The 55,831-nt window shown below is 57.5% G+C and carries 61 protein-coding genes (1 of these 61 cut by a window edge); 23 read left to right on the top strand and 38 right to left on the bottom strand.

Annotated elements, in window-relative coordinates; all coding sequences use genetic code 11:
• From AC4PTO_RS17785 to AC4PTO_RS17740, 10 genes are all read right to left on the bottom strand, one after another.
• Positions 1-794 carry the 5' portion of a TolC family protein gene (locus tag AC4PTO_RS17785; RefSeq protein WP_492733873.1) on the bottom strand. 667 nt of this gene lie to the left of the window's left edge, so 794 of the gene's 1,461 nt are visible here — the first part of the coding sequence; the start codon lies at positions 792-794; its stop codon lies beyond the left edge, outside the window.
• A 26-nt stretch (positions 795-820) separates the two neighbouring features.
• A complete protein-coding gene (locus AC4PTO_RS17780) occupies positions 821-1,108 on the bottom strand; it encodes a hypothetical protein (RefSeq protein WP_492733871.1) in 288 nt (95 codons plus the stop codon).
• Positions 1,109-1,125: 17 nt separating this feature from the next.
• Complete coding sequence (locus AC4PTO_RS17775) at positions 1,126-2,193, bottom strand: protelomerase family protein (RefSeq protein WP_492733869.1); 1,068 nt, start codon at positions 2,191-2,193, stop codon at positions 1,126-1,128.
• Positions 2,194-2,263: 70 nt separating this feature from the next.
• Positions 2,264-2,653 carry an SPOR domain-containing protein gene (locus AC4PTO_RS17770; RefSeq protein WP_492733867.1) on the bottom strand — a complete coding sequence of 130 codons (390 nt, stop codon included), beginning with the start codon at positions 2,651-2,653 and terminating at the stop codon, positions 2,264-2,266.
• Positions 2,654-2,911: 258 nt separating this feature from the next.
• A complete protein-coding gene (locus AC4PTO_RS17765; RefSeq protein ID WP_492733865.1) occupies positions 2,912-3,280 on the bottom strand; it encodes a TSCPD domain-containing protein in 369 nt (122 codons plus the stop codon).
• Complete coding sequence (locus tag AC4PTO_RS17760; protein ID WP_492733863.1) at positions 3,280-3,552, bottom strand: DUF2312 domain-containing protein; 273 nt, start codon at positions 3,550-3,552, stop codon at positions 3,280-3,282. The genes AC4PTO_RS17765 and AC4PTO_RS17760 overlap by 1 nt, the downstream gene beginning before the upstream one ends.
• 63 nt (positions 3,553-3,615) lie before the next feature.
• On the bottom strand, positions 3,616-3,897 hold the full coding sequence (locus AC4PTO_RS17755) for a hypothetical protein (RefSeq protein WP_492733861.1): 282 nt from the start codon (positions 3,895-3,897) through the stop codon (positions 3,616-3,618).
• The gene (locus AC4PTO_RS17750; protein WP_492733859.1) at positions 3,894-6,188 is read right to left on the bottom strand and encodes a DNA topoisomerase; all 2,295 of its coding nucleotides are present in this window, start codon (positions 6,186-6,188) and stop codon (positions 3,894-3,896) included. Before AC4PTO_RS17750 ends, AC4PTO_RS17755 begins: the two co-directional genes overlap by 4 nt.
• 39 nt (positions 6,189-6,227) lie before the next feature.
• Positions 6,228-6,512, bottom strand: coding sequence for an HU family DNA-binding protein (locus tag AC4PTO_RS17745; protein ID WP_492733857.1), 285 nt, complete (start codon positions 6,510-6,512; stop codon positions 6,228-6,230).
• Positions 6,513-6,621: 109 nt separating this feature from the next.
• A complete protein-coding gene (locus AC4PTO_RS17740; protein ID WP_492733855.1) occupies positions 6,622-7,062 on the bottom strand; it encodes a single-stranded DNA-binding protein in 441 nt (146 codons plus the stop codon).
• Between the two features lie 85 nt (positions 7,063-7,147).
• On the opposite strand from AC4PTO_RS17740, the gene lnt reads away from it, so the two are divergent.
• Positions 7,148-8,512, top strand: coding sequence for an apolipoprotein N-acyltransferase (lnt, locus tag AC4PTO_RS17735; RefSeq protein ID WP_492733853.1), 1,365 nt, complete (start codon positions 7,148-7,150; stop codon positions 8,510-8,512).
• Here lnt and AC4PTO_RS17730 read toward each other — a convergent pair.
• The 24 genes from AC4PTO_RS17730 to AC4PTO_RS17615 all read right to left on the bottom strand — a co-directional run bounded on the left by AC4PTO_RS17730 (position 8,448) and on the right by AC4PTO_RS17615 (position 27,426).
• Positions 8,448-9,422: a DUF2513 domain-containing protein gene (locus AC4PTO_RS17730; protein ID WP_492733851.1), complete on the bottom strand. Its 975-nt coding sequence runs from the start codon at positions 9,420-9,422 to the stop codon at positions 8,448-8,450. The two genes, lnt and AC4PTO_RS17730, sit on opposite strands and share 65 nt — an antisense overlap.
• Positions 9,423-9,792: 370 nt before the next feature.
• Positions 9,793-10,128: a hypothetical protein gene (locus AC4PTO_RS17725; protein WP_492733849.1), complete on the bottom strand. Its 336-nt coding sequence runs from the start codon at positions 10,126-10,128 to the stop codon at positions 9,793-9,795.
• A complete protein-coding gene (locus AC4PTO_RS17720) occupies positions 10,125-10,289 on the bottom strand; it encodes a hypothetical protein (protein ID WP_492733847.1) in 165 nt (54 codons plus the stop codon). Before AC4PTO_RS17720 ends, AC4PTO_RS17725 begins: the two co-directional genes overlap by 4 nt.
• A gap of 4 nt (positions 10,290-10,293) precedes the next feature.
• Complete coding sequence (locus AC4PTO_RS17715) at positions 10,294-12,099, bottom strand: secretion/conjugation apparatus DotM-related subunit (protein WP_492733845.1); 1,806 nt, start codon at positions 12,097-12,099, stop codon at positions 10,294-10,296.
• Positions 12,100-12,106: 7 nt separating this feature from the next.
• On the bottom strand, positions 12,107-12,733 hold the full coding sequence (locus AC4PTO_RS17710) for a hypothetical protein (RefSeq protein WP_492733843.1): 627 nt from the start codon (positions 12,731-12,733) through the stop codon (positions 12,107-12,109).
• Positions 12,734-12,868: 135 nt separating this feature from the next.
• Positions 12,869-13,279 carry a hypothetical protein gene (locus AC4PTO_RS17705; protein WP_492733841.1) on the bottom strand — a complete coding sequence of 137 codons (411 nt, stop codon included), beginning with the start codon at positions 13,277-13,279 and terminating at the stop codon, positions 12,869-12,871.
• A 36-nt stretch (positions 13,280-13,315) separates the two neighbouring features.
• Positions 13,316-16,270 (bottom strand): putative type IV secretion/conjugal transfer ATPase, encoded by a 2,955-nt coding sequence (locus AC4PTO_RS17700; protein WP_492733839.1) that lies wholly within the window; start codon positions 16,268-16,270, stop codon positions 13,316-13,318.
• Between the two features lie 2 nt (positions 16,271-16,272).
• Positions 16,273-16,629, bottom strand: coding sequence for a hypothetical protein (locus AC4PTO_RS17695; RefSeq protein ID WP_492733837.1), 357 nt, complete (start codon positions 16,627-16,629; stop codon positions 16,273-16,275).
• 3 nt (positions 16,630-16,632) lie between these two features.
• Complete coding sequence (locus tag AC4PTO_RS17690; protein ID WP_492733835.1) at positions 16,633-16,923, bottom strand: hypothetical protein; 291 nt, start codon at positions 16,921-16,923, stop codon at positions 16,633-16,635.
• Complete coding sequence (locus AC4PTO_RS17685) at positions 16,923-17,696, bottom strand: DotG/IcmE/VirB10 family type IV secretion system protein (protein WP_492733833.1); 774 nt, start codon at positions 17,694-17,696, stop codon at positions 16,923-16,925. Before AC4PTO_RS17685 ends, AC4PTO_RS17690 begins: the two co-directional genes overlap by 1 nt.
• 14 nt (positions 17,697-17,710) lie before the next feature.
• Positions 17,711-18,319, bottom strand: coding sequence for a hypothetical protein (locus tag AC4PTO_RS17680; protein ID WP_492733831.1), 609 nt, complete (start codon positions 18,317-18,319; stop codon positions 17,711-17,713).
• A 14-nt stretch (positions 18,320-18,333) separates the two neighbouring features.
• Positions 18,334-19,716, bottom strand: a complete 1,383-nt coding sequence (locus AC4PTO_RS17675) for a DotH/IcmK family type IV secretion protein (RefSeq protein WP_492733829.1) — start codon at positions 19,714-19,716, stop codon at positions 18,334-18,336.
• Positions 19,717-19,733: 17 nt separating this feature from the next.
• Positions 19,734-20,375, bottom strand: a complete 642-nt coding sequence (locus AC4PTO_RS17670) for a DotI/IcmL family type IV secretion protein (protein ID WP_492733827.1) — start codon at positions 20,373-20,375, stop codon at positions 19,734-19,736.
• Between the two features lie 2 nt (positions 20,376-20,377).
• Complete coding sequence (locus AC4PTO_RS17665; RefSeq protein WP_492733826.1) at positions 20,378-20,731, bottom strand: hypothetical protein; 354 nt, start codon at positions 20,729-20,731, stop codon at positions 20,378-20,380.
• 2 nt (positions 20,732-20,733) lie between these two features.
• Positions 20,734-21,522: a thioredoxin domain-containing protein gene (locus AC4PTO_RS17660; RefSeq protein WP_492733824.1), complete on the bottom strand. Its 789-nt coding sequence runs from the start codon at positions 21,520-21,522 to the stop codon at positions 20,734-20,736.
• 99 nt (positions 21,523-21,621) lie between these two features.
• Complete coding sequence (locus AC4PTO_RS17655; RefSeq protein WP_492733822.1) at positions 21,622-22,365, bottom strand: hypothetical protein; 744 nt, start codon at positions 22,363-22,365, stop codon at positions 21,622-21,624.
• A 116-nt stretch (positions 22,366-22,481) separates the two neighbouring features.
• Positions 22,482-22,994: a hypothetical protein gene (locus AC4PTO_RS17650; RefSeq protein ID WP_492733820.1), complete on the bottom strand. Its 513-nt coding sequence runs from the start codon at positions 22,992-22,994 to the stop codon at positions 22,482-22,484.
• The gene (locus AC4PTO_RS17645; RefSeq protein ID WP_492733818.1) at positions 22,979-23,251 is read right to left on the bottom strand and encodes a hypothetical protein; all 273 of its coding nucleotides are present in this window, start codon (positions 23,249-23,251) and stop codon (positions 22,979-22,981) included. The genes AC4PTO_RS17650 and AC4PTO_RS17645 overlap by 16 nt, the downstream gene beginning before the upstream one ends.
• On the bottom strand, positions 23,248-23,793 hold the full coding sequence (locus tag AC4PTO_RS17640) for a YcbK family protein (RefSeq protein ID WP_492733817.1): 546 nt from the start codon (positions 23,791-23,793) through the stop codon (positions 23,248-23,250). The genes AC4PTO_RS17645 and AC4PTO_RS17640 overlap by 4 nt, the downstream gene beginning before the upstream one ends.
• The gene (locus tag AC4PTO_RS17635; protein WP_492733815.1) at positions 23,786-24,886 is read right to left on the bottom strand and encodes an ATPase, T2SS/T4P/T4SS family; all 1,101 of its coding nucleotides are present in this window, start codon (positions 24,884-24,886) and stop codon (positions 23,786-23,788) included. The genes AC4PTO_RS17640 and AC4PTO_RS17635 overlap by 8 nt, the downstream gene beginning before the upstream one ends.
• Positions 24,887-24,961: 75 nt before the next feature.
• Positions 24,962-25,828: a type IV secretory system conjugative DNA transfer family protein gene (locus AC4PTO_RS17630; protein ID WP_492733813.1), complete on the bottom strand. Its 867-nt coding sequence runs from the start codon at positions 25,826-25,828 to the stop codon at positions 24,962-24,964.
• Between the two features lie 7 nt (positions 25,829-25,835).
• Entirely contained in the window at positions 25,836-26,189 is a 354-nt protein-coding gene (locus AC4PTO_RS17625) for a hypothetical protein (protein WP_492733811.1), read from the bottom strand.
• Between the two features lie 2 nt (positions 26,190-26,191).
• On the bottom strand, positions 26,192-27,283 hold the full coding sequence (gene parM / locus AC4PTO_RS17620) for a plasmid segregation protein ParM domain-containing protein (protein ID WP_492733809.1): 1,092 nt from the start codon (positions 27,281-27,283) through the stop codon (positions 26,192-26,194).
• Positions 27,280-27,426, bottom strand: a complete 147-nt coding sequence (locus AC4PTO_RS17615; RefSeq protein ID WP_492733807.1) for a hypothetical protein — start codon at positions 27,424-27,426, stop codon at positions 27,280-27,282. The genes parM and AC4PTO_RS17615 overlap by 4 nt, the downstream gene beginning before the upstream one ends.
• Before the next feature lie 401 nt (positions 27,427-27,827).
• On the opposite strand from AC4PTO_RS17615, the gene AC4PTO_RS17610 reads away from it, so the two are divergent.
• Complete coding sequence (locus tag AC4PTO_RS17610) at positions 27,828-28,598, top strand: hypothetical protein (RefSeq protein ID WP_492733805.1); 771 nt, start codon at positions 27,828-27,830, stop codon at positions 28,596-28,598.
• Between the two features lie 13 nt (positions 28,599-28,611).
• On the opposite strand, the gene AC4PTO_RS17605 is transcribed toward AC4PTO_RS17610, so the two are convergent.
• Complete coding sequence (locus AC4PTO_RS17605) at positions 28,612-28,989, bottom strand: hypothetical protein (protein WP_492733803.1); 378 nt, start codon at positions 28,987-28,989, stop codon at positions 28,612-28,614.
• A 4-nt stretch (positions 28,990-28,993) separates the two neighbouring features.
• The gene (locus AC4PTO_RS17600) at positions 28,994-29,677 is read right to left on the bottom strand and encodes a ParA family protein (protein WP_492733801.1); all 684 of its coding nucleotides are present in this window, start codon (positions 29,675-29,677) and stop codon (positions 28,994-28,996) included.
• Between the two features lie 488 nt (positions 29,678-30,165).
• Between AC4PTO_RS17600 and AC4PTO_RS17595 the strand changes: the two genes are divergently transcribed.
• From AC4PTO_RS17595 to AC4PTO_RS17525, 15 genes are all read left to right on the top strand, one after another.
• A complete protein-coding gene (locus AC4PTO_RS17595) occupies positions 30,166-31,347 on the top strand; it encodes a hypothetical protein (protein ID WP_492733799.1) in 1,182 nt (393 codons plus the stop codon).
• A gap of 69 nt (positions 31,348-31,416) precedes the next feature.
• Entirely contained in the window at positions 31,417-37,578 is a 6,162-nt protein-coding gene (locus tag AC4PTO_RS17590) for a strawberry notch C-terminal domain-containing protein (RefSeq protein ID WP_492733797.1), read from the top strand.
• Between the two features lie 352 nt (positions 37,579-37,930).
• A complete protein-coding gene (locus AC4PTO_RS17585; RefSeq protein ID WP_492733795.1) occupies positions 37,931-38,905 on the top strand; it encodes a hypothetical protein in 975 nt (324 codons plus the stop codon).
• A 9-nt stretch (positions 38,906-38,914) separates the two neighbouring features.
• Complete coding sequence (locus AC4PTO_RS17580) at positions 38,915-39,154, top strand: hypothetical protein (RefSeq protein WP_492733793.1); 240 nt, start codon at positions 38,915-38,917, stop codon at positions 39,152-39,154.
• A gap of 37 nt (positions 39,155-39,191) precedes the next feature.
• Positions 39,192-39,419 (top strand): hypothetical protein, encoded by a 228-nt coding sequence (locus AC4PTO_RS17575; RefSeq protein ID WP_492733791.1) that lies wholly within the window; start codon positions 39,192-39,194, stop codon positions 39,417-39,419.
• Positions 39,416-39,841, top strand: coding sequence for a hypothetical protein (locus tag AC4PTO_RS17570; RefSeq protein WP_492733789.1), 426 nt, complete (start codon positions 39,416-39,418; stop codon positions 39,839-39,841). Before AC4PTO_RS17575 ends, AC4PTO_RS17570 begins: the two co-directional genes overlap by 4 nt.
• 55 nt (positions 39,842-39,896) lie before the next feature.
• Positions 39,897-40,592, top strand: a complete 696-nt coding sequence (locus AC4PTO_RS17565; protein ID WP_492733787.1) for a hypothetical protein — start codon at positions 39,897-39,899, stop codon at positions 40,590-40,592.
• Positions 40,589-41,590 (top strand): hypothetical protein, encoded by a 1,002-nt coding sequence (locus tag AC4PTO_RS17560; RefSeq protein ID WP_492733785.1) that lies wholly within the window; start codon positions 40,589-40,591, stop codon positions 41,588-41,590. The genes AC4PTO_RS17565 and AC4PTO_RS17560 overlap by 4 nt, the downstream gene beginning before the upstream one ends.
• The gene (locus AC4PTO_RS17555) at positions 41,587-42,630 is read left to right on the top strand and encodes a hypothetical protein (RefSeq protein ID WP_492733783.1); all 1,044 of its coding nucleotides are present in this window, start codon (positions 41,587-41,589) and stop codon (positions 42,628-42,630) included. The genes AC4PTO_RS17560 and AC4PTO_RS17555 overlap by 4 nt, the downstream gene beginning before the upstream one ends.
• A complete protein-coding gene (locus AC4PTO_RS17550; protein WP_492733780.1) occupies positions 42,620-42,940 on the top strand; it encodes a hypothetical protein in 321 nt (106 codons plus the stop codon). The genes AC4PTO_RS17555 and AC4PTO_RS17550 overlap by 11 nt, the downstream gene beginning before the upstream one ends.
• Positions 42,937-43,446 carry a hypothetical protein gene (locus AC4PTO_RS17545; protein ID WP_492733778.1) on the top strand — a complete coding sequence of 170 codons (510 nt, stop codon included), beginning with the start codon at positions 42,937-42,939 and terminating at the stop codon, positions 43,444-43,446. The genes AC4PTO_RS17550 and AC4PTO_RS17545 overlap by 4 nt, the downstream gene beginning before the upstream one ends.
• Complete coding sequence (locus AC4PTO_RS17540) at positions 43,443-44,975, top strand: hypothetical protein (protein ID WP_492733775.1); 1,533 nt, start codon at positions 43,443-43,445, stop codon at positions 44,973-44,975. Before AC4PTO_RS17545 ends, AC4PTO_RS17540 begins: the two co-directional genes overlap by 4 nt.
• A 32-nt stretch (positions 44,976-45,007) precedes the next feature.
• Positions 45,008-47,380 (top strand): DotA/TraY family protein, encoded by a 2,373-nt coding sequence (locus AC4PTO_RS17535; protein ID WP_492733773.1) that lies wholly within the window; start codon positions 45,008-45,010, stop codon positions 47,378-47,380.
• Between the two features lie 2 nt (positions 47,381-47,382).
• Positions 47,383-49,860, top strand: coding sequence for a type IV secretory system conjugative DNA transfer family protein (locus AC4PTO_RS17530; RefSeq protein ID WP_492733770.1), 2,478 nt, complete (start codon positions 47,383-47,385; stop codon positions 49,858-49,860).
• 109 nt (positions 49,861-49,969) lie between these two features.
• Positions 49,970-50,203: a hypothetical protein gene (locus AC4PTO_RS17525; protein WP_492733769.1), complete on the top strand. Its 234-nt coding sequence runs from the start codon at positions 49,970-49,972 to the stop codon at positions 50,201-50,203.
• Between the two features lie 268 nt (positions 50,204-50,471).
• Here AC4PTO_RS17525 and AC4PTO_RS17520 read toward each other — a convergent pair whose 3' ends face one another.
• Positions 50,472-51,011, bottom strand: a complete 540-nt coding sequence (locus AC4PTO_RS17520) for a hypothetical protein (RefSeq protein WP_492733767.1) — start codon at positions 51,009-51,011, stop codon at positions 50,472-50,474.
• A complete protein-coding gene (locus AC4PTO_RS17515) occupies positions 51,011-51,367 on the bottom strand; it encodes a hypothetical protein (protein ID WP_492733765.1) in 357 nt (118 codons plus the stop codon). The genes AC4PTO_RS17520 and AC4PTO_RS17515 overlap by 1 nt, the downstream gene beginning before the upstream one ends.
• 95 nt (positions 51,368-51,462) lie before the next feature.
• Between AC4PTO_RS17515 and AC4PTO_RS17510 the strand changes: the two genes are divergently transcribed.
• Genes AC4PTO_RS17510 through AC4PTO_RS17485 form a run of 6 tightly spaced genes read left to right on the top strand, consistent with a single transcriptional unit; the run spans position 51,463 to position 55,750 of the window.
• Positions 51,463-52,188 (top strand): hypothetical protein, encoded by a 726-nt coding sequence (locus AC4PTO_RS17510; RefSeq protein WP_492733763.1) that lies wholly within the window; start codon positions 51,463-51,465, stop codon positions 52,186-52,188.
• A complete protein-coding gene (locus tag AC4PTO_RS17505; RefSeq protein ID WP_492733761.1) occupies positions 52,185-53,777 on the top strand; it encodes a M23 family metallopeptidase in 1,593 nt (530 codons plus the stop codon). The genes AC4PTO_RS17510 and AC4PTO_RS17505 overlap by 4 nt, the downstream gene beginning before the upstream one ends.
• Entirely contained in the window at positions 53,774-54,286 is a 513-nt protein-coding gene (locus AC4PTO_RS17500) for a hypothetical protein (protein WP_492733759.1), read from the top strand. Before AC4PTO_RS17505 ends, AC4PTO_RS17500 begins: the two co-directional genes overlap by 4 nt.
• Complete coding sequence (locus tag AC4PTO_RS17495) at positions 54,268-54,573, top strand: hypothetical protein (protein ID WP_492733757.1); 306 nt, start codon at positions 54,268-54,270, stop codon at positions 54,571-54,573. The genes AC4PTO_RS17500 and AC4PTO_RS17495 overlap by 19 nt, the downstream gene beginning before the upstream one ends.
• An 11-nt stretch (positions 54,574-54,584) precedes the next feature.
• Complete coding sequence (locus tag AC4PTO_RS17490; RefSeq protein ID WP_492733755.1) at positions 54,585-55,166, top strand: hypothetical protein; 582 nt, start codon at positions 54,585-54,587, stop codon at positions 55,164-55,166.
• 2 nt (positions 55,167-55,168) lie between these two features.
• The gene (locus tag AC4PTO_RS17485; RefSeq protein WP_492733753.1) at positions 55,169-55,750 is read left to right on the top strand and encodes an ABC transporter substrate-binding protein; all 582 of its coding nucleotides are present in this window, start codon (positions 55,169-55,171) and stop codon (positions 55,748-55,750) included.
• The last annotated feature ends 81 nt before the right edge of the window (positions 55,751-55,831 follow it).

Below are 55,831 nucleotides of genomic sequence, written 5' to 3'. Positions count from 1 at the left end.
GAGCTGACCGCTGCGTCGATCGCCGCGATCCCCGCCTTCACGGCCGCGTCGATCTGCGCTCTTTGCTCGGCGAGCATCCCGTTTTCCTGCTTTCCGAAGGACTGATCGAAGATCACACCTTCCAGCTGGAGATCACGCTTATGGATCTCAGGGTTGTCCCCGCAATACCGCACAGTAAGGCTCGAAGCGCCCTTGTCGCGAAGTTCGAAGCCAAGCGCGGATAGATCCTTGATCACATCTTCGCGTGACAGAAGGTCGCCACACAACACAGCTTCTTCGAGGTATTCCACCAGTGACGGCTTGAGAGCGCCCTTGGTGCGATCATATCCGAAATCTGGTCGAACACCCGCCCGGACAGGAGGGTTGGGATCACGCCAGCCAAAACTGAGGTTCTGCACCCGGACCCAGACCGAAGGATCGGCCAGCAGCTTAGACGGGACAGATAGCGGTTTCTGGTCCTTGTGCTTTACCAAAGGAAGAGCGAACCGCAACTCGGTGGAACCGCCCTTCGTGAAAGTTCCCCAAAGGATATCGTAATCCCTGCCCCGCTCAAGCTGAGGCAGAAGGTAGGATTCGAAGCGGTCGGCGACTTTGCGCAGATCCTCTGGTGTGAACTCATCCTCGGGAAAGAATGCGATCGCCCCTGCGATCATCGGAACAGCCTTCCCGATACCGGCAACACGATTCCGAACCTCGGCCTCCGAGCCGATGATGATCGTGGTCACGCCGCTCGGCGGAAACACGGGGTCAAGATTGCTGGTCCCTTTCGGGATGTCGATTTGGCGAAACAGCACTTGTTCTCACCTCCATGCTTTGTTCGTCAGCTCGCGTTCAAGGATGCGAGCAACTGCTTCCCGGCGTCTGTGACGCGGCCGAAGTGATCGAGCATCCCGGCTCGATATAGCGGCCACGCTCCAGACAACCCCATTTTCCGCCCGGTCTCCGGGTCACGGACTGCCTTGCCGTCCAATAAATCAATCAGAACGTCCCAAGAGCTGTCGAACTCGAAAACGAGCTGCCCAGAAGCGATCAGGGCGAGCGCTTGTTGGGGAGCGGGTTTCGCCATCGCATCAAGACAGCGTTTCACTTCTTCGGGCGCGAACTGCATTGTGGTCCCTTCCATGTTCAATCTTCGTCATCGATCACAGTGCCATCATCGGCCCCCTCACCGCCCGTTTCAGCGCGATAGGCTGCATCAATGGCGTTGGCCTCCTCGATCGCGCTTTGGATCGCTTTCTGGGCCTTCTCAACGCTCTCATCTCCACTCCCCAGCACATAGTTCATGTAGGAAAGCGAGGTTTTGATATCGTTCGTGGCGTGGCCAAGGATCTGTGCGAAATACGCCGCCTTGGTGAACGTCTTTGGTGCGAAGACCTCATAGGCAATCTCAGCGTAAAGCGAGCGCATCTGCTTGATGGTGAAGGTCTTGACCAGCTCGGGTTCGTTGATCCGCTCGGCGGCGAGCAGACCCCGAAGCATCTGGTTCATGCGCCCCGACTCCGCCGCATTCATCTCCGCAGAGTCCAGCGTCCGCCAGCGCCGCCCCTCGGGCGAGTGCCGGATGATCTCGACCGCAGCCATGATGTCGGCCGCAGGGGCCAGACAAGGGATCCGGTAAATCTCACCGAACTTGGTCCCCTCCGCTTCCCGCGTTTTTGCCTGACCGGCAAAGGAGAGCAGATACTTGTGGCGCACATGCGCACCGCTGCGCTCGATCTCGACCGGGGCAAAATCCGCCGTGGTCATGACCTCGTAGAACCGACGCCCGGTCAGCATCATGACTGCCAGCGCCTTCACACGGATGCTTTCATCCTCCAGCATATCGCGGAACAATGCGACCAGCTCGCGATAGTCCTCGACCAGCGTCAGATTGCGCGATCGATCCTTCACCTTGGTCTGGTATTGCGCATACAGGCTTTCGTTCAGACCCTCGGGGAACGCGATGTAGCCGATCACGCGATCGATCATGCCTTTGCGCGGATCCTCATCGTCCAGCTCAGCAAAGGCTTCCTTCACGGAAGTCCGGAACTTCGAGATGTAGAGCTTCTGGGTGCTTTCAGTCTTGTCCCCAAATTCTTCCATATAGCGATGCCAAAGCGACGACAGTCGCCCCTGCCAGCCTTGGGTTCCAACCATCTCAAGGACGGATGCGGCGAATGCTTTTTGCTTCTTTGCGAGAGGATAGCGGGCCATCTGACACCTATTTATAACAGCATGTTTAAGCCCGTTATATCTTATTTATAACGAAAATACAAGCACAAAATCACCGTGGAACGCGATAGTTCCGCATGAACGCATCGCGATACCCCAGCTTGCGCACAGCATTCATCGTCGATCTCAGTTGCTCACGCGACGTAACCATCACCATCGTGACGTATAGGCTCTGCCTCCGTGATTGATATAAATACACTACCGGCTTCATTCCCGCCGCCCTGAGCTGATCCGCGACACGGCTCGCTCCGTCCTGCTGTCGAAAAGACGCCACCTGCACGAATGACCTCGTGTGGTAGTTCAGAAACGCATCCGGGTCTTCGACCTGCCGCAGATGGGTCGGCTCAGGCAGTTCGTCGAAGATGCTCGGTGGTCTCGTATCCGCGAAGGCGGATTGCGTGAACAGTGCCAGCGCTGCCGTGACGGCCAGAATCGTTTTCATCGAGGGAACCTTTCAGCTTCAAATTTTTGGTCTGCCCTAGCGGGCTGGCATCTATCATGCGCCGCAAGCGGCAATGCACCGCATCGGGATCGAGGCAAGCCAGAGAGCAAACTTCACGAAAATCCCGGCTCGGGAAGGTGCCAACCCACGAGATTGCATCATCGCGAGCGCTCTTGCTGGCGAGGCTGGTGGACTGGAGGTCTCGGACAACCGCTCCCAGCACCTCCAGCCACAGTCTGCGCTCGTCGGGCCACACGTTCATGCCTGCACCTCACCTGCCCAGAGAGGCGGCTTGGCGACCTCCTCGGTGATACATCCGACGATCGTTGCATACTCCAGCTCTCCGAAGGCGGTTTCCCGTCGAGCCATCGATTTCGCGATCGCTTCTGGCTCAACCCCGTGTTGGAGGAGCAATGAAAGCATGACGCAAACGTCCTGCATCTGATATTCGAGATCGCTGCCAGATCGGAAGCCCCCGCTATAGAAAATTTCTCGGGGACGCTCGGGATCCGCAGGATCATATCCTATGGTCAAATATACCTTATGAGTGCCATGCAGCACGACACGCCGGTTTTCCGAATACCGGCGTGTCGGCAAGACGTGGCGCTCTGGAGCAGCCGCTGGCATCACGCCATGCCCAGAGCTTCTTTATACATATCGAGGATCGCCTCCTCTTCGGAGATCTGATCCGCACTCTTCTTGCGCAGGGCGATCAGCTTGCGCATTGCCTTGGTGTCGTAGCCGCGCCCCTTGGCTTCCACCATCACCTCTTTCTGCTGATCGGCGATGTCCTTCTTTTCCTGCTCAAGCCGCTCATAGCGTTCGACGAACTGGCGGAGTTCGTCAGCAGTCACTCGATAGGAACCATCGTCGGTCGGGGAGTTGCTTTGATCGTTCATGATATTCCCTTTTCTTCAGGTGAAAGGCGGGCAAGCCCCGCCCATTTGGAAAATTCGATGGCATCATCCATCTTGCTTTGTCTTCTCCTCGGCCCAACCGTGGCTTTGCAGTAATAGCGAGGAAAGACGGGGCTCATCGGAGACGAGCTGACGAATTTCACGGGCAGCGAGATATGCTGCGGTATGGGAGAGCCCGGAGACATTGTGCAGCGCATCTGCAAGTCTCGTTGCGACCTTCACCCGCGCCTCAATGGGCTCAAGACCCCATTCGCACACCCCGTTGAGAACGTAGCGAATAGCGATCATCCCTTCCCGCAAGACAACAGTCTCTATCTGTTCCGTCATTTCTTCTTCCTTCTGCCGCGATCCCCACCCTTCGGTTCGGCATGGGTATCGATCCATTTGGAAAGCAGCGAGCGCGACCGCAGGGTTTCATCGGGAACCACGATCCCTTTCCGCGCCGCGATCTGTTCGGCGAAACCCACCTGCTTCGAAGTTGGGGTTTCATCTTCGGAGCCGGACGCCTTGGCAGGCATCTTGTCCTTGTTCGCATCGATCCACTTGGACAGAGCGCCGCGATCCTCCAGCACCTCCTCCGAGATCTGCTGTCCGGTTGCCTCTGCAATTTTCTTCGCGAACGTCAGCGCCGCGTCCGAAGGTGCGTTGCCTTCCGGGCGCGGGCCAAGGAAGGCATAGCAAATATCATAGTCCGTGGTCGCACCACGGGGCAGTTTCACGCCTTCTCGCTTGGCCTTGGCGCGAGCTGCCGCCACCATCTTGGGGCTCGGCTTGTTCTTCACCTTCACATCGAGCGGTTTGCCGCTCTGACCACGATCCCGCAGCTTCTCCACCAAAGCCGCTGCCCTCGATACCAGCATATCGACCACGGCACGAGGGTTCTCCTTGCCACGCAAAATCTCGTCGAGAGCAAGTTCCATCTCGGCCGTCGCCGCTGGGTCCAATATTTCCGGGGCTTCAACCAGAAGAAGCTCATAGATCGCCATTGCCAGATCAGAGGCTTTCAGCTGCCCCTTCTCGACCTCGAAGAAGTTCTGCTTCTTCAATCCTTCGATGATCGAATCCCGCGTTGCCGGGGTTCCGATTCCGGACGCCTCTTTCAGACGCTCTGCCGTCGCAGGATCATCGGCAAACTTCCACGCTTCCTGCATCGCCTTGATCAGCGAGCCCTCCGTGTATCGCGCGGGTGGCTTCGTCGTCTTCTTATCGACGCCAGCACCCACAGCACGAACGGCTGTTCCATCAGGCCAGTTGGGAAGGCTCTTCGGGCCTTCGTCATTGCCGTCGTCGTCCTCCTCATCGAGTTCAACACCCATAGCCTCGCGCCAGCCAAGGATGCGATCGACAGTGCCGGACGCGGAGAACAGGCGATCAGCCGCCTTGGCGGCGATCTCCGTGCGATCATAGACGCGATCCGGGCCGATGGCCGCAAGATATGTCCTCGCGATCAGATCGAAGAGCTTGCGCTCGTCGGCGGACAGCTTGGGCAAGATAGTCGGCCATTCCGAGCGGGTCTTGACGTTCGGCACAATCGCGTGGTGCGATGACCCTTCCAGACCCTTGTCGGAGAACACGCCGGACTTGCCCGTCCGGATTGTCGGCTCCTGATAGCTCACGGAGCCAAATGGCAGAGCCTGCAACGCTCCCAGCATGATCGGTGCATTGGCGATTTCGACCTCGGGCAGATACTTGTTCTCTGCGCGTGGATAGGTGGTGATCTTGTGCGTCTCATAGAGCGCCTGCGCCGTGTCGAGCGTCCGCTTTGCGGACCACCCCCAACGGGAAGCCCTCTGCTGGAGTGTCGGCAGGTCCATGAGCTTCGGCGGTGCCTGCTTCTTCTGCTCTTTCTTGACCGACACATTTCCGGTCCAACCATCGAGGCGCTTCACGATCTCCGCAGCCGCTTGCGCATCGTAAATCCGGTCCTCCTCTTTCGGGGACCATTTCAACCGCAGATCCGCACTTCCCTCGGACACATCGAGGTGAAGATCGAAGTAGTCACGAGGCTCAAAGCCGCGAATTTCAGCCTCTCGACGGCAGACGATACCCATCGTCGGAGTCTTGACCCGCCCGATCCCGAGCGCACCCCGCATCGAGGGCGGCTTGAGGGCCAAGGAGGCGGCTCTCGTCATCGACAGGTTCGCGATCTGGTCGGTTTGAACCCGAGCATATGCCGCCTGATAGAGCGGCAGATATTCGGCATTGGGGCGCATTTTCGCAAAGGCTTCGCGAAGCGTCTCCGGATCTTCGGCCGAGAACATCACCCGGAAGACTTCCCCCTTGAATTTGAAGTGGCGGATGATGTTTTCGCCGATCGCCTGACCTTCCCGGTCACAGTCGGTCGCGATAATCACCCGCCCCGCATTGGTGATCGCGGAGCGAAACTCGGCGATCACCTTGTCTTTCCCGAAGCTGTTGTCAGGAACGAACGGATAGAAGCCGGAGGCGGGTCGCAGGACATCATAGCCCCATTCTTTCCAGTCCGGGTTCACCTCTTCCGGGGAAGCAAGACGGAACAGATGGCCTCGCGCCGCGAGGACTGTGCCATACTTACCCCCGACCGCATCTCTGACGTTCCGCGCCTGCGAGGGCTTTTCACAGATTACCACCGTATTCATCGTCTACTCCATCGTTCTTGTCTCGCGTGGTCGGCAGTCTCAGCCGCCGTTCACACGCTCTTTCAGCGCCTTGGCCGGGCGGAATTTGACTGCCGTCGATGCGGGGACATCCACCGGATCGCCGGTCTTCGGATTTCGGGCAACACGCGCCGCCAGCTGCGTCAGATCGAACTTGCCGAAACCTGCCAGATCGACAGCGTTCCCGCCCTCCAGTTGCTTGGCGATACCTTCAAGGAAGGTCTCGAAGTAACGGGTCGCCTCTTTCTGCGAGACCCCCAGATCTGCTGCGAGATCGACGATCAGATTGGCTTTGGTGACTTTCATGGGCTCCATCCCTTATGAGTGTTGGAAAGATTGTCTGGAAAAGCGGGGCTGACCGAGGCCAGCCCCGAGGTGGGGGATTCACATCCCCGAGGGGAGATCACGGTTGTTGTCAGAAAGGGATCTCGTCGTCGTAGCCGGACCCTTGGCCCGCACCACCATCATACCCGCTGTCATAGCCCTGATCCGATCCGGCCTGCTCGGAGCGGGTCGGGCGGTCAAGAACGCGCAGAACGCCGACACGGTTCGGGAGGAATACACCGTAGAAATATTCGGTCGTTCCGTCAGCATTTTGACGGCGGCTGTTGCGGTTTTCGCCCTCGACGAGAACGTAGGCCCCTTTCTTGATCTTCCCCGCCCGCTCGACGATGTAGGGGTCGAAGGTTGCGACCTGATGGCCTTCGGAGGCTTCTTGCCAGTTTCCGTCGCGGTCCTTCCACGAGCGGTTTGTCACGATCCGGAAACGCGCAAATTTGGTGCCGTTGCCGGTTGTTCCGATGGCGGGATCGTCGGCAAGAAAGCCGATCAGCTCCACACGGTTACGGTTAAACATCGTCTTCCCTCTTTGTTATTTGACGAGCCGAGATTACACGGTGTAGGAACCGTAATCAATCTAAAAACAAATTGTAAGTGCCAAAATGCGGAAGCTCCCACACACCCAAATCATCGCCCTCGCAGCCGTTTCGGGCATCACCAGTGGCCTCGCTGTTCACTCCGAAAACTTCTGGGTCTTCGGCATCATCGGTTTGACCGGCCTCATGGCAGCATGGCGCTGCGCATCCACTGACCGCATTGCAATGCTGGCCGGTTGGGTCGGTGGCTTCGCCTACTTCGCGACCTCTCTCGATTTCCTGCTCGCCGGATACCACTCGATCGGCATGAGTGGGCTTCAACCCCTCCTGGGCGTCGGCGCTCTTTATGCCCTTCTGTGCGTCTGGTGGGGACCAGTGTTCTACATCAGCTTTCGCATCCAGCGCTGGGCCGGTATCTTCGGGCTGATCGCTTTATGGTTCATCGCGGAAATGGTCCGCGCCTACATCGCCCCGGCAATTCCACCGTCATTCTTCGGAGATTTTTGGGCTAAAACCCCGATCATTCAATCTGTAAACATCATCGGCATAGAAGGCTTGAGCCTCCTCACGGTCCTTGCTGCCGGACTCGTCTGTCGAGATCTCGGCCGCAAACCGTTCCCTCTTATCCCCTTCCTGATCTTCGCGGTTCTATGGAAGGCTGGTGCCGATGTTGAAAAGGGGCCACGCGATCGCTTCAATGGTCCGACTGTCGCGACAATCAACACATCGCTCCCACAAGATCAGCGATGGAACCCAGCCATTGTCGATGATTACATCGCTGATCTTGCCGCCCGCAGCCAGACCGCATGGCGCGGCGGAGCCGACATCGTGTTGTGGCCGGAGAACGCAACGCCCTATTTTCTGGAAGAGAAGGACGCAATAGCGGCCGCTTTCCCGCCTGAAGGTAAATTCCTGATTCATGGATCGACCATCGTTGCAGACATGGCGACAGGTCAGGCGTTCAATGGGCTGGCGGTGACGGGACGAGACGGCGCGACGATTGCGACATACCACAAAGCGTATCTGTTCCCCTTCGCTGAATACATCCCTTTCGAGGGCATCGTGCGCAGCCTGTTGGGCGTAGGAACCATATCCGCTCCGGCCATCGCAACGGGTGGCTACAAGCGCGGAGAAGCGCTCTCGGAGCCATTGCCGCTTATGGGGACCGGCATCATCCCGAACATCTGCTATGAGGCTCTGGTCCCGATCCGGACACGCACAGACGATCACACTTGGATCCTGAACATGGCGAATGACGCTTGGTGGTCGGGAACCGCTGGAGGCGACTATATCGCCTCAGCAAGCCGGGTTCGCGCCATCGAACGGGGTGTTCCTATGATCCGAGTCTCGAATGGTGGTCCCTCGTTCATGGTTGATGCGAAAGGACGCGATGTTCCGCCGGGGCCGGACGGCTTTTACCGGCTTCCATAAGGGTCTCGACGCTGGAATCCTTCACGCGCTCCCAATCAGCCGGATCACGCACCTTATCCAGAAGATCGTAGCCGCTCCACGACAGCCCATGAACCGCTTTGTCGGAGCTTGCACGAGCTGCCGCTCGTTCGAGCCCCGCGACAGCATCGGCAACCAACTGTTTCGTTGCATCAACGAAGACACTCCCCACGGCTCCAAAATCGCGGCCCATCTGTCTGAGCCCCTGCCCGAGTTCCGTGAAGAATGCTTCCGTCCGCTCGTGGAAGTAGCGGATCTGTTCATATCCCTCCTGAAAGTCGCGCTGGAGATGAGGATGGATGTCCCGGCGATAGGCTTCGTGGGCATCCCGAACCACAGCGGAACATTCGCTCGCGCCCTTCAGTGCCACACCGGCCAGTTGGTCACGCAGCTGCCGGACGCTAGTCATGGTCTTGTTCAAAGCATCCGAGGAAGGGCCATCCGGCCCGCCGACCGAGATCAGCCCAGCCTCGGACATGATATCGAGGTGATGGCGGATCCGCCGCTTCTCTGCGTCAGCGATGTCATCATAGAAGAAGTCTTCATAGGTCATGAACCCGTTCGGGCCTTCAAACTCCTCGATGTCCATCAGGATCGCGCGGACGAGTTCCATATCACGCTTCATTGCGCTGCTCTCTTTCTTGTCGGATTGAGTGTGATCCCGCATGTCGCGCGTCAGCAGCCCCATATCGTAGGCCATCGCGACAGCGTGAATCGTTGTCCTCGCGCCCAAACGCTTCTTTGCCGTGTTGAGACGAGCCTTCACAGCGCTTTCGCTCAAGCCGAGATGGTGTGCGACTTCCTTCTGGCCAAGGCCGGAACGAAGGAGATCGAACACTTCGAGCTGCGCTGTCGTCAAGGAGTGCGAGGATATGCTTGCCATCAAATTCATGGCTCGCACATTGCGATAAAATCAATCTAAAAACAATACGAATACACCAACTTCATAAGCGTATCCGCTGCCCCAAAAATCCACATGAGCGAGGCGGACGCGCCTCCATATAGCGAAGGGAGCCGAGCGATTGTGGAGTTTTGGGGAGATTTTAGTGAGATCGCTCAGATCGGATCGACCTGCCCCTTTTTTAGCATTATCCGGATTCCATGCTGGAGAGAAACGCTCTCGTCATCGGCAGGAACGATTTCGTCAAAGATAGGTTTGGCGGCGGCAAAGTGCGGCGCTTTTTCGTCTCGCAGTATCCGACCAGATCGATCGCGCACTACGACGCGAAATCGCTCCTCATCCCTCCAACCGCCGTTGCCACTCATTGACAGCGAATGGGCATAGAGACTGCTTCATAGCCTTCCGGGGCATCGGGATAGCTCATAACACCGGCATCGGCCTTGCAACCAGTCGCCTGCGAAATGAGCCGTGCGGCGTCCCCGCTCCAGATCGATAGCTTGTCGCTATGCGTCAGCGTGGCGGATGTCTTCGCGCTCGGATCCCAAGACACTTGAACATTCGAGCCCTCGAACTGCACTGTGCTGATCTTTTCCGCCGGTGCCTTCATCATATGATCAGCGTTCGTCCCAACGCACCCTGCAAGAACCACGGCTGCGCCACCAATAAGAAGGGCAATCGTTATATGTCTCAATTTCATCTCCTTGTTTTCAAAAACCAGTTTCGGATATGGTAGATCGCTCCGCCAGAACAGGCCATAGCGGCGATCATGAACGTGGCGGGGTTCGCAATCAGGACAGAAGCCGCCACTCCGCCCGCCCCGAGAATGATGGCAGCACTGGCCAACTCGGAGAGCGCCATCTCATCACCTGTCGAGGCTGATCTTGCGACGGCCGGGGCGCTTGAGCTTGATCGTGCCGGCATCATCGTCTTGAGCGGGGTCGTCGATAATCTCAGCGTCCTCCACCTGCTCCACAACGCGGCGTGTGGCAACCTCACCGGCCAGAACGTCGAGCATCCCCTCGGGTCGATCCTCCGCTGGCGAAGGGCGTCGGCGATCACCAAACATCTCAGCCGAGATGTCGATCGCGGCGCTGTCGATCGACATATTCTTGTGAAAGAACTCGATCACTTGCGGGGTAACAAACCGTGCAGCTTGCCGCGCGAGATCGTTGGGCGCACGGCGAAGGAAAGGCTCAAGGATGGGCGTCTTTAGCTGGCTCTCGGTCTTGTAGTGTTCCCACATGCCCATTGAATCGACGGTGGGCATTGGCTTGCCCAGATCAAGGAAGAAGCGCCAGAGCGGCAGGTTGATGAAGCGCATCCAACGCCACGGTGGCGGATGGAATATCCCCATATCCCGAGTGCGCTCTATGGCGGTTCCGAGAAGCCCGAAGACATAGCCATTCGCCTGCAAGACAGAGAGAACCCGCTCCGAGGCTTCGACCATGCGCTCTTGCACCTTGGAGTAATAGGTCTTCTCGACCGCAGAGACGGGCTCGCTGGCTACGAATATGAACTTCTTCGTCTTGGGATCCTCGCCCACCGGATAGGCTTTACGCTGATCGCAGAGATGAACAGTCAGCGCCTCCAGCATCAACGCCCTCGCTTCAATCACTGACGGCAACGTGTTTCCGCGTATTTCGGACTCTGATCCCTTCTTCTGGGGGACGCTTTCGGCAAGATATTCTGCGAGAGTGACAAGGTGCGGCTTCGCCGTGGTGGCAGCTTTGCCCTTTTTCTTCCCGCCGTCCTGCCAGAGACTTTCCTCGGAGGCTCTGTGTTTGTCGTCATCGAAGCCGAGGCGAAGGCGGTCCCCTTCTTTGGCTTTGAGCTTGTTCAGATCTCGCCAAACCTTGTCAGGGAACCCGTGCAAATCCATGACGCTATCGACATAGGCTTTTTCGTTGAAAAAGATCGAGCGCTGGATCCGGGCGATAGCCGGGGCCAGCACCACGACGACATACCACGGCAGCGCATCAACGGCCTCCCTGATCTCCTCGATGTCGGACAGGCTGTTGAGACCGAGAAACGGATTCACTGGCCCAAACGTCGCCTGCATCATCGAGCGGAGCCGATCCTCATCGACATCGAGGAAGGGATAGGGATGTGGTGACGGAAAATTGTGCTTCAGCTCCGCATTCGTCCAGTCGCTCTCCGGGCCGATGCGGCGGATCAGCTTGTTCTCGAAGAGGAAGTCCAACGGGTTGAAGGGCAAGCGCCCTGCCCCTTTGGTCGAGGACAGGTCATATTTGTCATAGTCGAGGATGAACCGCACGGAAGGACGAAACAGGGAGAATTTTTCCATGATCGTCCGGTGGCCGGGGGGATTGGCATGAGTGATGAACTTGTCCATGTGTTCATCGGCAACCTTGGTATAGGCGATGAATGCCACGGTCGCGATCATGATTGCCGAGATCACCCCGAACGGGATCGACGACTTGAAGATCATCCAGACACTTTGATGCCCGTCCGGCACAGAAGTGAACTGCGCTCCCGAAGGTATGATCTGCCATTGCCCGAAGGTCTGGATCTCGCGGACAATAGTGTAGAGCTTGGCGATCAGCTCGGGTCGGGTGATCCAGACCGTAAGGAAAAGGATCACCGTGAAGAAGAGCAAGGCCCCAAGGCCGATCAGGATGAGTTCGAGTTCTTTCTTGCTCTTCGACATGCTTACCTCACTCGTCGTCGCCTTCCTCGGCCGAGTCGTCCTCGGTGAAAAGCGAGTTTACCTTGATGAAGAATTCCGAGTTGTCCCGGCTTTGAGGGTCATACCCCATGAGGGTTTCAGCGATCGTGGACTTGATCAGCGCCGTGGTGAACGCTTCCTGATAGGATTGGGGGACGCCGCCCGAATGGTATGCCCACCGGAGCCAGTAGCTCGGGTTGAGAACGCGCACTACAAATGCGGGATCGCTCATGCAGCGCTCGACCGCCGCACGGCCGAGGTTGGGATGGCGCACGGTCGAGAAGAACAGCGCAATCAGATCCTCATTGCGCACACGGGTTCGCTCGCTCTTTTCGTAGCGCGATGTTGGCGCTGGTCGGACATAATCATCTACGGTGCATCCGGGCGGCATAGTCAGGCGTTCAGCGCGGACCAGCTCCTCGAAGCGACGACGCAGCCGGTGCGGAATACCTTCTCGCCCTTCCTGATGGCACCACGGCCAGACGGTCGCAGGCTTGCGATCAAACTCCGCCGCGAACTTGGTGCGGGCGTCACGCCCCGTTCCGAAATTATGCTGGATCAGTTCCAACAGCTTCACTCCGCGTTCGGCGGAATCCTTTTTCTTCTTCTTGACCACGCGGCCTCCCAAAATTTCTAAGTCCCCTGATAGGAACAATCGCTCTTATTATGCGATATTCCATGCAAAAAGCGAAAATCTATCGGAGAACAGGACAGGCCCGCTCAATGGCGGGCCTGCCGGGGAAGACCATGATTACTTGGTCCCGATGATGTATTCCACCACGACGAAGGTCAGGACCGAGAAGACGGCCGTGCAGCCACCGATGATGATGGTGGTCAGCGCCACGCCTTTGGAGGTGCGGCCGGACTCGTCTTGGTTGGCCTTGTAGAGCAGGTAGAAGCCGAACAGCGCCATGAACAGACCGATGGGCGCGGCCCAGACGATCAGCACGTCAGCGATCTGCTCGGCAGCGCCCTTGGCGTTGTCGGTGTCGAGGGTGGTGTTCTGCGCGGCCGTCCGCGCGTCCTCGATCTGCTGGATGGGCTGGGTCACGTCTGCCGTCTCTGCCGTCTGCGCCGAGGCTTGGAGGGCATAGAAAGACGAGGCGGCGAGAGCCCACGCATAGACCGCCTTGTCGTTTACTGCTTGGAGGAACCGTTTCATGTATGAGACCTTTCTTTGACGGTTACACTTTCACGCTCAAGCGACTTTATCTTCGACGGTATCGCGGATGATCTGGGAGGCCATGTCATCGTAGATGCTCTCGTCGGTGATATCCTCGCTTCTGAACTGCTCGACGAAATCCACCGCGCTCCCTCTCGGGAACCGCGCGACGAGAAGCCGCAAAGCACGTTCAAGTCCCACCTTCCGGACAACTGCGTTCCTCAGAAGGCGGTTTTCCTTGGTGGTATCCAGCGCCCACAGCATCGTGGGAGCCAGATGGTTATAGACGCGAAGCCAATAGAGATCGGTTTTCAGTTTCGCGCCCATCACGAAGCCCGCCCCCAGATTGGGTCTGGGGCCGTGCAGGTGATCAGAAATCTGGCTTTTCACCGCATCAGAGAAGCCGAAGATGGACTGTAGACGGTTTCGGCTTTCGTGATCGGTTGCGTCCAGAAGAATGGTGGTCGAGGTCAACTCGGTAAAGTTGGCGAAGTCTTCGATCTTCTGCGAAGCCAGAATGATTTCGAGACCCCATTTCCGGCCTTCCCGCGCCAGAACTTCGACGAGAGCCACCATCGACGGGGTTGAACCCGTGTTGTGGAACTCGTCCATCGCAAAGCGCTTCGGCGTCTCGGCGATGTCCTGAAAGCGCTTGATCCAGTATTCCCGATAGGTGCGCCGCATCTCTTCGGGAAAGAGCATGGCGTCCACTTCCTTCTCGTTCCCCGAAATCTGACGAAGGAAGAGATTGGAGGCGATCATATACATCAGCGAGTTCTGCCGCGCTTCGCCGCGCTTGGAGCCACCCGCGCCGCGCAGGATCACGTCATTGAGGTCGATCGACACGATCCGGGCTTCACCGATATCGAGCGCTGTCGGCCGGGAGAAGATCGGGAACTGCTCGATGGCCCCTTGGATTCGCAAGCCGACCGCTTTCGTCAGGGTCTCGCCGAAATCCTTGCGGAACTCTTCCATCGCGATGATCCGGGAAAGGTCTTCGAGCAAAGGTGCGGCGTAGCGCTGCGCCATGATCGCCTCGCGCATCCGCCCTTTCGCGGCCAGAGCATCGACCACAGACCACCAGCGCGTCGTGTCACGCAGCGGAATTGCAAGCGAGCGGCAGAGCGCATCCAGTTCTGCATTCTGACCTTCCTGCCAGCGCTTCGCGCTGGAAGAGATGTCGAGATCGGATAGATCCTCATAGGCTTTCTTCACGAGCGCTGCGACGAGATCGCGGTTCACCTTGCCGTCTTCGTCAGCGATGACCTCGGCCACAAAGTTCTCGACATAGGCGCGTTCACGCGCAATGGGCTTTCGGTTTCCGAGCGAAAGATCGAACGGATTCACGAAGCAGTTTGCGTGGGCCTTGTCGTTCTGAAGCTGCACATAGAGCATCTGATGGCGCATGTCGTCGGGCGCCATATTCTTGATCAGTTCAATGAAGCCCGACGAGGAAGGCCCAATATCGACGACCCCCACAAAAGGCAGTTTGTTGCCACCCGTGAACATCGTGAACTCGACATTCGTGCGGTTGAGCCAGACCGACTTACCCGAACCGGGAGGCGCGGAGACGAGCGTCAACCAGAAGTTCTGCTGCGGCGAATGCGCCTCGATCCGGATCGGTTTGCCCTCGGGCGAAATCATGATCGATTGCCCCTTCGAATAGATCGGAGCCGTCCGATGGAACGGGAGCGACATCGCCAGCTCGGTAATCGGAGCAACAGCCATTTTTCCAGACGCCACGGTGCGCGTCATGCCAGCGGCAGTTTCGGTCAGGGAGCGCATCGGGTTTGTGCTGGCCTCGACGATGGTCGGGGAGTTCCATGCCTCCAGAGCCCGCACAAGGCGGCTGCGACGAGCCGACAGAAGTTCGCGGCTCTCATGGGGCTCGATCCATGTCACGGCCATCATGCGAGCGCCCACGAAGGTCTCATGGTCCGCCGCCTGATACTGGCGGATACCGTCGAATGCTTTGCGCTTGGAGTTGTTCGAGGATCCGAGGAAGGAGATGAGCGTTGTGAAGATATCGACCAGAAGGTTGATCTTCACGCCCCCCGACAGATGCAGAGCGAAGCGCCACGGCATATCCTCGTCGCCACGGCCATCGAAACGCTCCAGCTTGGACGAGAGCAAGCGGAAGAGTGCCATCTGGCGCGGGAACATGGATGCCGTGACAGTCGCGTAGGTGCGCCCACCAAACTCGATTGACCGCATATCGTTCGCGGCCTTCGCGTTCGAGGTCATGAGCTGCTGGGCGAGCGGAGGCGCGAACAGAAGGGAGAGATCGCGGGTGCGATAGTCTTTCAGCTCAGGCATCGATCGGTCGAAAGTCGTCTGCGGCGTCCAGTCCTTCGGCGTTTCGTGGAAGAGAACCGCACGACGAACGGCAGCGAGATCGCGGCGCTTCCCGTCTTTGGTAGGCCCAAGAAGCTCGGCGCTGATCTTGGCGGTGGACAGCGCATCGAGAACCGAGTTTACGAAACTCATATGCGGGCTTTCGAGCGCTTCGAGCGAAACCAACGGATCCATCGCGTTCGGAGCCTTGATTTGCCCCCACGAAGCTCGCGCTGCTGCACGTTCTTTTGCGATTTCTTCCGGAAAGCCCGCGCCAACACCTGTCCAGCAAGCGATCAGAATTTCCTCATGGATCAGGCGCTCTTCGAGAACACTGATGATCTCGTCGATGATCACCTTGCCATTGAGGCGCTTGGCGTTGGCGAGACCTTCCATTTCCGCGCGATAGCCTGCGATGTCTTCCGTGGTGTTGCGGCTACGCTCGAACGTGATCGAGAGCGAATGATGGGGGCTGCGCAGGAGAGCGGCGAGCTGCTGTGCGGCTTTCGCCAATCCGAGCTGAACCTCCGACTCCGAATAGATCGAGGCACAGCCGTAAATCTTGATGATCGAGCAGTTGCTCTGATCATGCGCCGTAAAATACGGCTTGTCGGGATCAAACCCGTGGAGATCGCAATATTGGTCAGAGAACGCCACTGTTAATTCCTTCTTTCGTAGGCGACATAGATGTCGGGGATCGCCCCGAGGATCTGATCGCTCACACTGTCGAGAACGGCCGCGTCCTTTGTTCCCAGAACAGCCAGCAAGGCTTCCTGTCCGGCGTCGGCTCTCATCCGCAGTTCCTTGCGGATGAGGTCGCAAATCGCAGCATGATCCGGCTCGACTTCATCCATTTCCGGATCGAGATCGAGGAGGCGCTGGGCTTCGTCGTAGACCGCGATAAACGCCTTGCGCATGGCCTCAACCTCATCGCGCGGGAGATCGGCGCGAGCTTCGGGCGAGACCGGGCCGACATAGTAATAGCGGCGCTGTTCGTTCGTATCCTCGGTGCGCATCCTTTACCCCACCGAGCTGAAGATCAGAGAGGAGAAGCCCCAGATGAGCCCCGAAACACTCACCAGCCCAGCCACGATGATCGCAATCATGTGCCAGAGCGGAGATTGCTGACCCCCACCCATGCCTTGATTGGCGCTGTCCTTGATCGCGCCATAGAGGTTCATGAACGACATCAGCGAAAAGGCGAGACCAAGCGCCCCGAGCCCAAATATGATCACGGAGATCAAGGTCTCGGTCATGCCGGTCCACTCGATGAAGAGATCGCCGAGGTCTTTGCCGCCTTCTGGCTCCATTACTTGATGTCCTCCCACGTCACAGGCTCAAGGAAAACAATGCCCATGCCGAACCCGGCAGGGGCGGTGACGGTCGGCGGGCGGTTGAAGCCCTGTTGGGCGGCGCTTGCCATGTTTTCGCCGATCGGCAGAAGCGATGCGATGGCGACCTTCTCGCCATCGGACAGATCGCTGCTGTCGTCAGAACTTACCGTGGACCCATCCCCGATGATGATCGTGGTTCCACTGCTATCGCCATCGTCGAGAAGAAGCTGACCGGCCTGCCCCGCACCTTGCAGAAGCCCTGCAACGAAAAGCGAGCTATAGCGCTCGATGACGTGTTTGTTGACGCGGCCAGCGACTCCCACACGATCAAGGTCGGCCGACACGGCCATCGCGGAGATAGGGAAAGAGCGGCCATCCGGATGGATCACTTTGGTGAACTCGATCACCGCGCTCTCTCGCGAGAGTTTGAGGACACCTTGGAGCCGTGCGCCATCGAGATACCCCGGACCACCATTGTCACCATAGTCGTGCAGGGTGGCGAAAATCGGTGCCTGCTGGGCATCGTCGGAGTTGTAACCGTAAAGCAGGGTCGCGTAGCGCATATCACCCTCGCGGATGATCGTGTTGTTGACGGTTGCGCTATCGCCATTACGAGCGGTGTCGTAGATGCGATTTCCGGTGTCCACGCCAAGCGGGCCTTGCTGCCCGCTATACTGCTGCGCCATCGCAGAGGGTGCGAATGCGAGGGCGACCAGAACGGTCGTGGTGAGCGTTTTCAGATGCTTCATTGAACAGCCCTTCCTTACCTGAATTCTTGAGCTTGCATGGGGGAGGCTCCGCGATCGCGGCCCTGATCATAGTTGTCGATGACGACACGAGGCCCCGCGTTTCCGCGCGACAGGCCCATCATGATGCTGAGGGTAGTCGGATCGGGAGGCGGCGGTGCGGCCGGTTCCGCTACGGCCGGTTCCTGCACCTTGTAATCAACCTCCGGAGCGGTGGTGACTTCGATGTCGCTGTCAATCGGCTCGACAGGCACGGCGAAACCCGTCTGCACGGGAATAGTCTCGATCTTCTCCTGCTCGACGAGCCTGTCAGCCATCGGGTCAGTCGCATCGCCGCTCGTGCCTTCGATCTGGATGACCGGCGCGGCGGTGTAAGCCTTGGTCTGCGTCGTCGCGATAGCGTCTTCGGCCATCTGGTTGTTGGCTGTCGCGCGGTTGTCGGCTTCGTCTGCCGGAACCACATCGAAGGGATTGGCGCGACCTTCCGGGATCGCCCGAGGAAGCCGCGTGTCGTTAGCCCCACCTTCGAACGAGGTTGATGAGCCGGACGATATGCTCATAACGACGACTGCCCCGGCGACCGCCAGCAAGCCGAAGAAGATAATCAAGAGGGTCTTGAGATTCATTCGTCCGGCTCCTCTCAGAAATCAGCGGTCACACTGAACTCAAGGCCGGTCTGATTGTCCGCCACGAGCAGGGAAGTCGTCGGGCGGTCATAGCGCCATACGTTCAGTGTGCCACTCGACGATTGAGCCGAAGCGTCGGCTGTCGGATTGACCGGCGTGTAGGAACCGCGCACATAGAGCGCCCCATTGTAGATATACCCTTCGATGTTCGGAGCGCCGGTCATGATCACCGGACGCGCCCCACGGGGCGGCGTTCCATTGACGAAATCGGTCAGATAGCGATCAGGGCGAAAGCCTGTCGCATCCGTGTTGTTGTCCGGCATAGCGCCACCCGATGCGACGGTTGCGGGTTGCGTCGGAGCATTCGGGCTGCGCCCCGTGATCGAAACGGTGATCGTGCTGTCCGGCTTGGACAATGTGGCGCGGCTCTCATCAGTCGGCGGCACGAGCAGAAGTGCGAGCGCTGCCGGAGCGCCTTGGAGCTTGACTGCGATATTCGAGCGCTGGTTGCGGCAAAGCGAGAGATACATCACATTACCGCTGGCCTCCGAGGCTTGCGAGCCTTGCTGGCCTTCGCCAACACACGCGCTCCCACCGACAGAGACAAGGCGCGGATTGAACACCACGGTCTCGATGGGCCAGACGTTGCCGGAATGATCGACAAACGAGACATCGGTGATCAGATCTTTCGCGGGGTAGATCTGCACGACACCGCCGTTGCGCCCGTCGAGCGGATTGATTGCCAGCCGCCGCGAAGCGGGTCCGACAAACTGCTCATCGGTGCGATCGGTGATCTTCATGGTGATCTGGCTGTCAACGCGGGGAGCTTCCCCCGGATCCGAACCGGCCGAGACGTTGAAGACGATCGGGCGGGAATACCCTTCGAGCGTCACGTTGATGTTCGAGCCGCTGACCCAATACCGGCAGGGGAAGATATTGAGGATGTTGCCACCCTCGGCGCGACTGCTCCCTTCGTCGCCGCAGCCCGATCCGTTCACAGAAAACAGGTTGCGGTCATAGATCACATTGCGCACCGGCCAAGCGTCCAGATCGTCGTTGACGAAGGAAACGGCGGTGATCACTCCCTGACCAAGCCGGAGAGACACAGGAGGTTGTGACGAGCGGCTGGTATCGACGGTTTTCGTCTCATGCAGCAACACGGGCGGCTGTGCGCTTGAATACCCTGCCCCCGCCTGAGAGCGCTGCGCGTTGAGCTGCGCATCGCGCTGGGCGTTCAGCATCTGAACCAGCTCCTCGGGCGTGGCTCCGGGGTTCTGGGCGATGAATTGCTGCATCTCCTCTTGCGTCATATCAAGGAGTTGCTGGGATGCCGCAGGAACCGCACCGAAAACCGATGCGGCGATAAAGAGCGGCGCGAAGAGTTTGACAAGTTTCATGGGCTACCCTTTCGTCGTCAGTTTCTGGTGCGCTGGAGCGAGACAAAGCCGTCCACAGCAACCCCGTTGGGATTGGCGGGAGACGGATCGACCCGAACGATGGTCATTTCGATCACGCGATCTTCGGCCTTGTAATCGGCGTTCTGGCGATAGGTGATCGTGATCGGAACCTGCACCTTCCAGAAGTATCGGCCGTGATCGATCCCCGCCTGATCGACAACGGGAACACCGCTGGAGACTGCCGAGACAACGTAATAGCTGCGCTGCACCTCGCGGAGAATGCGGCTTTGAGCGAAGGCGTCGAGGAAGGCGCGCCCACCAACCGGCGTGAAATACTCCTGCGTTGCGAAAGACAGGTTCTCGCGCCAGTTGATATAGCTGTAGGTGTGGACAGAGATCGCGGCCCGGTTCGCAAAGTCAGAGAGCAGCGCCTGAGAAATATTCGGCTCGGTCATAGGAACCGCTTCACAGACGGCCTTCGCATCCTTCGTCCAAAGGAAGGTGGTTTTCGGATAGGAGTTGAAGGCAAGGATCAGCGCAAGGTTTGCGAAGAGTGACAAAACGAGCGTCACCCCCAAAAAAATCAACGCCATGAGCGTGAAACGCCCATGCGATTTGAGATGCCCATCGCGTTGTCGAATTTGCTCACGAGTGTCCACGCTTAATCATCTCCTTCGATATCGACATTCAATGGAGCGAGCCCGCTCAGTCCTGATCTTTGCGGCGTCGACTCAGAAATTGGGGCGGTCACACCTGCATCGACGATCTGCGGACTGCAACCATATGAGGATCCGTCCGCGACATAGGGGATCACCTCAATCCGGCTGACCATCAGCGCCGCAAACAGAATGTTGAACGCGACCGAGAGCAGCGCGGCGAACAAGAGGCCATAGGCGAATGCCCGTTTGTTGGCGACCGCCATGATGCGAAGGGACGGCGAGTCCCCCATCACTGGCTGCTCCACGGCTGGCAATGTCAGGTCCAGCTTCTTCTGCTTTCCGCCTAGTCCGAACATGCTCACCCGCCGTATGCCGCAACCACCTTGGCACCGTCGCCGTCGCCAAAGCCACGGAACAGCTTGATCGAACCATCGGCTTCGGGAACGAGCAGCGTCGGCACAGCGATCTGATTTTCGGCCCCGGCATAGATAGAGTAGAGAACGCCAGCATTTTCATTGACCGCTTCCCGCGTCTCGACGGAGGCTTCAACAGGCGTCAGCGTTCCCGCCTGCATGTTCTGAATTGCCTGCACCGGGTCCGTTGCGGACTGCATAGCTTCGACCAACTTCACGCCGCCTTCGGTATCACCCAAAAGCGTCGTCGGGATCCACGTCACCGGCACCTGCCCCAGCAGCTCTTGAGCCGCTTTGTGGCAATAGGGGCAACGCGGATCGATGAAGGCATAGACCGGGTTTTCGGTTGCGCCATCCGCCCCCGGCGTTGTCACAGCGGTGGTTTTGGAGACCGCTTCGAGCAGGCGAGCCGCGAGATCAGGATTGTCGAGAACAGCCTTCGCCTGCACCGGCACACCATCGGCATCGAGACCACTGGTGGCAACAGAAGGAACCGCAGACGGGATCACCGGTGTAGTCGGGAACGACGGCTGGGGGGCCACTTGAGGATAGACGGGCGCGGCCGCTGCCACTTGCGGGGACCGCGCTTCGATATTCATCGACGCCTGCGGCGAATTGATCGTTTTCGCTTCGAGATTGGCAACGCGCTCGTTGAGCGTCCCGATATAGAACCCGCCTGCGCCGAAAACGATGGCGGTAAGCGCAAGCCCGATGGGCCAAGCATACTGCTTCATAGTGATGAACCTCGCGTTAATTCGAGGTCAACTTACCGCCTTTGTTTCGGCTTTACAATTTGTTTTTAGATAATCAACGCGAGAAAAAAGCCCCAATAATCAGGGCTTCGGAGAGGCATTCGGAGACGGAGCGGCAGGCTCTCTTTCGAGACGCTTGCGAAGCTCGGTCGCGTATTCCTGTTCGCGAGTGAGGTTCTGTCTGAGGTCCGTCACCGAGGTCATGACATCGCGATATTCTTCGGGCGGAAGGAATACGGATCGATCGACCATCGTGTTGTATGCGTCGGTGACATCGGGTTCCCAAAAGCGCCCAAACTCCGCGCTGAACTCACTACGGAGTCGTCTCTTTGCCTCGATAAACGCGCTCTGAAATTGCTCGTCGAGATCCCGACTGCGGTCGGTAGCGTCCCGGAGAAACGTGCGGACACCTTCAAAGTCGTGATCCACCAACTTCTTTTCGGCCTGCTCGACTTCGGCGGCATAATCGGTCGAGAGCGCACGAATGTTTTCCATTGTGCGCTCCCAGATCGAGCGGGCCTTGTCTTCGAGAACGCCAAGAATTGTTCTCTGGTCTGACACAGGCTGCATCATGACATCTGCGGCCATGCTCTGATCGTAGCGGTTGTCGGCACCCAGCTCGGCAAGAATCTCCAACCGTTCCGCCTTGTCGCGCAGAACGAAGTGCTGCATCGCGGTCTCAATGACCGCTTCGCGACACAGTTCATCTTCCAGTTCAAGATCAGAGAGGTTGCGCCGAATTAGGCCCCGTTCCTGAAGAATTTTCAGGTTGGGGTTCTCTTTCTCGATCGCACCTTCGAAAATTTGCCTCAAGTGGGATGGCATTTGTGGATCCTTGCTCGCTTCGGTGCTTCGACTGGCCACGCGCCCGAAACGTGGTCAATCAAAAAACACCGTATAACAGAGCTGTGAAAATTGGAAGTTACCGAAAGAGACATGCGCTATCCGGCTGGCCGAGACCGCCATACGGATGAGAGCATATAGCCCAATGCAACCGTGACGGGCTGACGGAAGCACGATTGAACCGCAAGCGCACAGCTCCCCGCGAACAGCCCCATGCTTTCGCCCTCAATGGTTGCACCATCCAGATCGACAAATCCACCGAAACTGACACCGAACATCGATGCAGGGTCAGCGATGATTCGAGGTTCGGGGAACGAGGGGAAATCGACGGGTGCAACCGTCTCGTAGAACAGCTTAGCCAGCACAACGAAGATCGGTGCGAACGTCCGTGGGTCACTCCACAGCGGATTGATCACAGCTTCGTCGTCGCCGTGAACGAGGGCTGGCATCTGGGGCAAAAGATGGTCCAGCACATAGTCACTCGTCAGCTCGTCGATGACGAGAGGTAACGCGAGCAACACGGCCGCGATCTCGCCGTCTCCAGCCTCGGAGAGGACGGCAAAGAGGGTTTCATCGACGACAGCCTCGAAAATTTCTACCGGACTGACCATCGATTTCCCGTCATGAGCTTGAGGACTTTCATCTGGATGTATTCGAAGGGCGAGAGGTTGAAGCGCATCTTGAGCATCGCAACAAGGACGATGTAAGCGATCCACGCGAAGATCGCCCATTTCGACAGAAGCGATGCGAAAACCAGCGGGATGCCGAGAAGCACCGAAGAGTGCAGCCCCAGCACGTTGGCTGGAACCCCGGTCCAGCGCCACTCAACATCGACAATGTAGTCCTGACGATCAAATTCTTCGCTCATCCCCAACGCCTCCCAGCTGGCCCGACATCGATATGGGTGAAGTTCCGATAGCGGCCTAGCCCCGGCACATTATACGAGCTTGCCACCTGATGAACATCCGAGGGGCGCACCCCCTCTATATTGAAGTCGCAGGCTTTGCCGTGAATGTGCTGCGAATTGGGCGCTGCCCCTTCGATGGTCGCATTGCGCCGGGGAGTGCGATAACCCGAGTTCATGACGATCTGGCGCGGCTCCCGCGACAACAAGGAGAGATGGGTCTGGATGTTCGCCAGATAAGTGAACAACCTCGGATCGATATAGACGGCGTTGTCGGCATCGCGCCAATCGCGCCAAAGCCACGACAACATGCGCACAGCAGAGGTGTCATATGAGGCCCCGTTCCAGTGAACGACCTTCAACTGCTCGCCGTGGGTGTTCCGGATCCAGAGGCGGTCGAAGCCGATATGGGGCCAAGGTGTCGGCCCTCCAGCATTCGCAACGCCGGGAATGATGAGGCTGCTCGCGGTTCCGGCAATGAATTGCCGCCTGTTCATTTTACTCATGCTCCACTCCGAACTTGCGATAGAGAAGTTGCACCTGCCGCTCGGTGAAATGACCTTCGGCGTGAGCGATATCGATCGACGTGCGCATGGTCCGGCCGTTGGCCGGGTTCGCGATCAGTTCCCGCAAAATGGGCAGGTGGTTGGACACACCAGCAAGGATAAGGCGCTCCTTGTCGGTGTTAGTGAGGTAGATCCAGTCGCGAAGACACACGAGTTTGCCCGTGATCTCCGACCGGATCAGCGCCTGAGACATCATGAGCCGTGAGGCTTGAACGATGTTGGCATACATCATTTCCTGCTTGTCCAGCGGGAACGGCTGAACAAGACGCGAGAACACCTCCATGCAGCTGTTGCCGTGTGTCGTCCCGAAGACAGGGTGGCCGGTGAGGCTGGCTTGGATGGCTGCGCCAATCGTGTCGGCGTCCCGCAACTCTCCGACGACGATCAGGCTCGGCTTTCGGCGCATCGCGTTGCGAACACCATCCGCGAATGTCCGCAGGTGGGTTCCGATCTCGACCTGCGATACAAACGAATGTGACGACTTGATGTCGCCAAGCAGAAACTCAACGGGGGCTTCATAGGTGAGGATGCAACCCTTGATCGGGGTATCCCCCTCCAAGATCGCTCGCTCGCAAGCCGCAAAGGTGGTCGTTTTGCCAGAGCCTGTGCTTCCGGCAATGATGAAGGAACCCTGCTCGATAGCAAACCGCTCACGCAGTTCTTCCGGGAAGGTGATTTCGTCAAGCGAGGGCGGGCTCGACGGGATCGATCGCATGACCGAGTGAAATCCGTAGCTGCTCCCGGCGAAGTCTGCGGTCGCGTTGAGCCGGAAACGATACTGGAGCGGATCACCATGCTCATCGCGCCGTTTCGGGTCGTCAATGGTGAGCGCCTTGTCGAAATCCTCTCCACCCGAGAGCTTCGCAATGACGTTCTCGGAGCCGGTGAGTTTTTTCAGGATGCGCTCGACCTGTGAATTGTTCAGCCGGTAGGGCGTGATCGAGTGCCATAGGCCCTGCTTGAGAACGAGAACAGGATCATTGGTTTTGATCGAAATATCGGACACGCCATCGGCGGCGACCGTCGCGAGCATCGGTATGATGGCCTCCGCATCCGAAAGATGCGGAAGACCTTCATAGGAGAGAGGCTGACCAATCCACATGGCTGATTACTGCCGAACGCGGAAACGCGGCGACACTTGAAGGCGGATCGTGGTTTCACCACGATATGCGCGGGTGCCGTTGTCGCTGACAGACCATTGGCGGGCAACTCGATCGACATTCGGAAGCGAAACGATGCCCTGCCGCGCCAGCTGGTGATATCGGCGCATACCGCCATAGTCACGATTGAGGATATTCCATCCCGTCACGAACCCGCGCCGCGCCTCAACGATACCTGCATACCAGCCGGTTTTCGCGCCCTCGCGCCAAGTGTCCTTCTCCTCCTGCGTTTCAACAGAAAGACCGCGAGGCGCAGCCGGGGGCTGAATGGGAAGGATCAGATATTCCTCCCAGCTCGGCGGTTCAAACGAGAGCCGGGCATCCTTGACGATCTCGAATGCGCCTTCGGTCAGGTAAAGGAGATCAGAGCCGGAATGCTCGCGAACATTGCGGATCTCGGTGATGACCGGAGGTATTACATAGCGCTCGATCATCAGCCCGCGAAAATTGAACCGGCTGTTGAGATGGTTGCGATAGCGCGACCGCACGATGCGATTGATCCGGTCTGCTTCATCAGCAAAACCCGCCCGGATACCGACGCCCCGCGCAGCGTTGTAGATCGCGCGAAGTTTGGGATCGCTGGGAACGAAAGACTGCGTTCGGCGATAGAAGTCGCTGTCGGGATTGAGGATGTCCCGGTAGGTGGCACGGCACCCCGATCCGCCCTGCACCTGACAATCGACCACGACTGTCGTGGCCTGCTCAACGTCCTGAACTTCGGCTGGCGTGAGAGGGGTTCCGGCCTGCGGCAATTGCTGCGCACCAACAGAGCTGGCGAGCGCGATCGCGGCAAGTGTCATGTAGAGAAGTTTCATAGCTCACCTATTTCGCTGTTGGAGGTTTGATGCGGATCCGCTTCTTCGAAGGTTCTTCACCTTCTCCAGAGCGTGTTGCCGCCGTTCGTTCGATTACCGGCTCCGCGCTACTCACGGATCGAGGACGGCTGGTCGGGTAGCGCTTTCGGAAGTCGTCGTAGTCGATGTTCTTGAAGCGGCTTTCGAAAGCCTCGCGGGACATCGCGCCCATCTCAGCCCACGCGACATAGAGCATTTCCCTGACCGCCCCCGCCGTCCGGCGTCCACGGGTGAACCGCCCGAGGAAGTGCGCGATCTCGGCATCTACCGGGTCTTCGCTCGACAGGTAGGTCTGCACCTTGGTGCTCGTGTTCCTGCTCATGATCACCCCTGCCCTTCCATCGACTGCTCGTAAGCAGTCCGGAATTTCATGATGCCCATCGCATTGGAGAACTGCGGGTCGGCGGGGGTGTGAACGATGCTCGATGGATACCGGCTGGCGATGTCGCGGAAGAGGGCGGCTCCTCCCCCACAAAAGATCATCACGCCGAACTGCCGATACCCGTCCAGCATAGGGGCGATCCGATCTCTGATTTTCCCACCAACCAGCGCCACAGCATCAGTGACGAGATCGGAGATGTCGTGTTTCACACCTGAAATCGTGATGGCCTTCTGGTCGAGAAGATCGAGCGCATCGAAAGAGAGGTCCGACACATCGAACTTTCGCTCGATCTCCCTCTCAAGCGCGACGGCAACATCCATAACGCCGATGCGCATCGTTTTGGACTTCTGGATATCCACGGTGAAGCTGGCGTCGGCGCTGTTCCATTCCGCAATGATAACGTCCGTTGTCTTGCCGCCGATATCGACGACAGCGAACGAGCTGTTGCCCGAGAAATACTTCTCCTGAAACTGCTCCAGCTCCTCACCCGAGGGTTCGTCGCTGAATGCCACATCGTAAATGGCATAGACCCCCTCGGGAAACACAAGCGCGTCTTCAATCTCGTAGAAGGGTTCTTCACCTTCGCCGGTCATGGCGTCCCGCCGAAAGCACTTCGCGGTCACATTCTCATTCTTCGCAGCAGTAAGGTCGTCGTTCGTGCCGCTGGGGGAGCTGGGCTTGAAGTAGTCCCGGACGGGTATCGTGGTGATGATGTCCACAGGCCCGGTGACGCCGGATCGGACAAGAGCGTGATGAACCAGAACCCGGTTCTGCTTACTGGTAGGAAATCCCTCGAAGCGATTATCAACGGTGATTGGATGTTCGCGCCCGTAAAGGGTGTAAATCTGGTTCGGACGAGGCTTCACCATCGCGTCCACGAAATACACATCCGCCCCATGAATTTCGCCACCGGCCACCTCGGCGACCCCCAGAACGGCTTTCGACGGAAACACGAATGCCTCCGCCTCGTCGCCCTGTCGCCAGACGACTTTGGTGGCCGTGTGGCCATCATCTATTACGACAAGAGTCCTCAAAACCCGGCTGCGGTCCCGTCACCGCTCTCGATCACGCGCTTGACGAATGCCTCGGTGCTTTCGTCAACCGTAACCGGCGCGGACGGCTGCATACAGCCTGCAAGAAGAGACAGCGACAGGGCCAGAAATGTGAGGCGGATCATGTGGTAACTCCCAGATTGCTATGCCCTACGGGTAATTCACTCAGGCGTGAACGTCAATCTAAAAACAAACGAAAAAAGCCTAAGTTATCAGGAGGAAAACCGCCACATGATCCATAATAGGTCACAATGACCTAACCCATTGAGTGCAAAGCAGTAAAAGCAGGGTTTTCCCGCGTATTGCATATTAGGTCAAAACGGATCATGATAGATCATATCACCGACTATCCCCCCGTTATCGTATGTTAGTGGCGATGATCAGCGAAGCGACCCGAGAGAACTATCTGAAAAACGCCCGATCCCTTGAACGGAGCTTCCGGCGCAGGGGCCTGCCCCGCGCCCCAGAAAGCTATGCCGACGAAATCGAGCGCCGCAGCTCGTCCCTTAGAGGCAGCAGTCTCAGGATGTATAAACGCTCAGCGATTTTTAGACTGGAGAGTATCGGCGATCACGATGGCGCGGCTCGTTTGAGGGCGCTTCTGGAAGAAAGCCAGATGGAAACCGGCAAGAAGCGCAGGCTCGTCCGTCGCGTCCCAGAGGATCTTGCACAGGCCCTTATCTACCAGCTTCATATCCGAAACACAGCGATCGCGCATCGAACCCGAGACCTCGTGATCGCGACGATGATAACAGGCCTGAGGCCGAGCGAGTGGAGCGCCGCCGAACTGCGGGGTGATCTGCTTGTGGTTCGCAACGCCAAATTTAAAGAGGGAGTGCGAGCGAATGGCGATACACGCGAACTGGAACTTCTCCCATCTGTTGAGCCCTCAGAACGTCAAGCGATAGAAAGCAGCATCGAGGCTTTCCATCGCTCCCCCTACACCAGCCAAAGACCGAATATCGCTGTTGCATTCAAGGAAGCTCTCAGCGCGGCAATCCGGCAGACAGGACAATCCAAGTGGTTCTACAGGCTGCGCCTTTATGATTTTCGACACCAGTTTTCTGCTGATGCCAAGGCCGAATGGGGCGTTGGCTCTGGGCATGTGGCTGCGGCGATGGGCCACTCCGTCGAGGATACGGCCGTTCAGCATTACGGCCGAGCCAAGTATGGCTCCGGGAAGGGCAAGGTTCGTCCGACAACCGCAAGTGTAGCGAAGGTCCGCCGCCTTTATGCCCCGAAAACAGAACCCAAGCGCCCTACCCCATCCCAACCGAAGAGCGGCCCGTCTTTGTAGGCTCCGATGGCCTTTATTCACTGATCACCCCAGCCTTCACCATTGCCTCGATGCAAAGGAGATATCCTGCCTTTCCAGTCTTTACCGAGAGCAACCTGAGTTCCTGATGTTGCTTGGGTGTAAGATAGATGTTCAGGCGCTTCGAGTTATCGATCAGCCGCTCACTGGAGCTGTCGCCACCCTTCACACCGCCCTTTCGAGGCGGCTTCGCGCCCCCCTGCCCTTTCGGACTTGGAAGTTCTGGCTTTCTGTCAGCCTGCGGGGCGACGTGAGCCTCCGCCTTCTCAGTCTCGCTGCGTTCCACCTCGGGCTTTGCCACGGACGATCCCTTGGGCTTGTCGGTCACGCCCAGAGACTTCAACACATCAACCGGCAACGTCTTCTTCACCATCGTCTTATCCCTTCAAGATACCTTCACATTCCCGAACGAACCGGGCCATGAATGTTGCCGCAGTCGAGGTTGGCCGTGACTTGAACACCACCGTGTTTTCGAACGACGCATCGCGGATAGCCGTGTAGGTCGGGATACTGCACTCCATCATCTCGATTCCGGCACCTTGAAGCGCCGCGCGGACGATTGCGAATGCGTTGGTTTGGGTGTTTGCGTTGTTGATCACCGCCCTAACAACCAAGGGCTTCTGTATCACGCCATCATCCAGCATACGCTTTGAAACAAGTTCGAGCTTTTGATAGGAATCAAGGGCTTGCTGCAAATCCTTCATATCCGGCGTGATCGGGATCAGAACCAGATCGGAGACACTAGCGGCCACGAAGGAAGCCATAGACATATATCCGCCGCAGTCTACGATCACAGCGTCACGCTTATGCGAGGCGTCGTCGATCACTTCACGGATCGCCTCCTCATCGCCCTCCTCAGTTCCGGTTGCCTCAAAGTGATAGCAGCTGATGTTCGGAAAGTTTTCGGGGCCACGGGCCACCGTGTCCTTGAGCATTGCCCTCTCGTCAGCATCAACGAAGGCCACACTTCCCTTTTGACTGAGCATCCAACCCAAATGGAGCGCGATCGTGGTCTTCCCGACACCTCCCTTGGGGGTAAAAATGGTCACAACTTTCGTCATTCCTGCCTCTCTTGGGTGCCATCACCCTATCGTGCGATAGTGCTATCGCAATATGTCTTTATCGCCGCATAGTGCCATAACGCTATCGCTGGATAGCAATATCCCGCCATCGCCCTATCACGTTATCACCCTATAGCACTATCGCCACTTACTCGCAAGCCCTATAACGCGATAGCACTATCGCGCGATACAAGTATCGCACGATAGCACTACGCTGGCCAACCCTGCGTCCCGGCTCACACTATAGCAGTATGGTGTTATCGCGCTATCGCACGAAAACACCATACCACTATCGCACTCGCCTCATTGAGAGCGCCATAGTGCCATCGCACTAAAGCACTGCCAGACGGGGATAATCGCGGCACGCTCTATTAAAAAACATTTTGACTTTTTGTAGATTTTCCGCGAAGCCTGAGTCTGTCGGGTAGTCAACCATCAACCTTGTGTAGAAAATTCATCGGCCACTCGACCCATGAAAGGAGTTGAGAATGGCTTTTGTGAAACCCGAAACAAGTGGTCGCCGGAACCTGGGCGATGTCATCCTTCAAGTTGAAAGCATTGATGTCGAAGCCCGCGCAGTGACCGGCTTCGACATGCGAAACGGTGAAGAACTCACCATCTCGCTCGCGCAACCCGATGAAATCGCCAAATATTTCTCGGGGCGGAACGACAGCCGACCCTATGAAGAGCGCGTTGAGGCCGCGAAAACGCGCGTTCAGCGCCGTCCCGACATTCTTGTCGGCGGCAAGGTCGAAGAAGGCTCCGTTGTTCGCTTCGAGAACACGCGTAGCTATCAGGTGGACGGAGGCGTCAAAAATGTGTCGATCTGGCCGGAAGCACTTGCGCGTGATCCGGATCGGGAAGCCGTTATCGTCGCGTCAGCCGAAGCGAACATCCGCAATGACGGCAAACCCTTCCTGAAACTCTACGACGATGCAAATCCGCAGCGCCTGTCGGAAGTGGACTTCGACGCCGCTTTCAACGGCGACTTCAAAGGCCGTCCGATGGCCACCTCCGGTGTCGTCGTCACCGTGCGGGATGAAAACAATTCGACGATCACGTCGTCGCTCTATACTGATTTCCGATCCTATGCCGACCCTTCGATTGACAGCGCCCTAAACGCGGGGAGCGGCATCGACAAATACGAAGTGATGGCTGCTGCGGTCGTTGCCGCCGCCACCGGCCGCGACTTCGACGATCTCAAGCTGTCCTCGCGGTTGCACGAGAACGATATCCAGAATGCTCGAAGCGTTTTCGACGACATTACGGCAGGGACGGGAAAATACGAGATCATGGTGGTCCCGGCTGCGACTGCGCAGTTCATCCCGACACACGCCGAACCGAATTTTCTCAAAGATTATCACGGAACCCATGATGGCAAGCCCGATCCGAAAGTGACGCCCAATCCGGGGGTGAGCTACAACGGCAAGGGCGTGACGCCCAGCGTCGTCAGCGTTTCGATCCACCCGTCCGACCCGGACGCGCCGGTCTCCGTGATGAAAATTCAGCCGGTGAATGCTTACGAGTTCACGAACCAGCCGGATCGCAAGATCTACATGGCGATGGAGGAGGTCATGGCGGAGCGCTTTGGTGCTTCGCATGGAGGTGGCGAGCCTCCGCAGCAACAGCGTGAACGCAATCTTGCTGCCGATCCGTCGCCGATGGGCTGATCTCCAAAATTGCTGATTACCGGGGGGCCTTCGGGCCTCCCGCTTCATATCCTCTGAGTGTGAAATTCCATGCAATATTTCCTTCCTCGTTCGCCAGATCACATCGCCTCGGCCATCTTTGATCGGAGGCAGGTCGATGGCGGTCGCGGCAACGTCCTCGCGGTGTGGTCGTCCGACACCGAGGGGAGGTTGCGGACCCGGCTTCGTCACGAGCTGATGAAAGCTCGGCAAGATGTTGCTGAAATCCCGGCCCCAAACGGGGGAGTGGTGACGATCCTGCCAGAGCGCTTCGCTTCCGAAAAACTCTGGGATGGGATCACAACAAAGCCTCTCATCAAGGATGGCCAGACATTTCTCGACACGGACAGTGGGCGCTTAAAGAGGGCAGGGGAGGCGTTTCTAAATCAGAGCGGGTTCACTGAAAAGGATCCGCAGGTGATAGGTCGAAATCGCTTCGGTTTCATGGTGACAGACCGAACCTTTGGGCGCACAGCCGAGCGGGCAGGGCGCAACTTTCAGGTTTTCGCCGAATGGGGCTTTACGGATGGCGCTCGTAATCTCGATCGGGCTCCCGATATGTTCTACAGGGCTCTCGATCAGGGGAGCCTTCTGAATAACGCCCGCTCCATCCTTAGCCGAATGGACCAAGGCGAGAGCTTTTCCGAGAGCAAGATCAAGCAACTGGCAGAAACCTTGTCATCGCCGGGGTATGCGGTAACAAGTCATGGGCTTGTCGAGGCACTGGAAGCGCAAGTTTCGCGCAGCATCGTTTCTGGGGAATTGAACACCCGCCAATCCATCGAAGAGGTGATGCTGGCGTTCCCGCGCGGCCGAGAGCGAAGCGCCAATACGATTGCCTTGCAGCAATACTCTACGCCGTTTCCCTTTGGCGATGCCGCATCAAATATCTTCGGCTCCTTCGAAGGCCGCTCCGTGTTGGATCCGACCGTTGGCAATGGAGCGCTGGTTGCCTCAATGGCCGCTGCTGGTGCGGAGGTGACGGGAATTGAACTCGATCACGGAAGGATGCTTCGTGCATCCTTTGCGCTGGGCGAGACTGCAACGATCCTCCACGGTAGCTTCGACGATCAGAAGGGAAGTCTACCGCAATTTGATACCGTCTTCGTCAACCCACCCTTCGGTCAACTGGACAAGAAGATCGAGATCCCCGATCGCGGTCATGTCTTTCCGACAAAGGCTCTTCACTATCAGATCGCGGTGGAGGCACTTCAAAAGCTCAAGGTCGGCGGTGATGCGTTCATCGTCCTTCCCGCTGATATCTATAACCCGGAAGAGGCCGGTAAAGCGTCCGAACGCTTCGGAAACTGGCTCCGCCTTGGTTTCGAAGACGTGCAGGAGGCTGTCTGTGATGCGCGTCTGTATCGTGGCATGGGAGCTGATGTGCCTGTGCAGATCTACGCCGCGCGGGGCTTTCGTGAACAGTTAAAGCCATTCGGCGAACTGGCCACGATTCGAGCTGGCAGCGTGGCGCGAATGATCAATTCGTTCGACGAACTCTACGATTGGAGCCATGCGGTAAGCGATAGATTTCTCGCGGTGCCTCAAGCAGAACGCGCCGAGCCAGAGGATCCCCAATCGGCTCCCGAACGGGATTCCGAGGCTCCAGAAGAACGGGGCGTCGGGGCCAGTGGGGCAAAGCGCCCTCAACCACCATCAACGCCTGCCGATCCGGAAAAGGGGAATGCCGCACCTTCTGAACCGACAGTGCCAGCGGAAGAAGAGCCGGAAGCCTTCGAGGGCGTCGGTGATGCGGGCATTCGTTCCAGCGGACGGCGCATTGGTGACGATCGGGTTCCCCTCTGGCTAACTGAGGGAACAATCTCGGACGACACGCAAAGATACCAGCCGTTTTCCACGGTAGGAACGTCAAACACTGTGATCCCGAAGAGCCTCAGCGGCGCAACATATGACGCGCTGCGCCAGCTCGAAGAAAGCCTCGGTGAGACTGCTGACGGTTCGAAGATGACGATCGATGATTATGTCGCGGGCCTGCTAGGTATGACGGTTGAGGAGCTGGAAAGCTCGCAGATCCTCTCGCCCGAACAGATCGATGGCGTTGCGCTCCTTCATGACGCAGCCGTGAAGGGCAGGGGGGCGCTCCTTGGCGACCTTATGGGCGTTGGGAAAGGCCGCTCGCTCGCAACTCTTGCCGAGATCCAGCTCCGCTCTGGCGGTCCCGTCTTGTTTACCACGATCACTCCGTCGCTTTTCACCGACTTCGTGATGCGCGATCTACAGGACGTATCCCGAAAATCTTCTGAGGAACGGCTCAACTCTGGTGAGATCAGGCCGCATCTCATCAACAGCGGTGCCGTCCTACAGGATCATCGCTCCGGCAAGACGATCTATAAGCAGCCAGCCAACAAGAAGAACGAAAGCGGCGAGTATGAGATCGACCCCACCGCCAATCTGGTGGCAACGTCCTATTCTCAGTTTCAGACACGCGACGGTTCAACGCGCCTAAAAGCCGTGAAGGAGTGGATCGACTTCCATGTTGCGAACGGCCACAAGCCGCTCGTGTTGCTGGATGAATCCCACAATGCCGCATCTCCTACCTCGAATACCGGGGCAGTCTTCCAAGAGCTGACGCGATATGCGGAAGAGGTTGGCGGTGCGGTCATTCGCTCGTCTGCGACCGGGATCAAGACTGGCGAGCATATCGAGCTTTACTACAGCTGTCTGCCAGACACCGGCCTTGGGAAGCTCGAACTCCTCGATGTCATGGCGAACAGCGCTGACCTGTCTTTGCAGGAAGCCTTGGCGCACGAGATGGCGGCAAATGGCTCCATGATCGTGCGACAGCTCTCCAGTGCGGGTATTGGGCGTGAGCTGCCAAGGCTGGTTGACTTTGATCGCGAGAAAATCGTCGCCATCCGTGGCAAGGTTGACCAAGCGACCGAGATCTTACGCGACATCATCGAGCAAATGCCGGTGATCACGCAGGTCGCGGCTGGGATCGCGAAAGATTCTCTGGGAGGTGACGTATCTGCTCGCGCTGGCAAGGAGAAGCTGAGGCTCGACACAAACTCTCCGGTATCAAACCTCCATCATTTCAGCGGTTATCTCACCCTTGGGGTGAAGGGACAGTTCTTGGACGATCTCATCACCGACAGCATTGCTCGTGGCGAAAAGCCTGTTGTCGTGGTCGAGCATGTCGGAACTTCCGTTCTGGACTGGAAGCTGGCCCAGCCGGGGGCGGTAAAGACTGACTCGGAAGGCGATTATCTGGCTGAGCCGCCGCATCTGGGCGACGTGCTGAAGCGGTATGTGGATCGCGCTTTGGAAGTGAAAGCCACGAACGCGCTGGGCGCTGGCATGGCCATCGATCTGAAGGAGGTCTTCGAGGGCTGGCGCGACACAATGTTCGAGCAGATCGATAGCGCGGATTTCAGCCGGTTTCGTATCGATGGGGCAGACCTCGTGAAAGCTGCCTGCGACAAGCTCGAACTGAACTGCGGAGAGATCACCGGACGGACAAAGGCAACCGGGAAGCGCGGCGTTACCGGCGAGGTGAACGGTCGATATTACCTCTACGAGATCGAGGGTAGTGCTGACTCCGCGGTCAACCAAGAAACCGCCAGACGCTTCAACAACGGTGATATCGACGCGCTTGTGATCAACCGAAGCGCATCCACCGGGATCTCACTCCATGCATCTCCCGCAAATGGCGATGACTGCCGCAGGCGAGGCATGATTAAGCTCGAAATTCAGGCAGACATCGTGCAGGAGCGTCAAATCGATGGCCGCGTCGATCGCACCGGCCAGATTGAGCCCCCGCGCTATGTCACGCCGTTGACAGGGCTCGCCTCAGATGACCGGCTCGCAAGCCTGTTCAACCGCAAAAATCGGTCTTTGTCGGCTTCGACAAACGCCACTCGCGAGAACGACAAGACGATCGATGAGGTCGTTGATCTTCTGAATGAGGTCGGACAGCGGGTGGTTGTCGATTACCTCAAGAAGAACCCCTTCTTGGCGCAGACGCTTGACATCGATGTTTCGGAAAGCGCCTCGGCCGGGGCGGTGACACGCAAACTCATGGGACGGTTGATCTGTCTGCCACTGGATGAGCAGCAATCCGTGCTGGGTGAGATCGATGTCGATTACCGGATGCGCCTCGAATACCTCGATGCTCGTGGGCTGAACCCGCTCAAGAACAACAAATACGACTGGCGCGGCAAGATCATCAGCGATGAGGTGATCCTTCATGAAAACCGGGTGGATGGTATCGCCAGTCAGCCCGTTAAGCTCGCGGTCATCGAAGCGCCCACGGTGGTCGAGCCACTTTCCTTTGACGCGGTGATGAAGGAGGCGGGCCGGGGCATTGCGTCGAGGATGAACCTTTCGGCTGGCACACAGCCTGCTGAGCGACTTCGGAAGGCTTTCAAGGGTGATCCCCAGAGCTATGCCTATGCTGACCCTGATCTGGTCTCTCAGGCGTTTCAGAAGGCAATAAAGCGGCTCGACAAGAGCCTTTTTGAAGGCGGCGCAGGTCTCGACGTTGTTCGTCGCACGGAAGAGCTGCAAGCCTTCCTCGATCACGACAGAACACCGTATGAAAAACTCAAGGACGATCCGAAGAAGCTGGCCTTCTACGAGTTGCTTGAGAACGCGGAGGCACTTCGACAGTTCGCGAAAGTGGTCAACATCGGCGGAGCTGTAGGGATCAATGTCGATCTTGTCCCGGAGCTGCGCGATACACGGCTCGCGAAGACGCTCAGTTCTGCTGGCGCTCCCGCTGTCGTTCCTGCGGTCGTGACCGATTGCTACAGCTCGACGGCCTATCCTCTCGATCCGGATTATTGGTCGATCACGGTGGCCGTCCTTGGTGAGAGCGAGAAGAAGACGCTGCCGCTGGGGAACATCCTTCGTTCGGTGCGCGAAGATCCTGACAATGAGTCGCGCTGGGCGCGTCGGATGCCATTCTACGACTTCGACAATTGGGTAGGCATCATGAATTCCAACTCCCATGTGACGGACACTCTGACAGGCTGGTTGATTGATGATGGGAAGGGCGGGGGCCTCTTCGATGGATATGCCAAAGCTCAACGCGAGATGCGCGAGCAGGGCATAGCCATCGAGAAGAATGCTCCACTGTCGCAGCGTGACGATCAGAAAGAGCTGCTGCGCAACCTGTTTGGTCGCACCGTCGCCGGAAAGGTCATGGAACAGAAACACGTCATGATGGGGAATATGTTCCGGGCCATCGTCCTCGCCCAAGAGGGCGACCGTAAGGCCGCTGGACAGAAGATCATGTTCTCGACCGATGACGGCATGTGGCACCACGGTATCGAGATCGAGGGCGGCGCGAAGAACGCTCAGGTCGAGAAGATCCGCGACAAGGGACGGATCGCCGCGATCAGCTCGCCGAATGTCGCATCGGCTGAGAGCATTTCCGCTCTGACAAAGCTGGTGCTGGGCAAGCACAGCTATTCAGCCCGGACAAACTTTGGATCGACGGATCGCGAGCTTGTCGATGCTCTCTATGGCGCTGTGGGAGGGAAGCCGCTCAGCGATCACATTGCCGAGCATGGCTTCCAGCCGTTCTCGGAGGGATTGAAGCCGGTCAGTGCCGTCTTCGTTGGTCCAGACATCTTCTCGACGGCTTTGCTCCAGCCGATGCGCAAGGATCAGAAGACCTACGCGGGGCTGAACCGCCATGCAGGCATCGAGACAGCGGTCGTCACATCGGCATCGACGCAAGGCAACCTGTTCCACGGCTACTCAACCAGCACTGATGGGGTGAAGAGCGCCATTGCCAGCGTCCAGCGCGATTTCAAGAAGGGTGAGCTGTATTACTTCACGGCCGGGTCATCGAGCTGTCTGGTCGTAAACCCCAAGAACCCCTTCATGCAGGATCAGTTTCCGGACCTGCTTGAGCTTGCGTCGAACAAACACCTTCGGATCAACGGACAGGAATATACGCTCCGGGGCGGGATGGTGACGATCGGCTTGGACTGGAGCTATCCGACAGACGCGACTCACCAGCTTCATGAGCGCATCTGTGAGGCTGTCGCAGCCTATGGGCGCGCCAGCGACCAGCTGCCGCTCCTAAGCGGCGCGTTCCGGGATCTGGCGGAAAATCTCGATCGGTTCAGTCTTGGCCTGCAACGAGAGGTAGCGCTTTCGGTTAATGTTTCCAGTGACTTCACTGTGGATAACTCGCGGGGACGCTCCCACCAGAACAAGCAAAATCGGGAATTTTCTCTATGAGACAAGGGCTTGTAATTAGATCGATTCCGTTGACAGCAAGCCTGTATCTTGCGCATAAGGCTTTAGGCTCCCCCATAAATAGGGGTAGTCTGACCAATAAGAATCAAAACAACAGGAGGGCGAGCAGACACCCCCAGAAAAGTTAAAACCCGCGAAGCGCGGAGGCTACACGGGCTAACTGAAAAGGTTCCGTGGTTGCATCATAGCTGGTGGAACAGCGTAGCAATCACCCAAAGCTGACTCCTTTTTAGGTTCTCCCGACAACGCAAGCAAGCAAAAACCGCCCTTGGGCGACCGGATTTTTGTTGCCTGATCGTAGGCCGCGCCTCGCTTCAACCAGCGAGAGTGAACCATGAACTATGCAATCGACCATGAGAGGTTTGACCCTTTCAACTTCAACAGATACGTCGCGGAGATCGTGACGGAACTGCCCTCGGGCCTTGTCAAAGTGCTGGCCTTCTTGAGCGGTCACATCAGCTACAGCTCGGACCATGAAATGTTCCCGAAGGGGATGGTGAGCGGCTTGTCAGCTCCGAAGATCGCCGAGCGGATCGGCATGGGGCTTTCCACCGTCAGAAGTCATCTGGCCGACGCCAAGCGCCGCAACATCATCGCAACCCTGACACTGGAGGACCGGCACGGTCGAACGGTCGGGGTTCGTTACTTCTTCCCCGGCTTCTCGGACTGGCTTCATGATGGCGGCTTCATGTCGCGCCGTGGCGACGAGCCGCCCCTCCAAGAAGCTGGCGAGGGGGGGGCCAAGATTTCGGACCCTAATAAGATAACAGATTCTTCAAATAAAATTATTCACGATGGAAAACTGAATTTGGAATTTGAAGGGTCGATCACCTACACCGAGGTGGCCGATGCGATCAGAGAAGCGAAGCCGCTGGTGAATGGGCAAGCAGCGGATCCGAACAAGGTCTGGTCGGATTTCTGCTCGTTCAACAAGAAAAAGGGTAAGCGCTGGTTGCCGCTCAAGTGGTTGATCGGGTTCTGCCGCGTCTATGGGCGGAAGAAGTTCACCTCGAACACTCAGCCGCAACCTCAAACCCAAACGAACATGGCTGATCAAGCGAACGAAGTGCCTGCTTTGGAGCAGCCTGAGTTCTCAGGAGAAACCCCATTCGACCTTGCATCGAAGCAGATCTACGACAGCAAGGGGGCGGCTGTCTGGTCGAACTGGATCAAGCCTTTGAAGGCCCGCAGGGACGGAGACGGCTGGATCATCGAGGCCCCGAGTGCCTTCCACAGCAGCTATGTTCGCGGTCAGTTCGAGGCGATTTTCGACAGATGTTTCGGCCGTCAGTCTGTCCATTTTGCGTAGGGGGCAGTCATGGCAAAGAAGATACAGCCCGCAGCGTCGTCGGTGCTTACGCCAGAACAAGCGGCCATCCTTGAAAACAACGCCCTGATTCACGCTCTGATAGACCGGATCGGCGTTCTTGAAGTGCAGCTCGGGATCACCGTGGAACCGCTCTCAGCCCGAGAATTGGCCGCGAGATCATCAAAGCGTCAGCAGTGCTTCAGGTCGATACGCGCCAAGGGCAACATGCCGTTGACGAGATTTATCTAAAAACATATGGTAATGCTGAAAATGCGGGGATACCGGCGTGAGCAATGTTAAGGGATATTTGGATGCGCGTAACCGCCAGAAGCAGAGCGGTGACGCAACGGCTGTCGAAGGCGAAGACAGCGAGACATCCGGTGTCATGGCCGCGCTGCAACTCGTCGGCATGAAAGCCGGTGCTTTCAGTCCGACAGAATCTCAGCTGGCAGAAACATGGGTGATGCTTGGGCTCATCAGCGTTGCCCCCATAGTGGAAGAGGTGTTCGAATGATGAAACTTGGCGTTGTCGCAGCGGTGTTTATCGGGAGCGCATCCGCTGCCTTTGCGCAGGACTGCATCATCCAAGATGCGGCCCAAGCGGCTCTCGATCGGCAGATCAAGGCGATCGAGGCGGCGCAGACGGACGTGTCGTCGTTCTTCACCGGGCCGAACTCGTGTATCAACGGGAACCTGCTCAATATGATCGACTTTTCGAATGCCATCCCAGATTTGGCAGGTCTCATCGGAAACCTGCAAACCGTCGCTGTCGATCAGTTGCTCCAGCAGGGTCTTCAAAAGGCTTGTGATGTCATCAACGAACAGATTGAGGGCGTGACCGGCGATCTCAACTCGTCGATGTCGAGCTGGCAGTCTGCGCTGCCTACCGAAGTTTCTCAAATCATTTCGGATGGTCAAATTGCGATTCCCAACTAAGCACATCCGCGTCATTGGGCTGGCTCTGGTCCTTTCGTCGGCCGGGGCGGGGTCCGTGGTCGCGCAAGCGGCTTATAACGCCGAGGCCACCCGGCTGGAGCTGACATTCGAGCGCTTGATGTCGTCTCTGGGCATTAAAACCCGGCAGATTGGCACGACCGGCAACCAGATCGGCGTCACGGCCATGAAGTCGAACGAGGCTCAAGCCTCGGCCATTGCCACCGTGGGCGTTCGGCTTCGGACTGTGAACGGGACGAATGATTATGCCCTTGGTCGAGACCAGAACAACACGGCCTGTTCCGTTACGACGATGCGTTCGATGGCGCGGGGAGCCGACGCCAAGGTGGATGCGCTGATGAGTGCAGCAAACCAGATCGAGGAAGATTGGGTCAGTTCCAACCGCTCGGCCGAGGAGGCGATGATCGAGCTGACCAATCAACGCCAGAACTATTACTGCCCCGAAGAGGAATTCGCGGCAGGTCTTTGCGGCCAGCTCGCCGGTGTCAATTACAACACGGGCGTCGGGGCAGGGGACACAAACGCTTCGGTGTTCATGGATGGAAATGCGCGGGGTGCGGAGGAGATCGCCGTCAGCATGGATTTCATTGATCGCGTTGCGCCGCTTCCAACCATCCCCGAGCGCAAGGATCTGGAAACCGCTGTGTCGCGCGTGATCGCGGTTCGAGAGTCCGCGAGCATTTCTATGGCCCGGATGCTCTTGGCCGGTAGCGTATTTGAGGGGGTGGAATGATGGCTGGACTTCGCAAGTATCTTCTAGGGCTGGCGGTTGCAATCTCTTTGCCGAGCAGCGCTTTCGCCATCACCTGCGCCGGGGTCGAGGCAAGGGTCAATGCTCGGACCTCCGAGCTTGAGTTGAGCGTGTTGGCCCTGATCCAGACACAGCAGGCAGCTCTTGTTGCTGCGGAACTGTCTCAACGAGCGCGGATCCTGTCGGCGCTGGGCGTGTTGAACCGGCAGCAAGCATACACCGGAAATCAGGACGCGACAGTGCGGACCAAGGCTGAGGAGGCTTCCGCCTCGGCAATCGTTGCGGCTCAGACGCGAATGGAAGTTCTCGATCGAACTGAGAGGTTCGGCGATGTCGGCTATAATGCTTGCGCTATTGCGGATCAGGCGAAGACGCTGACCGAGGCGATGGCCTCGCAACGGTCTGCAACGCTTTCGATCATGGATCGCGTGATCAACAAGCCCGGTGTCAGCGTCGATGGTGACGCGACCGAGCAGTGGTATAGCGCAGTCTCGGGCGGCGATTTCGCCGGGGCGCACGGGATCTTCTCTGGCGATCTCGATGCTGCGGCGGAATACATCAATTGGGTCATGGGCCCTCCACCCACGACTGTGACGACAGGGAACTCGATCGAGGACCAGAACTTCCGTCTGGCGCGGTTGCAGGGAGACTCGCTTCGTTCTGTTTCCCTCTACCTCTTGTCGTCGGCGGCTGCGAGCGCGGCCGATGGTGGGGTGAACGATGCGTTGGATGATCTGAGTGAGAACTGGATCGGTGCTGACGGCGGTATGGAGTGGTCGGCGAAAATGGCCGCGTCGCCCCTTCGGGCCGTCTTGCTGGACATGGCCCGAACAGAAGCCGCCAACCTGACGGCGCAGATCATCGCACTCCAAAAGAAGCGTGATCTTGAACTCGGCATGGCGACTTACTCGTTGGCTCGCACGGAAGCCTATGTTTCCGCGCTCAGCTCCAGTGAGACCTTGGTGGAGGCACGGCAATGAAACTCACGAAATTCCCCCTCCGCGCCGCCACCGCCGCGCTCTTCTTTTTCGTCCCAGCGGTAGCACATGCAGGCGGGACGTTCTGCGCTGTCGCAGATCCTGTTTGGCGAGCGGGTCACGCAAGCACTCAGACGGCGTTGCGGGCAGCGGTCGATCAGATGTCGGCGACGGTGGCTCGTGAGAACGAAGTCACGGCTTCACAGATCGTCTCCGCGATTCGTGTGCTGACATCTCAGCGAGCGCATACCGACAGTCAGATCGCAACAGCGGACATGAAGGCCACCGAAGCCTCAACTTCCGCGATCACGGCGAACATGACCCGGATGGCGGTCGTTCGCGCGGAAGAGACCTACGGCACGATGGGACAAGCTCCTGATGCTTGTGAGGTTGCTGAACGGCTGGCATCCCTGAACGAAACCATGAGTGGGCAGCAAGCTGTTGCGCGAGACCTTCTCACTTCGCCCCGGATCGATGCTCGTTCCGGTGGGGTCGTCGATCTCGACGACTCAATGCGTCGTCGTCTTGACACAGCAAGCCCCCAGACAGTGAACGTGGCGCTTTCTCTGCTTGATCCTAGCGCATCGGAGGAAACGGTTGCTGCGTTCATCAACAACCTGACGGGTCTGCCGCTTCGGAAGGTCGCGATCGAGGATGGCGGTGTTGCCGCCGGAGCGGGCCGGATCGAGGACTACCACCAGAACCTGATCGCGCAGCGCGTCGAGGCGTTTCGCAGCCCCGCGATCTACTCTCTGGGCATTATCAGAGGAGCGCATGAAGAGGCAGACCATGCGGCTCTTGGTGGAGCGCATGGCGGGACGCTGGATGAGCAGTTGCAATGGCTGATCGACCGCTATGGCGGTGGGGATGACTATCTTGAATGGTCAGCGGAACTCGCAACGAAATCCGAGGTCGGGATCGTCAAAGAGATTGCCCGGTTGCGGTCCATCCAGATGGCGGTTTCGCGTATGAACTCTGACGCTGACAGCCGGATCACCACGATGCTTGCAACCCTTATCGCGCAGGAAGCAGATGGAAATTGACCTTTCCAAATACCGGATCCGCAGGGGCGAGATCGAGGATCATCCGGCAACGCCGGATGCCTCTGTCGTTCTTGGGCGCGACGAAGGTGAAAACTGGATAGTGGACCCAAGCTCGCTGGGGCTGGGCCTCAAGGCGATGATCGGTTTCGTGTGCGAGGAGGTCGGGACCGTCGAGAAAATGACTGCGCCCGCGTTCGTAGGAGGTTTGCGAGCGGTCGGCTTGGAGGTGCCTGACATCCAGAAGGTTCGGACGGTGGATCGCGCTATCAGCGATGATGAGAGCGGTGACGCAGTGGAGGGCTTCGAGTGACAGATTTGAGCGGTGGCGGTGAATTTCAGGAAACTGTTGAGAACATCCATAGCGCCAGCATGGAAGGTGCGAAGGTCATTTTGGTGGAGACGGACCTGAAGACGCTTTTGAAGCGGTCCAACTTGCTGCCGATCCGGGACTTCCGGCGCATGATCATTGATGTCGAGGACGCCACCGGCAACATCAATGTCGGCGGCGCATGGCTGTTTTCGGAGCGCTTGATCGGTGCGATCGGCGATGACTACGAGCAAGAGCTTATTCTGGTCGCGGGCGGTCAGTATCGGCAGGAGAGCCAGAAGGTTCGGCCCGTCATTCAGGTTTGTGCCGCTCTGTCGGTCAACGACTTCGCTGTGCGCAAGGCCGTCAAGTTCGATGGTGACGGGACGGTGGTTCATGGAGCCGAGCTGAAGGAGAAAGAGCTTTGTTCCTGTCTCTCGGCCCTGAGCAGCGCGGTTATCAACCCGGCGGTCTACAGCAAGCAGACGGTGGAAAGGAGAGCGGGATGAACAGGTGGTTTGATCTTGGTGCGGCTGGGGCGAAGCTGGATCGCATCGTTGATACGAGTGGTCTGGCTCACCTGAAGCTGACTTTCGCCAAGGGCTTTGAGGCAGGTGAGCGGTCGTCTGCGATCAGCCGAGCTGGCTGGGTTGTCGGAGATGATGGGAAATCGCTCCAGAACTTCGCAACTTTCCGGGATCTGTCTGAGATCGGCACCGCCTTGCAGGCTGTGTTTGGAGAAGAAGTCGTCGCATCAGCGATTGTCGCGCGTGAGAAGCTGCGGCAGGGGGAGGTTCTTCAAGGTGTGGATCGGCCCTTGCAGGTTGAGTTGTCCTATGTGGCGACAGGCGTTCAGAGAATGGCCGATCATGCGCAGGATCGGGTCTTCGCCCAGATCGAGGCCGCACGAGAGCGGATGAAGCAGAAGAACCTTGGAACGCTTGGCCCCACAAACGGCCGCTTCGAGGAGCTTGTTGACACGGTGAGTGATCTGACGGGCTCTCGACCGAGTCGTGTGGCGGTCCAGCTCCTCCATATCCGTCACGATGCCGAGATGATGAAGATCATCGAAGCGGCGGCAAGTGGAGCGGATGCACCTACAGCCAAGAGCGATCTGCGGGAACTTCTTTCGAGCCTCGACGACAGTGAAGAAACTCTCAAGGCGATGGAAGATAACCTTCGTGCGATCTATGGCGACGTGCCGCAGATCGAGGAGCTGTTGATCGGGGAATACATCACCGAGCGCCGCTTCGATGCGTCGGTGGTCGTTGACTATGACCGCGTTCGTAGCGATCTCTCCGAGGATATCACCGCAGGTGTTCGAGATTCTGTGCGTGGCTACAAGTTCGAGATATCGCCGGACACGACAACGATTGTAGGGAGGGAGATGCAGGCTCGGCTTGAGCAAACCCTCGATTACATCGGTGAGACGTTCGGCGTGGCCGCGAGCGACATTCTCACGGAAAAGACGAGGTTCCGGGTGGTCCAGAAGGCCGGTCTCACAGAAATCGGCGAGCGTGGCGGGTATTCCGCGACCACTTCGGTGCGAGATGCTGAGGGTGATGTCGAGTTTCAGGCCGGTGCCATCGTTTTCCGCCCTGACCAGATCTCGGTCGCGCTTCACGAAATTGGTCACGGCCTCGATGCAAACCTTGGAGATGACGAGAGCAAGTATGAGGCTATTCTCGGTGAGACCGGCCTTCGAGAAGCCTATTCCGCAGTCGTCGGCGAGGAGCAGCTTCGGGACTACATGAGCGCCGAGTTCAAGCAATATCTTCTGAGCGATGAGGAGATGTTTGCGCGGTATTTCGAGAACGCCATGAGGCAACGGTGCTTTGATCAGAATGGCGATCTGGATGCGATCGGGGGGACGGTGATCTCAGGCTATCGCACCAATCACGCCCCACTCGAACGCGACAAACTAGAGCTGTTTATCGATGCGGTGCGCGATTACGGCCGCTCGATCGGGGTGTTTCCCGAAGTGAAAGAAGAGCGCGTCCGCTCGGCACAGCCCACCGGGCTTGGGGTTGGTATTTGAACAAGCCCTGATGGGGTGAAGAGGTAAATTACATGCGGTTCCTTCTAGCGCTCGCTATGCTGATCTTCTGCTCGACCGCCGTGGTCGCGCAGGATCTTCCGGATACGACCAGCGAGCTTTTCGAGTTGTCCGAACTCGACTATTCTGTGGGGGCGCTGGAGCGCATCTTTGGCGGGATCGTTGCCTATGTCGTCGAAGGAGACGAGGCGGCAGCTGAAACGGGGTCTTTGATTTCCTCGGCAGTAGCCATTCTGAACATCGTTGTATTGGGTATCGCTACGATTGTCGGGCTCTATAGCGTTCTGGCACTGACAGCAGACACAGCGTCGGATGGAACAGCACTCGGTCGGTCTACCGACACCAAATACACCTTTCTCCGAGCGGGCATTGCCGCGGTGTTTCTCTTGCCGGTCAAGGGTGGATTTACCGTAATTCAGCTGATCGCGATTTATCTGATGGTCTGGGGGGCTGGGCTGGCCGACACGACATGGAAATTTATTGCGGAGAAAACACTTTCTGCGGAGAGCTATGTAGGTCCGCCGAACATCAACAATGATGAAGGTTGGCAAATGCGCGGGAAGATCGCCGATGCGACTTTCGCTTTGGTGAATGGAGAGCTATGCGCACTGCATCTGCGGCGTCTGTCCTCGTCCTATGGGGTGAATGGCGGTGCAACCTTGATGAGCGACGAGTTCACGCGGGATGCAGTCGGGCAGTTTGCTTTGGGTTCTACCCGAAAGTATCTGGAGCTGTATTACCAGTCTGAGGCTGGAAGCCGTAATGCACGAGATCTCTGTGGGAATGTTCGCTACAGTGTCTCATATTCAAACACGACTTTCGACAACGGCCTAAATCCCGATGAGCTTGATGACTTGCAAGAAAAGCTCTCGCTGATAGCAAGTGAAAACATTTATACAACGACGCGATCGGCGCTCGTGAACATCGTCGTTCCTCGCTCCAGAAGACTGGCGAATTGCATCTACTCTGGCCTCGACAGCCCTGTGTGTTCACTGACCGGAGCGGATGCAAAATCAGGTGTCCGAGACGACATTCTTGTCCAGAATGAGTTGAAAGCGATAGCCGAGGAAGCAACCAGCGCCATTTTTTCATCGCGCGTTGCGGATACAACTTTCGATGATGCCGAGATGACAGAGATCCGCGATGGCTTGATAGGGTCCGTGACCAAGAACGGCTGGATGACGGCAGCGCTTTGGCAGCGGGGTCTGAGCAATATTTTCACTCAGTTGAGAGACATCAGAAATAGCCTCGACGTTGAAGTGAACACCGACAACCGGATCGACAATATTTTCGGGACTGGCGTCTTCTCGGCTATTTTCTCGCAAAACAGTGTAAGCAGGGCGTCTTTCGAACCCGTCGAACGAGATTTCGAATATCTTGGGACGTTTAGCTCGTATATCGCTAAGCTGCATCTTCCTGACCCTAATGGCGGCAGCAGTTCGTTGGGGCAGGGCGCTGGAGACGATATTTCCGGTCAATACATGAACAAGATTTATGTCTGGTTGTTGTCGTGGTTCAAGCCCGATGGCGGCGAGGCGACCTTTCAGGATCCGTTCATTGGATTTGCTGAGGTTGGCTCTACGATGAATGCCTTTGGAGCAGGTATCTACGCATCGGCAGGCGCGGCACAAGCGGTAGCAGACGGCGCTGGGGATACGTTCGTCGCAAAGGCCACTGGAGGCAGTGTGGCAACGAGTGTAGCCTCGTTTGCTCTGGAGCCCGTAAAGCGACTGGGGTCATACTTGTTTGCTATCGGAATCATCTTCATGATCCTGATCCCGACGATCCCCATGCTCTACTACTTGTCGGCATCCGTGACGTGGTTGCTCTTGTGCATTGAATCAATGTTTGCGCTGCCGTTGGCTGTTCTTCTCTGGTTCGCCCCTGCCCGCGAGCCTTCATTGATTGGGCCGTGGCACAAAGTTGTCCTGACGATGTTTGGGCTATTGCTTCGACCGTTTTTTGCCGTGGTTGGTCTGATTGTTTGTGTCATAATCTTGTGGATTGGGAACGAGCTTCTGTCTTTGATGTTTGGCGGAATGCTCAGCGTCATGAGCCCCGGTGGTTCAGGCGTAGTGTTGGTTCTGGGCTTGTTGGGCGTCTATGCCATGTCGCTGGTCTTTCTGGCGATGCACGCTTCCTCAATGATCATCACGCTGGGAGATTCCGCGATGGGGTGGATCGGGGTGCAAATGTCGCCGATTGCTCGTGACGGGCTTGGTGGTGAGATGGCTCAGTCGGGTAAGGGGCAAGCCCTTGGGAATGCTCCTTCTGGCGGCATGATCGGTGCCGTGCGGACTGATGCGTTGGCCAATGTCGGTCGCGCAGGCGGGCAGAAGGCCATTGGTGCCGGAAACAATATTAAAGGCTTGCTGTCGAAGGGCTGATTATGGCGCGATCATCACGGACGAACTATCAGGGCATAACCCGCTCTCAGGAAGTTAAAATTAAATCCCGCCGCGTTGATACGCGCGGGTTCTGGGATCACGTTTATGATAACGCTGACACGCCGGGTGGAACGCTGATTAACTTCGGTGTGATCCTTCTTATTTGCGCAATAGGGGTGTGGGTGCCTTTTATTCCCGAGTTGTGTTTTATTGCCTCGCTGGTTGTCCTGCTTCGCTATTATCGTTACAAGAAGCGGTTCTGGTCGGCGCCGTTCAGAGTGCCGGCCTATCTCAAGTATAAGACCAAGCGCAGCTATCTCGATGAGACCACGGGCAAGCCGGGGTCCGGCGATGTCTATATGGGGTATTGCCTTGAAACCAAGAGAGAGGTTTGGGCGAGCCTTGATGACGTGCGGACACACAGGCTCACCGTGGGGACCACGGGGTCGGGTAAGACGGAAGAGTTTCTGGCCGAAATCTTCAATGCGCTGATCCATGATTCAGGGGTCATGTTCGTTGACGGCAAGGGCGAGAAGAAAGGATCTCTGGCTGGCACGTTGAAGCTCGCCCGCCTGTTCTGGAGAGACGAAGATGTCTACCAACTGAACTATGTTATGGGCGGCGAAGACGCGCAGCTCTTCCGCAACGAAAAGCGGTCGAACACGTTCAACCCTCTTCAGAATATGGGTTCCAGCGCGATGACGGAGATCCTGATTTCGCTGCTGTCAGATTCGAGCGGTGGCGACTCGATGTGGCAGGACCGGGCGATTTCGCTCTTGCAGGGGCTGATCCCGCCGCTGAACTATCTCTCGAAGAAGGGCTATATTCTGTTCAATGCCGAGGCGTTGGCCCGGTTCTTCCCCCTTCATTGCGTTGAGGACTTGTTCTGCCATCAGGCGTTCATCGACCATGATGGAAACCGCATCAATTTGTCGGTGGACAGACCCGAGGAGGCAGCGTTTCTCAAGCGGGAATATCTGGGAGCTTTGCAGACCTATCTGGAGAACCTTCCGGGCTGGTCGAAAGGTCCGGACAGGCCGTTCATTGGCCGAGAAGAAGACGGCAAGAAACCGAAGGCTCCAGAGCAGGAACAGGACCAAAGTCGGGCCAAGGCCCTTGAGCAGCACGGGTATCTCACGATGCAGGTCGTCAAGCCAATTGTCGATCTCAGCTTCAACTATGGCCACATCTACAACGTGCCTGTCGGCGAAATCGACTTCAAGGATATTGCGCAAAACAGGCGCATATTGGTTTCCCTACTGCCCGCGCTTGAGCGGTCAACCGCGAACATGCAGCCGCTGGGGAAGATGACGGTGGCTGCGGTCAAGAACGTCCTCGCGACGGGGCTTGCTGGACCCGTGGCCGGTTCGTGGAGACAGGTCATGAGTTCGCAGGAAGTGGCAAGGGGGCCTGTGCCATTCTTCATGCTTTGCGATGAATATGGCTACTACGTTGTCGAAGGCTTTGCCGTGGCTCCTGCGCAAGCGCGATCTTTGGGATATTCCATCACCTTCGGCGTTCAGGACATCGACAGCCTCATGAAGTCGAACCAGAACGAGGGCGCAGCCACGATCGAAAACACGAATATTGCGATGGTGGGCCGCATGACCGGCGGCAAGGATAGCACTACCTTCCAAGTTGCGACTGGTCGGGCTGGTGAAGCCTATGTGCAGGAGATCGAGGATCTGAACCACGAGATGCTTGGCACTGGTCAAATGGTTCTCCGCAGCGACAAAAGCCGGATGATGGTGCGAAGCCGCTTGGATTATCAGGATATGGCCGCTCAGAAAGATGGTGATTTTCACATGATCATCGGGACGCCGGTTTTCACGCGCAAGGGTGTGGAACAGGAAGTGCGGGTGGTGCGGATGAAGTGCTTCTATACCGGCACGGTTCCGCAGCCGGACGCGGCGCGGCCGCTCGATCTTGCATTTGTCACACCGCTCTCTGTCATGGACAAGGGGAAGATCGCGGCCGAAGTGAAGCTCCAGAAGCTCTTCCAGTCTGGAAATGACATTGGGATGGCAGCGGCGCGGCTCATGGAGCGCAAAACGGCCGGATCGCATCTGAAAGCATCTATTGATGATGAGGGACGCGGGGCGGTTCAAGAGATCATGGAGTATCTCGCGTCGATGCTGCGCCGCAAGGACCGTTCGTTCAAGAGCCTGAGTGAAGGAGCAGCGGTGTCGCTGATGCTCGGTTACTATTCACTTGTGGCAGGTGTTCAAAAGGCAAAGGTGTATGAACATCGCCGGTCGTTGGTGAAAAAGATGGTCGTCGATCACACGAGCCAAGGCTTCTACCGGAGGAGCCTCATCCGCGTGGTGGATGGTGTTCGCCGCGATTATCGACCGATAGACCGGAGGCGCATCCAGTCCGGAGAGCAGGTTGCCGAGGCAGTAGATGCAGGCGTTCAGTCGGCATCGAGCAATATCGTTCGTCGGAAACGACAGGAAAAAATAGCGGTATCAGCTGAGTGATGCGCATTTGCGTGGAGCGGGATAAATGCTGACAGGGCTTGAAAAAATTGGTGTTTGACCCTATATGTGGGTTGACAAGGAACAATCTGGCTTCGGAAAGGAGGGGGTCATGGGTCTGTTGAAAATCGCAACGCTCGCAAAGGACGTTATGCTCGCCGGAGCAAAGGGCTTCTGGGAAACGCCGGTTGATACCACGAATTTTGTTCCGTTGGGTCATGGAGCCAAACGAGATCTGAGTGGCGACGGGAAGTTGATCTCTCGTGCGCTGGGTGGAGACTCTAGCGTTATGCTGGAGCGGCCCGACATTTGGGCGGCCTACGGGAAGACAGCCGCGAAGTTGTGAGTTCGTCTAGGTTGAGAGAGGAAAGGCCAGCGGGAGCTGGCCTTTTTCATTTGTTCGAATGAGGCTGAAACTCTCCACACCACCCATCAGCTTCCACCTGCGGTCGGATGCTCTTAACATTCTTTTCCGCAGTTCCGTCGAAGCCAACCTCCCGGATTGGATAAGGCGGGTATCGATGGCAGTAGTAAGTTCTTCCCCCAATAAGACCCTTGAGATAGCGCGAGAAGCGGCACTGTTCGCAGCGTTCGTTTGGCATTATAGAGTCCCATTATTCTTTGGCCGACATCTCATATTTCAGCCAATCGAGCCACGGCGCACGGGGTTCGAACACACGACTAAAAGTTAATTGCCACACCCTGTAGCGGAAAACGAGGGCGTTGCCGAACAGCAGAACAGCGATGAGGGTTGCGCCTATCATCGTGAATAGGTTTCCGGCGAGCACGAGGTAAAGCAGGCCAAAGGTGAATGCTCCAAGCGCAGCGAACAGAAATCTGCGCTCTCCAAGGCGGAGAGAGGCGATCTTTTCCGCCACGTTGTCGAGTTCAAAGGAGATGTTCTGAGTGTAGCCGCAGTTGTCGCACACAAGGAGCGGCGTTGCGATGCTCCCCCCATCATGCTCCACGGCGTCCCTGACGGTGAGGTGTCCACTTTCACAGTTTGGACAAGAAGCCCGCTTTCGGCGAAGAGCAGCGCGGGCGAAGCTAATCGATGAGCCAATGCCGGTGTTTTTGCGTTGCCACGGCATCGTAGGCAGGGCTTTACGAATGCGGCTTCGGCCCTTCTTTTTTGGTTCTTCTGTGTCGTTCATCAGATCAGTCCTTCGCTAATGCTTAGATCGTGCGGGTCGAGGTCGGCGGGAAGTGCGCCACCTTCGACCATCGACATAAGGATGTCCCCGATCCCGCCACGTTCATCAAAGTCGTCAGCGTCGATCGAAACGGTGTCGGTCTCCCCGTTCAGAGACGTGGATATGGTGAGGCGAGATGAAGACAGGCGGATGCTGTAATGGTGCGGCTCCTGGGCGATCTCAAGCTCGCAGCTCCATTGGCCGCCGTTTGAAAGTTCGGCATGGAGCCGATCGACATGCTCGATCAGATATTCGGGCAAAGCCTCGCGTTCCGAAGGGTGGATGCGGAACTCATCTTTGTAAGGTCTTGTGGACATGGTTCGGCCTTTCGTTTATCTAAATACATATTATAATCTGCGCCGTCATGCCAGATTTATCAGAGAAGACGCTTGCTGGTGGAGGTCGGGTTCATATGAAGCAAATTGGCGCAATTCTATCACTCATCGCGGTCGTTGCTGCGGGCTCGGCGGAAGCCGAGACGAAGGAGACCATTGATCTCGATCACGTTGCCCCGGCCGAGCTGCTGATCGTCGATGGAGATGTTCGCACCATCCACTACTGGAGCGTCCAAAATGGGCTGTGGTTGGAACTGTTCCGGTCGAACACAGAGATCGAGGGTATAGCCGACGATCCGCAGTCGGCTCTGAGCCAGATCAAGAGTGGTGGGCGTTACTGGCAATGGCGAAACGACGCTTATGTGCCTCTGGTCGCGGAACAAGCCGTGATAGCGGGGGAACTCGATGACAGCCTCTTCGAGAAGGCGGCTGCGTTCCTCGGGGAATTTGATGAAGTTCCCGACAACAGCCCCGCCAACATGAAGGTGGCGATCGAGATCGGCGGTGAGCCGAGTATTGCCGCACTTCTTGGCGGAACGGTGTTCTGTTCGATGGGCGGAACGAACTGCCCGATCATCATCTTCAAAGACGGCGAACCCCAAAGCGCGGTCTATGTCACGATCAGCCAGCCGTGGGGCATGTCGCGCGGAGTGAACCAGAACGGATACCCCTACATCGAGTCGCAGCTCGATCACTCTTTGCTTCTTATCGATACCGAGACTGGTGAGGAGAACGAGCTTCCGGGAATTGCCCCTAAGCAGTCGGACCCACAGCCTCAGAGACCGAAGGATCTGCCCCAATGAAAAGGATAACGAGCCTATCTGTTCTGTTCGCCTTCGTCGCTAGTGTCGCATACGCGATCACTGGTGGTTTCGATTACGAGAAGTTTCGGATCGCGGTGATGGGAAAGGAGAGCGGACGCGATTACTCGGTCATGAACTTCATCACAGGCAGCGCTGCCGGTGCCTACCAGTTCATCCCCAGCACCTTGGCGGACCTTGGGTATACCTATTCGACGAATGGCTCATGGAACTGGAACTCGGTTGGATTTACCAGCAAGAGTCAGGCGATGGGCGTCTCGTCCCTCGATGACTTTCGCTTCACGCAGGCGGGGCATCGCCTTCAAGATCAAGCCTTCGACGAGTTCACTGATCGCAACTGGAGGGCTTTGTCTGGCACGGCAAAGTCGTCGATCGGCAAAGTTGTGAACGGCGTGGTTGTTACTGAAGGCGGGCTTTTGTCCGCCGCGCATTTTCTTGGCGCGGGCGGAATGAATAATTTCGCAGCCAATGGGTTTGATGGGAGCAACCTCAATAATTTGAGCGCTATCCTTCGCCAGAACGGGTTTGCCGATGTCGCTCGTCTTAATCGCTATGTGATGCAGCGTATCGCGAGCGGCGCGGCCGCGCATGGTGGTGTGGCAGGGGCATCTGGGTATGGTGGAACCGCGCCGGGGACATCCCCCTATACGGCTGACGGGATTGCCAGCGCAGGCGGTGGTGGGACCACTGTGACGGGTGTCTGCATGTCTCATCCATTGATGAGTTCAAGCGGCGCGGCTGTCACTTCGCCCTATGGAATGGATCGGACAGGTAGAGCATCGGCGGGATACCATCAGGGCTTGGATCTGGTGAACAATGTCGGGATGGGCGACCCGATCTTCGCGGGGGTGTCCGGAAAAGTGATCGTGGCGGGAGCCGGGTCGGGAGGAAACCGCGTTGTTGTCGAAACATCGGACGGTTCCCAGCGGTTCGTTTTCATGCACCTCGCGAGCATTCACCGCGACGTGCGAGTTCCGGGCGCAACCGTGCAGCCGGACACGCAGATCGGGACTATGGGCAACAGCGGCACCGCCGCTGTGCATCTTCACGTCTCTGCACTTATGAGCGGCGACAAGCTCCAGTCCGCAGGGGTGTCTTCCCGTGTTTGGCCTTCTGCATCTGGATGGGGAGGAACAAAGTCACAGCAGCCCTTGAGCGCGGACCAAATTTCAGCAGCGGCACCGGATTCATTCTATTTCGTGAACCCAGAACCCTTCCTGCCGGAGAGGGTTCCGTTTCGCCCGAACCTTCTGACGGCATACGCGGATCAGGGGTTGGTGCGTCCCGATGGGCTTACTCTTCCGAACAACTGTGCCGTCGAAGGAAGCGCCAATCGGCTTTCCTCGTCGGGTGGTGGCGTGAGCATGAGCGAGCTTGGCGGAGACGCCATCAACCACATGGGCGATATCGGTTACGCGGCAGATATGGCGATGGCCGAACTGCGCGATGCTTTCGTGGATTTGACGAAGATCAGCGCAGACGGATTTGCGAACTCTCTACAGGAAACGCGGGCGGTCGATCGGCCGGTCGCGGCACTCGGAATGTTGATTGCGGAGGCAAATGAACAATGAAGCAGTATTCGATTAAGACATATCTGGCTGGGCTTGCTCTTTTGAGCGCAAGCGCGATGCCCGCAGCGGCAGAGACATGCGAGCATCAATGCCAGATCGATCTGGTCAAACAAGCGCAGTCGGTGGTCATGTATCACACGCGCGGTATCGTCTCGGAAGACATGGCAGACGCCTTGATGAGCGCCGTGCGCCGTAAAGTGCGCGTCGAGGTCTTCGTCGGTCGGCCCGACGAGACTTATGCCAACCTGAAATCATTCATGGACGGGTTCTTCCTGACGTGGAATGCGACGGCATCGGACAGCGACACCACTTTGCTCGGGATGGGGGCCTGCATTCTTGGCAACACGCATGCGGATGCGTTCTTGGTGACGGATCCCTTCCAGTGGAAATCGGCGGAGCATCCCGCGCTGGTGGACAGCGGGGAGTTGACCCGAGATCTCGCGAAAGTCGCCGAGTATGCCAATATCGTGGACACTGAGGAGTTCGTGCAATGCAAGTTGGACAACTGAGATCGGCCGCGCTGATCGCGGTTCTTACCCCTTGTCTTGCACTGACAGCGCCCCTCGCGGCGACAGCTCAGACGGTTGAGCCGCCTGCGGTTGGGGTGCAGGATTACATCCCACCGGAAAACCTCGATCCGAACCTCATGGCGATCCAAATCAAGCGGCTGGAGGATCGAGTCCTTGCGTTGGAGCAAACCAATGAACGGCTTGTCGAGCGGGTTCGGGTTCTGACTGAAAACTACAATGCTCTCGTCCAGTATCTAAAGGGCGAAGGCGGCGAGCAGAGCCAGTAGGGAGGCGCTGAATGGATGTCCCTACGTTAGACGAAGCGCTGATCAGGCTTACTCAGGTCTTGCCCTTCGGGATTGAGTTCATTCTGGCCCTGATGGCGCTCGGCGGCATCATCTTGGTCGGCATCGGACTTGTCAGCATCTACAATCACGTTTCTGATCGCGGTCGCGGCCAAACCTATGGCCGCAATTTTACCCCTTGGTCCGGACTTGGACAGATCCTTCTCGGAGGTGCTTTAACGGTGCCTCTTGTGATCATGTGGGATGTGGCTGGCACATTCGTTGCCGGAGGCGCGGCAACCTACAACATCCTCAGTTATCTTCCTCCCGATGGCTCAAAGCCTTGGTGCGAGCAGATCACGAGCGGCGTGGTGCTGTTCTTCATGCTTCTGGGTCTCATTGCGATCGGCTGGTCGGCCTACATCGCTAACGAGAGAATTGTGGTCGGTCATCAGCAAGGATCTACCGCGAAGGCAATCACCTTCTTCTTTGGTGGTCTCGCCTGCTTCTTCGTGGTCGATATTGCCTCGGTCGTCTCGGAAACTATCGGACTTGATATCGGCTTCGAGCAAGTCTGCGCCATCATCGGGTCTTGATCATGCGGGTGTATCTGATCTTTCTGGTAGCCTTTGTCTTGTTTGCGGCCGCTGCGCAGGCGCAGAGCTTCGAGGAGCGGCAGGCGGCGGGTTTGGTGGAGGATATGGCCTCCGATGTATTCACCGCCGTGCGGGGCGGCTCAGAAGGGCAGAGAGCGAGTAGGCTGGTTCCGGTCATTCAGAGATATGTCGAGATCGATGCTGTCGCACAGGATGTTCTGGGTCCAATCTGGAACGAGCTGACACCTTCTCAACGGAGTGATTTCGCGCGCATCTATGTTGGGATGATCGCAGGGCAGTATGCGGTTGTGCTCGATGGGCGTGGCGGTGGCCGATTCCAGCTGAAGGACACCTTCAAGCTCGCTGGGGGGCAGGTCAGGGTGAGGGGCAACGTGACCGTTGCCGGGGAGACTGTTCCTGTCGGATTCATCGTTGGCTCAGGGTTCCAACCGGGTGTTCGAAACATCATTCTGAATGATGTGGCGTTGGTCGAGCAGGACCGGCAGATGTTTGCAGCGACTTGGGAAGCGGCAGGTGGTGACTATTCATCATTCGCAGAAGCGCTTCGAGACGGCTTTCAATAAAGGAACGGACAAAGCGCTATGAAGCGGGATATGGACCTTATTCGAGTGATCCTGATGGACATCGAAGCCAATGAAAATATG

Source organism: Rhodobacter maritimus, assembly GCF_058747975.1.
This window is presented reverse-complemented; position numbering and strand designations above follow the sequence as displayed.

Coding starts and splice junctions, on each gene's coding strand:
- AC4PTO_RS17520 (WP_492733767.1), bottom strand. CDS start 51,011: ATGAACGACACAGAAGAACCAAAAAAGAAGGGCCGAAGCCGCATTCGT.
- AC4PTO_RS17580 (WP_492733793.1), top strand. CDS start 38,915: ATGGCAAAGAAGATACAGCCCGCAGCGTCGTCGGTGCTTACGCCAGAA.
- AC4PTO_RS17525 (WP_492733769.1), top strand. CDS start 49,970: ATGGGTCTGTTGAAAATCGCAACGCTCGCAAAGGACGTTATGCTCGCC.
- AC4PTO_RS17610 (WP_492733805.1), top strand. CDS start 27,828: ATGTATAAACGCTCAGCGATTTTTAGACTGGAGAGTATCGGCGATCAC.
- AC4PTO_RS17500 (WP_492733759.1), top strand. CDS start 53,774: ATGAAGCAGTATTCGATTAAGACATATCTGGCTGGGCTTGCTCTTTTG.
- AC4PTO_RS17560 (WP_492733785.1), top strand. CDS start 40,589: ATGATGGCTGGACTTCGCAAGTATCTTCTAGGGCTGGCGGTTGCAATC.
- AC4PTO_RS17635 (WP_492733815.1), bottom strand. CDS start 24,886: ATGCTCGCGACGGTCGCCGCCGATGGCGTGTCCGATATTTCGATCAAA.
- AC4PTO_RS17630 (WP_492733813.1), bottom strand. CDS start 25,828: ATGAAACTTCTCTACATGACACTTGCCGCGATCGCGCTCGCCAGCTCT.
- AC4PTO_RS17510 (WP_492733763.1), top strand. CDS start 51,463: ATGAAGCAAATTGGCGCAATTCTATCACTCATCGCGGTCGTTGCTGCG.
- AC4PTO_RS17755 (WP_492733861.1), bottom strand. CDS start 3,897: ATGACGGAACAGATAGAGACTGTTGTCTTGCGGGAAGGGATGATCGCT.
- AC4PTO_RS17555 (WP_492733783.1), top strand. CDS start 41,587: ATGAAACTCACGAAATTCCCCCTCCGCGCCGCCACCGCCGCGCTCTTC.
- AC4PTO_RS17625 (WP_492733811.1), bottom strand. CDS start 26,189: ATGAGCAGGAACACGAGCACCAAGGTGCAGACCTACCTGTCGAGCGAA.
- AC4PTO_RS17645 (WP_492733818.1), bottom strand. CDS start 23,251: ATGAGCGAAGAATTTGATCGTCAGGACTACATTGTCGATGTTGAGTGG.
- AC4PTO_RS17695 (WP_492733837.1), bottom strand. CDS start 16,629: ATGCGCACCGAGGATACGAACGAACAGCGCCGCTATTACTATGTCGGC.
- AC4PTO_RS17725 (WP_492733849.1), bottom strand. CDS start 10,128: ATGAAATTGAGACATATAACGATTGCCCTTCTTATTGGTGGCGCAGCC.
- AC4PTO_RS17740 (WP_492733855.1), bottom strand. CDS start 7,062: ATGTTTAACCGTAACCGTGTGGAGCTGATCGGCTTTCTTGCCGACGAT.
- AC4PTO_RS17540 (WP_492733775.1), top strand. CDS start 43,443: ATGAACAGGTGGTTTGATCTTGGTGCGGCTGGGGCGAAGCTGGATCGC.
- AC4PTO_RS17490 (WP_492733755.1), top strand. CDS start 54,585: ATGGATGTCCCTACGTTAGACGAAGCGCTGATCAGGCTTACTCAGGTC.
- AC4PTO_RS17495 (WP_492733757.1), top strand. CDS start 54,268: ATGCAAGTTGGACAACTGAGATCGGCCGCGCTGATCGCGGTTCTTACC.
- AC4PTO_RS17775 (WP_492733869.1), bottom strand. CDS start 2,193: ATGGCCCGCTATCCTCTCGCAAAGAAGCAAAAAGCATTCGCCGCATCC.
- AC4PTO_RS17650 (WP_492733820.1), bottom strand. CDS start 22,994: ATGGTCAGTCCGGTAGAAATTTTCGAGGCTGTCGTCGATGAAACCCTC.
- AC4PTO_RS17570 (WP_492733789.1), top strand. CDS start 39,416: ATGATGAAACTTGGCGTTGTCGCAGCGGTGTTTATCGGGAGCGCATCC.
- AC4PTO_RS17770 (WP_492733867.1), bottom strand. CDS start 2,653: ATGAAAACGATTCTGGCCGTCACGGCAGCGCTGGCACTGTTCACGCAA.
- AC4PTO_RS17675 (WP_492733829.1), bottom strand. CDS start 19,716: ATGAAACTTGTCAAACTCTTCGCGCCGCTCTTTATCGCCGCATCGGTT.
- AC4PTO_RS17595 (WP_492733799.1), top strand. CDS start 30,166: ATGGCTTTTGTGAAACCCGAAACAAGTGGTCGCCGGAACCTGGGCGAT.
- AC4PTO_RS17660 (WP_492733824.1), bottom strand. CDS start 21,522: ATGAAGCAGTATGCTTGGCCCATCGGGCTTGCGCTTACCGCCATCGTT.
- AC4PTO_RS17705 (WP_492733841.1), bottom strand. CDS start 13,279: ATGAAACGGTTCCTCCAAGCAGTAAACGACAAGGCGGTCTATGCGTGG.
- AC4PTO_RS17515 (WP_492733765.1), bottom strand. CDS start 51,367: ATGTCCACAAGACCTTACAAAGATGAGTTCCGCATCCACCCTTCGGAA.
- AC4PTO_RS17640 (WP_492733817.1), bottom strand. CDS start 23,793: ATGAGTAAAATGAACAGGCGGCAATTCATTGCCGGAACCGCGAGCAGC.
- AC4PTO_RS17485 (WP_492733753.1), top strand. CDS start 55,169: ATGCGGGTGTATCTGATCTTTCTGGTAGCCTTTGTCTTGTTTGCGGCC.
- AC4PTO_RS17680 (WP_492733831.1), bottom strand. CDS start 18,319: ATGAATCTCAAGACCCTCTTGATTATCTTCTTCGGCTTGCTGGCGGTC.
- AC4PTO_RS17550 (WP_492733780.1), top strand. CDS start 42,620: ATGGAAATTGACCTTTCCAAATACCGGATCCGCAGGGGCGAGATCGAG.
- AC4PTO_RS17730 (WP_492733851.1), bottom strand. CDS start 9,422: ATGAATTTGATGGCAAGCATATCCTCGCACTCCTTGACGACAGCGCAG.
- AC4PTO_RS17590 (WP_492733797.1), top strand. CDS start 31,417: ATGCAATATTTCCTTCCTCGTTCGCCAGATCACATCGCCTCGGCCATC.
- AC4PTO_RS17720 (WP_492733847.1), bottom strand. CDS start 10,289: ATGGCGCTCTCCGAGTTGGCCAGTGCTGCCATCATTCTCGGGGCGGGC.
- AC4PTO_RS17685 (WP_492733833.1), bottom strand. CDS start 17,696: ATGAAGCATCTGAAAACGCTCACCACGACCGTTCTGGTCGCCCTCGCA.
- AC4PTO_RS17760 (WP_492733863.1), bottom strand. CDS start 3,552: ATGAACGATCAAAGCAACTCCCCGACCGACGATGGTTCCTATCGAGTG.
- AC4PTO_RS17535 (WP_492733773.1), top strand. CDS start 45,008: ATGCGGTTCCTTCTAGCGCTCGCTATGCTGATCTTCTGCTCGACCGCC.
- AC4PTO_RS17605 (WP_492733803.1), bottom strand. CDS start 28,989: ATGGTGAAGAAGACGTTGCCGGTTGATGTGTTGAAGTCTCTGGGCGTG.
- AC4PTO_RS17530 (WP_492733770.1), top strand. CDS start 47,383: ATGGCGCGATCATCACGGACGAACTATCAGGGCATAACCCGCTCTCAG.
- AC4PTO_RS17600 (WP_492733801.1), bottom strand. CDS start 29,677: ATGACGAAAGTTGTGACCATTTTTACCCCCAAGGGAGGTGTCGGGAAG.
- AC4PTO_RS17690 (WP_492733835.1), bottom strand. CDS start 16,923: ATGGAGCCAGAAGGCGGCAAAGACCTCGGCGATCTCTTCATCGAGTGG.
- lnt (WP_492733853.1), top strand. CDS start 7,148: ATGCGGAAGCTCCCACACACCCAAATCATCGCCCTCGCAGCCGTTTCG.
- AC4PTO_RS17505 (WP_492733761.1), top strand. CDS start 52,185: ATGAAAAGGATAACGAGCCTATCTGTTCTGTTCGCCTTCGTCGCTAGT.
- AC4PTO_RS17750 (WP_492733859.1), bottom strand. CDS start 6,188: ATGAATACGGTGGTAATCTGTGAAAAGCCCTCGCAGGCGCGGAACGTC.
- AC4PTO_RS17715 (WP_492733845.1), bottom strand. CDS start 12,099: ATGTCGAAGAGCAAGAAAGAACTCGAACTCATCCTGATCGGCCTTGGG.
- AC4PTO_RS17765 (WP_492733865.1), bottom strand. CDS start 3,280: ATGCCAGCGGCTGCTCCAGAGCGCCACGTCTTGCCGACACGCCGGTAT.
- AC4PTO_RS17655 (WP_492733822.1), bottom strand. CDS start 22,365: ATGCCATCCCACTTGAGGCAAATTTTCGAAGGTGCGATCGAGAAAGAG.
- AC4PTO_RS17780 (WP_492733871.1), bottom strand. CDS start 1,108: ATGCAGTTCGCGCCCGAAGAAGTGAAACGCTGTCTTGATGCGATGGCG.
- AC4PTO_RS17665 (WP_492733826.1), bottom strand. CDS start 20,731: ATGTTCGGACTAGGCGGAAAGCAGAAGAAGCTGGACCTGACATTGCCA.
- AC4PTO_RS17585 (WP_492733795.1), top strand. CDS start 37,931: ATGAACTATGCAATCGACCATGAGAGGTTTGACCCTTTCAACTTCAAC.
- AC4PTO_RS17615 (WP_492733807.1), bottom strand. CDS start 27,426: ATGATCCGCCTCACATTTCTGGCCCTGTCGCTGTCTCTTCTTGCAGGC.
- AC4PTO_RS17745 (WP_492733857.1), bottom strand. CDS start 6,512: ATGAAAGTCACCAAAGCCAATCTGATCGTCGATCTCGCAGCAGATCTG.